Source organism: Ruegeria sp. BG9, assembly GCF_056538305.1.
Genome location: NZ_JBQFSY010000009.1, coordinates 107,318 through 161,784, shown reverse-complemented (window position 1 = coordinate 161,784; position 54,467 = coordinate 107,318). Strand labels below are relative to the sequence as shown.

The window sequence follows — 54,467 nt, the reverse complement described above, 5'->3', positions numbered from 1 at the left end:
CTTGCCGTGCAGAGGGTAATGCGTGCTTTCAGGCGTGGTGGGGCCGATATCGACGACCTCCCACCCGGCTTGGGCGATATGTGCGGCTAGGGTCTGACGCAGGTCGATGGCGGCGTGGTCGCTGGAAAGAACGACGCGTTTGGTGTCAGTCATAAGAACGCTGTCCCGCTGTATGGTGGTAGAGATAGGGCAGGGGCGTCCTAATCCGCCGCTGCTGAAAAGAAAAGGGCGGCTATCGCAAGCCGCCCTGTCAGGTCAGTCCATCTGGTACATGGATTCGTAGATCGGGGTCAGGGTCTTGTCCTCGAACAGGGACGAGACGCTGGTACCGTTCCAAATGTTCAGGATGGCCTGGGTAAAGATCGGCGCGGTCGGCACGATGCGGATGTTTTTGGCTTTCAGGATCGCATCTGTCGGCTGGATCGTGTCGGTCAGAACCAGAGATTTCATCACCGAATTCGTCACACGTTCAACCGCGGGTCCGCTCATGACGCCGTGAGTGATGTAGGAGTGGACCTCTTTCGCGCCGTTGTCCAGCAGCACCTGCGCCGCTTTGCACAGGGTGCCGGCAGTGTCGCACATGTCATCGACGATCAGGCAGATCTTGTCTTTAACATCGCCGATGACGGTCATCTCGGCCACTTCACCGGCTTTTTCTCGGCGTTTGTCGACGATCGACAGGGGGGCTTCGATCCGCTTGGCAAGTTCGCGCGCACGGGCCACGCCGCCGACGTCGGGTGATACCACCATGATCTCGTCCATATTGTCTTTGAATTGGTTTTTCACATCTAGCGCAAAGATCGGTGAGGCGTAGAGGTTGTCCACCGGGATGTCGAAAAAGCCCTGAATCTGGGCCGCGTGCAGGTCCATCGTCAGAACCCGCTCGATCCCTGCGCCGGTCAGCATGTTGGCGACCAGCTTGGCCGAGATCGGTGTGCGCGCCTTGGTGCGGCGGTCCTGACGGGCGTAGCCAAAGTAAGGGATCACGGCGGTGATGCGTTGCGCGGACGAGCGACGAAGCGCATCGGCGATGATAAGCAGCTCCATCAGGTTGTCATTCGCCGGGTTTGAGGTCGGTTGGATAATGAACATATCCTCGCCACGGACGTTTTCGAACACCTCGACGAAGATCTCGCCATCGTTGAAGCGCTCGACGCGGGCGTCGACCAGACCCTGATCAACGCCGCGATACAGGCTCATGCGGCGTGATATGGTTTCGGCAAGCGGAAGGTTAGCGTTCCCAGCAATCAGCTTGGGTTCGTGGAGTGTCGGCATCGGCTGGAGTCCCCGGGCAGCGTTGGCAATGTGACAGATTCGTGATGTTGACACCGCTTAGCATGGCCTTACCGTTCCGCAAAGACAACGCAGCGGAGAAAGTGCAGATGACCCAGATTGACTACTATTTTGCGACAATTTCACCCTATACCTATCTGGCGGGCACACGGCTGGAGGAGATCGCAGCCAAGCATGGTGCGACGATCAATTACAAACCACTGGACATCATGGCGCTTTTCGGGCGCACGGGCGGCACGCCACCAAAAGACCGGCATATTTCCCGCATTGAATACCGCGCACAGAATCTGGTGCGGGTCGCGAAAAAGTTAGGCGTACCGTTCAACCTGAAACCGGCGCATTGGCCGACCAATATCGCTCCGTCCTCTTACGCTGTGATTGCGGCGGCCAAAGATGGATCGGGGGATGTAGGTAAACTGTGCCAATCCCTGCTGCGGGCCTGTTGGGCTGAAGAGAAAGACGTTGCGCAGGACGACGTGATCCGTGATTGCCTGACGCAAGCTGGGTTCGATCCCGATCTGGCCGATAGCGGCCTGTTGGTGGGGGCCGAGACCTACGCTGCCAATCTGGAAGAGGCCGTGGAGAGCGGCGCCTTCGGCGCGCCCTTCTACATCACGCCGGATGGTCAGCGGTTCTGGGGGCAGGACAGCCTTGACGACCTCGACCAACATTTGGCCGAGTTGAAAGGCTGAGCCTACAGATGGGATAGGAACTGGTCGATCTGTTCATGGCTGATCGACCAGTCGCAGACCAGACGGCAGGGCAGAGGTTCTGCCTCATCCGCGCCTTCCAACTGCGCCCCCCACAGGTGATAGACCGCGCCCGCCGCATGAAGCTGGCGGTGCTTGGCGCGCGGGAAGGAGGCGAAAATCATGTTGGCCTGCGGCTCATGCAGGAAATCGGCTCCTTTCGCCCGAAGACCCTCAGCCAGACGAGCACAGTTTGCATTCGCCTGGCGCGCTGATGTCAGCCAAAGATCCTCTTCCAGATAAGCCGACATCTGGGCAGACAGGTATCGGTGTTTCGAGAACAAATGCGCTCCGCGTTTGCGGCGCAGCTCGAATTCCCATGCCTTGGATTCGTCGAAGAAGATCACCGCCTCGACACCCATCAAACCGTTCTTGGTGCCACCGAAGCTGACCGCGTCCACACCGGCCTTCCATGTCATCTCCGCCGGTGAACATCCCAACGCGACAAGAGCATTCGTAAACCGCGCGCCATCCAGATGCACCGGCAGGTCATACTCGTTCGCAACCGCACAGAGCGCTTGCAATTCTTCCAGCGAATAAACCGACCCGCGCTCAGTCACTTGTGTGATGGACACCGGCCCCCGTTGCGGTCCATGCACACCACGCGTTTCTTCTACGGAAATCGTCCGGCGCAGCGCCTCGGGGGTCATCTTGTCAGTGCCCGGCACTAGGGTCAGCTTGGCGCCACTGTAGAATTCCGGCGCATTGCACTCATCCTCGTGGATATGCGCGACCGGAGAGCAGAAGATCGTCTCCCACGGGTTGGAGAGGGTGGCCAGAGCCAGTGAATTCGCTGCCGTTCCGGTCGCCACCAGATAGACCGCCGCGCCGGGGGCTTCGAAAATGCTGCGAAGGCGGTCCCGGACCTCATTCATAAGCGTGTCAGCCCCATAGGCCATCTGATAGCCATGATTGGCCTCAGTCAGTTTTGCCAATACCTGCGGATGGACAGGCCCGGAGTTGTCAGAGGCAAAATACATCAGCTCGGCTCCTCAATGATATAGTCTTCCCACTCTTCCATGGGGGTCTCGAACTCGGACACGGTACGCCCCTGAACCGAGACACCGGCGGCATGCACAGAGTCAGCTGTACCAGTCAGCAAGGGGTGCCAATCATACAAAGGCTTACCCTCCCACAGCAGGCGATAGGCGCAGGTTTGGGGCAGCCAGTAGGCGTGCGAGTCGATGTTGTCCGGCGTCATGACGATGCATTCGGGCACGAACTGGTGCCGGATGTCATATTGGGCGCAACGGCAGCTTTCATCGTCCAAAAGACGGCAGGCGACGCAGGTCAGGGCGACCTCGCCCGTGTCTTCGTCTTCCAGCTTGTTCAGGCAACACTTGCCGCACCCATCACAGAGCGCCTCCCACTCGCGTTGGTTCATCTTGCGCAGGGGTTTGCGTTCCCAAAAGCGCGGAGACAGACCTGCGCGGTTGATCGGATCCACGCTCATCGCGCGGCCAGAATCTCGCGCGACTTCGCGCAATCGGCATCCATCTGGGCGATCAGCCCGTCCAGACCATCGAACTTCAATTCAGGCCGCAGGAATTCGACCAACCCGACCGAGAGGGTTGCGCCGTAAAGATCGCCGGAGAAATCAAACAGGAAGGTCTCGATATTGGGGACCTCACCATTGAACATCGGTCGCACGCCAATCGACGCCGCGCCTTGGTAGGAGCCCTTGTTGGGGCCGTCCAGAACATCAACCAGAACGGCATAAACACCGAATTTTGGCGGGTGCAGGCCCTCGATCGACATATTAGCGGTGGGAAAGCCCAGCTCGCGCCCGCGCTGCTCGCCGCCGATGACCTCGCCTTCGATGCGGTGCCAATGGCCCAGCATGGTCGCCGCATCGCCGGGGCGGCCTTCGCTGAGCGCGGTGCGGATCGCGGTCGAAGAGACGACGTTCTCGGAACGCTCCATCAAGGGGGCGATGGTCACACCGAACCCCATTTGCTCGCCAAAGCGCACCATATCCTGCGCCGTTCCAACCCGCCCTTTGCCAAAACAGAAATCGGCACCCACAACGATATGAGACAAGCCCAAACCGTCGCAGATCACATTGCGCGCGAATTCCTCGGGGGTCAGCCCGGCCAAAGCGGCATTGAAGGGCAGTTCATAAAGCTTTTGCACACCCAGCTTCTCAAGCCGGTGTGCCCGCGCGTTCCCGCGCATCAATCGAAACGGAGGCGCATCGGGCGCAAAATACTCACGCGGATGCGGTTCAAACGTCAGCACGCCCAGAGGCGCATTCGGAGCCGCATTGCGCGCCAGCTCGATAACCGACTGATGCCCCACATGGACGCCATCAAAGTTCCCGATCGCCACGCTGGCGCCGCGATCTTCTGGCTCGATATACTGGAAGTCCCGGATGATCTGCATGCGCTTTGGGTACTGTTCATCAACAGTATGTTCAAGCGTGACCTTCGAGAATTTCGGACAATTCGACCCGCTCGGATGGTGCAGATCTGTGTGTCCTTCGGTTCAGCGATGACCATCGCAGCGCGCTAGTCATCGCTGCAGGGATTAAACCCCCCTGCGACAGGGATGCGTGTCTACTCGTTCAGTCGAACTTACGCGATGGGGCAAGGACCATAGCTTCGCCGACCAGAACCTTCTTGCCATCGACTGCGCAGTGACAATCCAGCTTCACGCGGCGTTTGGCAAAATCAATGTCGATCACCTTGACCTCGGCATAGACCATGTCGCCGGGGCGGACCGGGGCCAGGAACTTCAGCGACTGACCCATGTAGACCGTCCCGTGACCGGGCAATTGCTCGCCAATCACGGCCGAGATCAACCCGGCCGTCAGCATCCCATGCGCAATGCGACCCTCAAAGATCGTATCGCGGGCGTAGTCATCGTCCAGATGCACAGGGTTCCGGTCGGTCGAGACCTGAGCGAACATCTCGATATCTTCATCCGTCACCACTTTGCGCAGGTGGCGGGACATGCCCATCTCGATGTCTTCAATACAGATCGTTCCGCGTGGAAGATTGTCCAACATGGTGCCCTCACTTGAAATCCGCCGAGTAATAAAAGTCTACCATCGGCCATCCGTTGGCAACTTTATTACTTCGCAACTGCAGAAAATCAAGTGAAAAATGACTAACGCAAACGCCCGATTGTATAGGTGGGATTGATCTTTTCCCTTTCTATATAGTCGCTTAGGGATTCCGCGTGGGGGTGGTGCGACGTTTTCGTCTCAGCCGCGGCCAACCCGCCTGAGATAAAGAGCGTATCGATTCCCTCCCCCATGCCGCCAAGGATGTCGGTATGCGGGCCGTCACCGATAGCCAGAATGTCGCAGTCCGAGACGTCAACATCCATTTCCTGCACGCGACGACGCGCCAGATCATAGATCGGCGGATGGGGTTTGCCGAAATACAGGCTCTCGCCACCCATCTCGGTGTAAAGCTTTGCCAAAGCGCCCGCGCACCATTCGCGAACTTCGCCCCGATCGACCACGATGTCGGGGTTCGCACATAGCAGCTTCATGCCTTTTTGCTTGGCATAGAGGAAATCCGGGCGATTGACGTCGGGATCCGCCATCGTATCAAACGGCCCGCAGCATACGATCCCCTCGGCCTGATCCAAAGGGACGCGCTCGATATGAACAGGATGGTCCAACAGCTTCAGGGGCTCGAAGAATCCCGCATCGCGTTCCCATTCCCCCATGAAGTAAACCTTTTCGCCAACCGTGCCGCGGAACATGGCTGAACGGGCTGAATCTCCGCTTGTGGCGATCGTGTCATAGGCGTCGGCGGGGACGTTAAACTGCGAAAGCTGCGTGGCGACGCCCGCGCGCGGTTTTGGTGAGTTTGTCACCAGAACAACGAAACCGCCCTCCGAGCGGTAGGTCTGCAGCGCGGCAACCGCTTCTGGATACGCAGTGATCCCATTGTGAACACAGCCCCAAAGGTCGACGAAAAGCACTTTGTAGCGATCGGAGATCTCGTGGAGGGCGGAGATGATCTGGGTCATGGGATTCCCTTTGGCATGGTCTGCGGACAGCCAAGCCTATGGCAGAGCTTGGCAGGATTTGCCAGAGGGGGCGCTGCCCCCGCCGCGGCGAGCCGCGACTCCCCCGAGGTATTTTGAAACAGAAGAAGCAGGGGGTCCGCACTTCATCTGGCTACAAATATCCCGGAGCGCGAGGCAGAGCCTCGCAAAAAAAAGGCGCCCGCTTGGGGCGCCCTTGGGTCAGGTATCAAACCTTGAGGTTCGGGATGATCTGCTTTTTCCGGCTCATGATGCCGGGCAGGACTACGGCGTCGCCGTCGACCGATGCACCGAAGCTTTTCTCGGCGACGGTTTTGACCAGATCATTCGGGACCAGCAGGGTGGCCTCTTCGTTAAGGATATCCACGACGAACAGCAGCACCTGATCGACGCCGTCTTCCTTTGCTACGTCAACCATCGACGTGGCCAGGCTGTCCTTGCGGTCCAGAACAACGCCGGGAGCGGTGGTTTCCAGGACGGAGACGCGGAACTTGGTGCCTTCGACTTCATATTCCTTGCTGTCCATGCGGATCAGTTCGGCATCCGAGAACGAGGACACATCCGATTTTGCCGCGAACATGTCCGCCGCATAGGCCGAGACATCCAGACCCAGTTCTGCGGCCAGTTTCTCGGCCACTTCGCGGTCATGCGCGGTGGTGGTGGGCGAGCGGAATTCCAGCGTATCGGACAGGATGCAAGTCAGCGCTGCGCCTTTGATGGCTTCAGGCATCTTGGCGGCGTCGTCACCCATCAGGTCGACCATGATGGTCGCAGTACAGGCCAGAGGGCGAACGGTGATATCGATAGGGCCTTTGGTTTCCAGACCTCCAACCAGTTTGTGGTGGTCGATGATGGCACGGATGTCGGCGCTGTTGACGCTGGCGGGCAGCTCTGCCGGGTTGTTGGTGTCGACGATAACAACCGGAACGTCCGCTTCAACGTCTTCGATGATGCGCGGCTTGGGCAGGTCCCAGCGCTGCAGCATGAAGGCGGCTTCGGTGTTGGGCTCGCCCAGCAGCACGGGTTCAGCCTGCTCGCCTTTGACTTCGTTCAGGTACCATGACCACAGGATCGGAGAGCCGGTGGAATCGGTGTCGGGAGATTTGTGACCAAATACTAGGGTTGTCATGTCAGCGTCCTGCGGATTGGAAATTTTGCGCGCCTTATAGGGCGCATGACAGGGCTTGTCACCTGCTTGCGGGCCGCTGCGACTGTTGGTCTGACTTGCCGAGAAATCAGAACGGCGCGCGCGTCAGCGTGTAGCCTTCCCGTTCCAGAAGCGAGAGCAAGCCATATGTTTGGCTGAGATGCCCGGCACCTACCGCGATGACGGCCGTCTGATCCTGAATCCGCAGGATATGGTCCATCCAACTGTTATTGCGATCTACCAGCAATTGTTGTTCGAACTGCGCCCATTCTGCGTCGTAATCCTCTTGCGACAGGCCCGAGGCCTCGAACCCCTGAATCCGGGCCAATTGCAGGATCTGCGCATGTTTTTCCTCGAGATACGCATTGGCCATGGTGGCAAGGTGGTTTGCATCGGCCTGCATCGCTCCGGACAAGCGGACCAGCGAGTCGACCTGTTGTTCCAGTGAAAGCGTGTCGAACATCGCCATCAGGTCTTCGATCCGCTCCAGCGAGTGTTGGGGAATCCCGTGCGCCTCGGCCACATCTGTCAGGCGGGCATCCATGCCATGGTTCGCATCCGGGTTCCGCATCAGGCAGGGCGGGATGCCCAGCATCATGCTCAGAAACCAGGGCCGCATTTTGGCCGCCATCCAGCTGGGAATGCCGCGCTCGGCCAAAGAAGTCGAAAGGGCCGCCCAGTCCTCGGCGCTCATCAGGTCGATCAGTGTGGGGCCTTCGGTGATCATCACGGGGCTCAGGTCATTGGCCAGGCCTTGCTCGAACGCTTCCATTTTGGCCTCGGTGACCTCGAAATAGATCGCGTCTGCATGGGCTACGATGGGTGTCAGCCGTTCGACGACCGGCCCCATCCGTGCATCGTTGGTGTGCAGTGTTCCGATCAGGTGCAGGGTCGTGTCGCCCTTGGTGGCGATCCAGTGATTGCCCTCGGGGTAAGGGACCGAGGCAAGGGATTGTTGCAGGGCGGCCTGATCCTCTTCCGACATCAAGGGCCGCAGGTCGTGACCTTCGCAGGCGGCATGTGCGGTCAGGGGCAGAAGCAATAGTCCAAAAAGGGCCATCAGGCGCATAGGCGGTCCTTCCTCGGTTGGTCAAACAGACGACATAAGATTTAGGCATCCAAATACAGCATATTCAAGGCGACCTATCTGGTATTTCGACACGAAACGCATAGCATTGGGCCATGGAGCGCGAGCAGGATCTTTATCCCCCCATCAAGGCATTGTTCGAGAGGCAGGGCTATACCGTGAAAGGTGAGGTTGGCGCAGCCGACATCATGGCCTTGCGCGACGGGTCCGAGCCGGTGATCGTCGAGTTGAAGCTGCGCTTTTCGCTGGCTTTGTTCCACCAGGCCGTCGCGCGGCTCAGGATCACGGATCAGGTCTATCTGGGGGTCAGCAAGCCAACCGGACGCACTGCGCGTCGAGCGTTGCGGGATAATCTGGCGCTCTGCCGCAGGTTGGGCTTGGGCCTGATCACCGTGCGCGCGGACGGAGCTGTCGAGGTGCATTGCGATCCTGGCCCCTACGCTCCGCGCAAGAACAAGGTCAAGGCAGGCCGGATGCTGCGAGAGTTTGATCGGCTGCAAGGCGACCCGAACTCTGGCGGCGCAACACGGCACGGCATTGTAACCGCCTATCGCCAGGATGCTTTGAAATGCGCGGCACATCTTGCCGAACATGGCGCCTGCAAAGGGGCCGAGGTCGCGAAGTCGACAGGCGTAGCCGAAGCCACTCGGCTGATGCGCACCAATCACTACGGCTGGTTCGACAAGGTTGAAAAAGGTGTTTATGCCCTGACGGATGCGGGGCAGGAGGGCTTGAAGCACTGGGCCTATAGTTGGGACCAGCCTGATTGAGGGTCTGGGTCGAAAAAAATCCATCACAGCTTGTTGACTCGGGGATTTGCACCCCATAGCTATGCGTCGTTATCACTCTCTACCCTTGAGTGCTAACGCCTCGCCAGTCGGCGGGGGGAGGATAGATAAACTTTGAGCCCAAGGAGCTACAAAGATGGCATTGAAACCGCTTCATGACCGTGTGCTGGTTCGCCGTACAGAAAGCGAAGAGAAAACCGCAGGCGGCCTGATCATTCCTGATAGCGCGAAAGAAAAGCCCAGCGAAGGCGAAGTCGTCGCAACCGGCGAAGGCGCACGCAAGGACAGCGGCGAGCTGATCGCAATGGCGGTCAAAGCTGGCGACAAGATCCTGTTCGGCAAATGGTCGGGCACCGAGGTTCAGGTCGACGGCGAAGAGCTGCTGATGATGAAAGAAAGCGACATCATGGGGATCATTGAGTAAGCCGCCGCGCTTCCTCTGATCTTCATTTACAACTAATTTCTCAAGGAGAAACGACATGGCTGCAAAGGACGTCAAATTCGACACCGATGCCCGTAACCGCATGCTGGCAGGTGTGAACATCCTGGCCGATGCTGTTAAAGTGACCCTGGGCCCCAAAGGCCGCAACGTGGTTCTGGACAAATCCTTCGGCGCACCGCGCATCACCAAAGACGGTGTTTCGGTTGCCAAGGAAATCGAACTGGAAGACAAGTTCGAAAACATGGGCGCGCAGATGGTGAAAGAAGTCGCCAGCCGCACCAATGACGAAGCCGGCGACGGCACCACCACCGCAACCGTTCTGGCCCAAGCCATCGTTCGCGAAGGTCTGAAGCAGGTTGCAGCTGGCCTGAACCCGATGGACCTGAAGCGCGGTATCGACCTGGCGACTGCCAAAGTTGTTGCAGGCATCAAAGACGCGTCGCGTGAAGTCAAAGACTCGGCAGAAGTTGCTCAGGTTGGCACCATCTCGGCCAACGGCGAAGCCGAAATCGGCCAGCAGATCGCAGACGCGATGCAGAAGGTTGGCAACGAAGGCGTCATCACCGTCGAAGAAAACAAAGGTCTGGAAACCGAGACTGATGTTGTCGAAGGTATGCAGTTCGACCGTGGCTACCTGTCGCCTTACTTCGTCACCAACGCAGACAAGATGATCGCAGAACTCGACGACTGCATGATCCTGCTGCACGAAAAGAAACTGTCCTCGCTGCAGCCGATGGTTCCGCTGCTCGAGCAGGTGATCCAGTCGCAAAAGCCGCTGCTGATCATCGCGGAAGACGTTGAAGGCGAAGCGCTGGCGACGTTGGTTGTCAACAAACTGCGCGGCGGCCTGAAAATTGCTGCTGTCAAAGCACCGGGCTTCGGCGATCGTCGTAAAGCCATGTTGCAGGACATCGCAATCCTGACCGGCGGTCAGGTCATCTCGGAAGATCTGGGCATGAAGCTTGAGTCCGTCACCATGGACATGCTGGGCACCGCCAAGAAGATCGAGATCACCAAAGACGAAACCACCATCGTTGACGGTGCAGGCGAGAAAGCCGAGATCGAAGCACGCGTTGCTCAGATCCGCACTCAGATCGAAGAAACCTCGTCGGATTACGACCGTGAGAAGCTGCAAGAGCGCGTTGCCAAACTGGCAGGCGGTGTTGCTGTTATCCGCGTCGGCGGCATGACCGAAGTTGAAGTGAAAGAGCGTAAGGACCGTGTGGACGATGCTCTGAACGCGACCCGCGCTGCTGTGCAGGAAGGCGTTGTTGTGGGTGGCGGTGTTGCTCTGGTTCAGGCCGGTAAAGCACTGGAAACTCTGGAAGGTGCAAACGCTGACCAGAACGCCGGTATCAACATCGTTCGCAAAGCGATCGAAGCGCCGCTGCGCCAGATCGCCGAGAACGCAGGTGTTGACGGTGCGGTCGTTGCGGGCAAAGTCCGTGAATCCGGCGATGTATCGTTCGGCTTCAACGCGCAGACCGAAGAATATGGCGACATGTTCTCGTTCGGCGTGATTGACCCGGCCAAAGTTGTCCGTACCGCGCTGGAAGACGCGGCCTCGGTTGCTGGTCTGCTGGTCACCACCGAAGCAATGGTTGCTGACAAGCCCGCCAAAGAAGGCGCGGCACCTGCTGGCGGCATGCCCGACATGGGCGGCATGGGCGGCATGATGTAAGCTGCTTGGGCCATAGTGCTTACGAGCGGGGTCGCCTTTGGGCGGCCCCGTTTGCGTTTGGAATGCCCGCTGCGCGGCCATGCCTCCGGCGGACGTATTTTTGAACAGAAGAAGACTGGACGTTGCACGTAGCCGGAAAGTGAGTGTGCAAAGTGTGGCCAACGCGCTATGCGGGTTTCATGAGACTGTTTCTTCTGACCTCCCTGACCATGTGCGCCTTTGCGGCCAATTCGATTCTGAACCGGCTGGCGATTGAGAGCGGGGCGAGCGATCCTGCATGGTTCGCCGTCGTCCGTGTTCTGGCGGGTGCGATGGTTCTGGCCGTGTTGGTTCTTTTGAAGGGCGAGGTTCTGCCGCTTCGGTCGCCACGTCGGATCATCGGGGCGGGGTCACTGTCTCTCTATATGATTGGTTTTTCTGTGGCTTACCTGACGCTGGACGCCGGGTTGGGGGCGTTGATCCTATTTGGTGTCGTTCAGATCACCATGTTCGCAGTCGGAGCTATGACCGGAGCGACCCCAACGGTGCGCCAATTGGCTGGCGCAGCGGTCGCATTGGGCGGGTTGGCCTATGTGCTTTGGCCATCGGGGACCGTTCAGGTGGACGCCTTGGGGGCTGCTCTGATGGTCGCGGCAGGGATCGGCTGGGCCGCCTATTCCTTGGCCGGACGGTCCGAACCGAACGCTTTGGAGGGCACGGCGGCCAATTTCGTTGTCGCCTTACCCGTCACGGCTATGGCCTTGCTGGTGACAGGTGGTACTTGGCAGATGACCGGATTTGGCTATTTTCTGGCGGCTCTGTCCGGGGGCGTGACCTCGGGCCTTGGCTACGCGCTTTGGTATCGCGTGTTGCCGCAGCTTGCTCCCTCGGTCGCGGCAGTCGTACAGCTGAGCGTCCCTGTCATCGCAATCGTTGCCGGAATTTTGCTGTTGGGTGAGGTGGCAAGCATGCGCTTGATCATCGGCGCGGCGTTGGTTTTGGGCGGGATCGCGCTGGCAGTACAGCGCAGAACCTGAGGTCACATCTTTCCCCGAGCCGAAATAGGCCTTATCTGGCGGGTATGAGAGTTTTGCTTGCCATAGTTTTCCTCCTTCTCCCGGCTGCGGCCCAGGCGAAATGCGTGATCCTGCTGCATGGGCTGGCTCGGACCGAGGCGTCCTTTTCGGTGATGGAGCAATTGTTCGAGGTGCATGGCTACACAGTCATTCGCCCGGGTTACCCGTCGACCGATCTGGGCATTCCGGAACTGGCCGAGCAAACTCTGCCCGATGCGTTCGCCGAGTGCGGGGACGACACTGCAAATGTCGTGGCGCATTCCATGGGCGGTATCCTGTTGCGCTATTGGCTGCAGGATCACGAGCCGGAGAATTTGGGTCGCGTTGTCATGCTTGGGCCGCCCAATCAGGGCAGCCAATTGGTTGATGAATTGGGCGCGTGGGAGGTGTTCGGCTACCTCAATGGTCCGGCAGGGCTGCAGTTGGGCACAGGCCCCGAGGGCATCCCGCGCCAATTGCCCCCGGTTGAGTTCGAGCTTGGGGTGATCGCGGGTGAAAACTCTCTGAACCCGGTCTTTTCGTCGATGATTGATGGGCCAGACGATGGCAAAGTGTCGATCCGCACGACCCGAGTTGAAGGTATGGCGGATCATATCGTTCTGCCTGTGACGCATACTTTTATGATGAACAATCCCCGCGTCATGGCCCAGGCGCTGCACTTCATCGAATTTGGACAGTTCGACCCGCAAATCACTTGGCTTGATGGGGTGATGGACGTCATTGACGAGATCTGTATCGGGCAGGATTGCTCGGAGCCGGACTCGGAGCGCACGGAATGACGGCATTGGAACTGACGTTGACCGGAGCAGAGGTTCTGCTGCCGGAGGCTGGGTTGTCGCGCGCCGATTTGTCAATTGCCGAAGGGGTCGTACAGGGCGACCGGACCGGGCGACACGTTGATCTGTCAGGCTATTTGGTTCTGCCCGGCATAATCGACCTGCATGGGGACGGGTTCGAACGTCATATTGCCCCGCGCCGTGGTGCCATGAAGCAGATGAACGAAGGTATCCTGTCGGTCGAGGCCGAGCTTGCCGCCAATGGGATCACCACCGGCGTTCTGGCCCAGTTCTACAGCTGGGAAGGCGGGGTGCGTGGGCCGGATTTTGCCTCGCAGGTGTTCAAGGCGATTGCCGATGTCAAGGACAGCACCGTCACGGATCTGATCCCGCAATTGCGGTTCGAGACGCATATGCTGGACGACTATAACGAGCTGGCCGAAAAGGTTGCGGATTGGCAGGTGCCTTATGTCGTCTTCAACGACCACCTGCCGCATGACCGCCTGGCCGAAGGGCGAAAACCTCCGCGTCTGACGGGGCAGGCCCTGAAAGCGGGGCGCAACCCCGATGTGCATTTTGAGATGCTGCTATCCATGCATGCCCGCAGCGATGAAGTCCCCGCCGCACTTGACGCGCTTTGCGCTGACTTGACCCAAAGCGGCGTGCGCTTGGGCAGCCATGATGATGCCACGCCTGAGACCCGCGCAGGATGGCGCAAACGCGGTGTTTCGATCGCTGAATTCCCCGAAACCCTCGCTGCAGCCGAAGCCGCACGCGCGGCCGGAGATCACATCATCCTCGGCTCGCCTAACGTGGTGCGCGGAGGCTCCCATAAGGGCAACGCCAGCGCGCTGGACCTGATCGCTATGGGGCTGTGTGATGCGCTGGCCTCGGACTACCACTACCCCAGCCCACGCCGCGCCGCATTGATGTTGGCAAAAAGCGGGTTGCTGGATTTTGCGGCGGCCTGGGCGCTGGTCTCATCCGGTCCCGCGCGGGTTCTCGACCTGAAAGATCGCGGCACGCTGATGCCGGGTCAACGCGCCGATATCGTCATTCTGGATGCAAAAACCCACCGCGTCGCCGCCACCTTTGCTGGCGGGCGTGTTAGCCATATGTCCGGCGACATCGCGGCCAGATTTTTCGCCTGACCGCCTGCTCTTCTGTTCTAAAAGTACCTTCGCCGGAGGCATCGCGCAGACTGCGTGATTTCCCTCAGCGGGCGATGCGGTTGAAGTGACCCATCTTCCGGCCCGGCTTGACCTCGGCCTTGCCGTACAGGTGCAAGGCGACGTCCCGCTCCTTCGCCAGCTCTGGCACGCGGTCCATATCGTCGCCGATCAGATTCTCCATCACCACGTCCGAGTGCCGCTGCCCGTCGCCCAAGGGCCATCCGACCACGGCGCGAATATGCTGCTCAAACTGGTCGACGGCGCAGCCATTCTGCGTCCAGTGGCCCGAGTTATGCACCCGAGGTGCAATTTCGTTCGCGATAAGGCCCGAGGGTGTGACGAACAGCTCCACCCCCATCACGCCCACATAGTCCAAAGCATTCAGAATGTTGGCCGCGAGCAGAACTGCATCCGTCCGTTGCGCTGGACGCAGGCGGGCAGGAACCGTTGTGGTGTGCAGGATGCCGTCGCGGTGGACGTTCTCACCGGGGTCAAAGCAAGCGACCTGACCATCAAGCCCGCGGGCCGAGATGATCGAGATCTCGTGCGTAAACTCCACGAACCCCTCAAGGATCGCGGGGGCGCCCGCCATATCGGCCAGAGCAGCCTCGGCGTCCTCAGGCGCGCGCAGGCGGGCCTGGCCTTTGCCGTCATAGCCGAACCGGCGGGTTTTCAGGATCGCGGGTGTGCCGATTTCCTCAATGGCCGTATTCAGGCTTGCCAGATCGGTGACGTCCGCAAAAGGTGCTGTGTTGAGGCCCAGAGCTTGCAGGAAATTTTTCTCAGTCAGCCGGTCCTGACTGACCCGCAGAGCCTCGCGTCCCGGACGGATTGGGCGGTGGGCTTCCAGCAGGTCCAGCGCCTCGGTTGGGATGTTCTCGAACTCGTAGGTGATGACATCGACCGAGTCGGCGAAGGCGCGCAGCGCGTCGGCGTCGTCATACGGCGCGGTTGTCACGCGGTCGGCGACTTGCGCCGCAGGCGGGTTCGCGCCCGGCTCAAATATATGCGTCACAAACCCCAAGCGGGAGGCAGCGACCGACAGCATCCGGCCCAATTGGCCTCCGCCCAGGATTCCGATCCGGGCACCGGGTTGCAGAGCGTCACTCATCGACAGGCTCCTCCGGAATCGAGGCCGACAGAGCCTCACGCCACGCGTCCAACCGTTCGGCCAGAGCGCTGTCCTGCAAGGCCAGAATACCAGCCGCCATCAGGCCCGCATTGGCCCCACCGGCCGCGCCGATTGCCATGGTCGCCACAGGAAATCCTTTCGGCATCTGAACGATCGAATACAGCGAGTCGACGCCCGACAAAGCCCGCGTCTGAACCGGAACGCCGATCACTGGCACGCGGGTTTTCGATGCCATCATGCCGGGCAAATGTGCGGCCCCGCCAGCGCCCGCGATGATCACATGCAAACCGCGCGACGCAGCGGTCTTGCCGTAATCCCATAGACGATCAGGCGTGCGGTGGGCCGAAACGATGCGTTTTTCATACGCGATGCCCAATTCATCCAAGATATTGGCGGCTTCTTTCATCGTGGGCCAATCCGATTGGCTGCCCATGATGATCCCCACTTTCACATCGCTCATCCGCTTGCGTCCCTGCCGTTCGAAAGAGCGCGCACTATAGCCAAATCCGCATGCGAGGCAATGCGTCAGGCGATGATGTCGGGGGTCAGGCGATCCTCGATCAGGCGGATGATGTCTTTCAGCCGCAGTTTCTGCTTTTTCAAGCGTTTGATCGTCAATTGATCGGATGTGCCGGTGGCCTGTAACGCCTCGATCGCCTCATCAAGATCCCGGTGCTGACGGCGAAAAACCTCCAGCTCAACCCGCAGAACTTCGTCGGTTTTCATGGAAAGGTCAGTGGGCGCGTTCATTGGCGACTCGGGCTTGTTGTGGTGCGTCCCCAACAAGATAGTGTGCAAGACGTTATCGCGCCAGACCTTGTGGACATCCGGGTTTCTTCCCATATTCTATCTTGTGCGGTTGCCAGAACGGGGCCGCCCAGAACGTCGCTTTGACATAAAAGGACGAGAACACGTGTCAAAACTTACCTTGGGCTCATACCCGCATTTGTTGGGGTTCGAGCAATTGGAACGCCTTCTGGAACGGTCTGCAAAGGCTGGCAACGAAGGATATCCGCCCTACAACATCGAACAAACCTCGGACTATTCCTACCGCATCACTCTGGCGGTGGCCGGGTTCGCGGAAGAGGATCTGTCGATCACCATCGAGGACCGCCAACTGGTGATCCGGGGCCGTCAACGCGACGACAGCGAGGGGCGCATCTTCCTGCATCGCGGCATTGCGGCGCGTCAATTCCAGCGCATGTTCGTGCTGGCCGACGGTGTCGAGGTGGGCGAGGCGATTATGGAGAACGGTCTGCTGCATGTGGATCTGACCCGCGCCGTGCCGGAAACCGTGGTGCAGACAATCAACATACGGAAGGGGTAAGAGCAATGAACACACCGATTGAAATCAACACCGAAGGCGATCGTATCGTCTATGTCAAAACGGTTGAGGTTGCCGATCTGCCCAGCGATCTGCGCGATCAGGCGGGTGATCTGGATCAACTGTACGCCGTGCATGACTCCGACGGGCAGCAATTGGCGCTTGTCGCCGACCGCAAGCTGGCCTTTGTGCTGGCCCGCGAGCATGATCTCTCGCCGGTGGCCGTTCACTGAACGGCCCCAGCCACACGCGTTTGCGCGTGACATTCCGCCCGACACCAGCGAAACATGCACAAGCTCCGGATCGCATCCGGGATGACATGTTCATGTAAGGAAACGCTGGATGAGCTGGTTCGATTTTGACTGGGTGGATGCCTTTACCGACAAAGCCTTTGGTGGAAATGGCTGCGCCGTAGTCCATGGCGCGGCCCACCTGTCGGATGAGGTCTGCATGGCCTATGTGCGCGAAACCTCTCTGGTTGAGTGTACCTTTACCGGCCCGTCGGATGTGGCCGATATCCGGGTACGGTATTTTCTGGCCAGTCGTGAAATCCCCTTTGCCGGTCATCCGACCATCGCAACGGTCGAGGCACTTCGGTCGCGTGGTCTGGTTGAGGGCGACTCTCTGACTTTGGAAACCGGGGCGGGGCTTGTCGCTATTCGTCTGAACGGTGACGCGATAGAGATGACGCAGGTTGCGCCGGAATTTGGAGCACATGTTCCCGCCGATCTGGTTGCCAGCGCGATTTCGCTGCCCGAAGAGGCCATCATCTCTCCGCCGCGATTTGTCTCTACCGGGTTGCCGTTCTGTATCACGGTGCTGCGGGATCACGAAGCGTTACGCGCGGCGCGGTTGGCCGAAGGTCCTTTGCGCGAGGTGGCTGCATTAGCGGGATTTTCTGGTTCCGATATGGCAGAGCCGTTTTTGGTCAGCTTGCAGGGAGCGACGACACAAGGGGATACGTTCTCACGCCTGCTGCTGGCACCGCCCAGCCCACACGAGGACCCTTTCACAGGTTCTGCGACGGGCGCGATGGCGGCTTATCTTTGGAAATACGGGCTTATGGAGAAAGACCAATTCATCGCTGAACAGGGCCATGACATGGGGCGTCCGGGGCAGGCAACGGTGACGCGCGTCGGCCCAAGCGATGCCATGACCGGGATCAAGGTGGCGGGGCAAGGCTATGTTCTGATGCGCGGACAGGTCGACTTGCCTGAGACGGATCAATGACCCAATCGATTGCTGTTTTACCCTACGGCCACCGTCTGGGCCCGAAACTGGCCGAGGTGCCTCTGTCCGAGCTGATCTGGCACGAGGGCTGCCCGGATCGTTTGCTGGGTAAAACGGTCGGGGACCTCGCGCCGACAGATCATCTGATCATGTATCCCAATTCGACGGTCCATTGGCGGTTGCGGCGTGGCACGAAGGCGCGAATTTCGCTGATGATGGGCGAGCCTTCGGCCATCCACGCCAAACATGACCGACAGCTGCGCCTGACATGGCGGCGGTTCTTTAGGGTGTTCACCTTTCACGACGTTCTACTGGAAAACCTGCCCAATGCTGTGTTTCTGCCCTATGGCGTGACCATGGTGCCGGACTGGCAGGAGCTACAGGCTGAGAAGGTCAAATCCTGTTCGCTGATCGCCTCGGCCAAGCGGGACCTCGTGGGCCACCAGCTACGCCATGACGTTATAGATTGGATCCGCGAAACCGGGGCCGATGTGGACATCATGGGGCGGGGATACACGCCTTTCGATCAGAAATCGGATGGTTTGGCCCCTTACCGCTATTCGGTCGTAATCGAGAATGTTCGAGAGCGGAATTACTTCTCGGAGAAACTGATCGACTCGATCCTCTGCGCAACGGTCCCGATTTACTGGGGTTGCCCGAATATCGGGGATTTCATGGAGACTTCTGGGATGATCCTCTGCGAGACACAGGCAGATATACAGCAAGCGATTCAGTCTGCATCCGAAGAAGACTATGCCCAGCGTCTGCCCCATCTGAAGGCGACTCAGGACGCAGCTGCAGATTACGGTCAGTTCGAAGAACGCGCCGTGCGCGCTCTGCGGCATGAGCTATCGGGCGCGTCCGGTTAAAACCCCATCCAAGCCATCGGTGCGATTGGGTTGTCTTGTGGGTCAATCCCGTGACGCGCGCATAGCGTGCTGAGAAACGATCCCCGCACCGGCAGGCCCGCAGTCTGTTGGGCCATGAATTTCTTCTGATGCCCAAAGACATGCACGGAATGTACCCCGTCTCGTTCAATAGTGGATGGGGGCAGATAGGGGTCGTGCAGCTTCCAAAGCGCCTCATTCGCCAGCGGGTAGAACGTATCGGCGGACATTGCGTGGATGTCCTCTCCGGTCTCACGCAGAAAATGCCCCAGCGCCTTCGGGCCGGAGCATCCCCAGGGCAGCGCCTCGATCCCCCAGGTTTCACCCTCAGCGATACGCTGCTCGTTGCGTCTGCGCAGCTTGGCCCCGCGCCAGGGTTGGGTCGGGTTGGCCGAGGCGACAAATGCCAGCATCTGCGCAAGCGTTTGGGACTCTTGCGGCAGACGGAGCACCCCATTGGGAAACTTGCCGGATTGAGAGGGGGCGAAGACAAAAGGGGACGCAAAATCGAAAGGCTTCAGACAGAGCGCATCCAGATCTACCCAGATGAAATCTGTACGTTCCAGCAACTTCAGCCTGAAAATGTCCGAAAAAACCGCAACGCCTAGCCGATCTTCGGGACGTAACGCGAAAGGGGCGGGCCACAGTATCTCGGACGCGTGCCGCAGGTCGACGCCATTCGGGACGTGCGCGATGTCATGCGCCGCATAGAGGGTGAAGGAATGGCCATGGTCCAGATAGGATTGAATGCATAACGCCTCAAGCCAGCTGAGATCGGAGCCAAACCAGAAGCTGGCGATTTGAGTAAGGGGGTGCATCGTGGATTGACTGTGGCGAACTTGACTGGGTTGACTGCATCAAGGCCACGCATTTTTGTCAATCTCGGTCGTTGTTTTGCACGAAAAACGGCCCCCGGTGACCGGAGGCCGTTTCCAATCTGGTTTATCTCAACCGCTTAGTTCGCAGCGATCAGGCCCATGCTCTCGAGCTTCAGCAGAACCTGATGAGCGCAGTTGTCGACCTCGACATTCTCGGTTTCGACGCTCAGTTCGGGGTTCTGGGGCACGTCGTAAGGGTCTGAGATGCCCGTGAACTCTTTGATCTTGCCTTCGCGGGCCAGTTTATAAAGGCCCTTGCGGTCGCGGCGTTCGCATTCTTCGATGCTGGTGGCCACGTGAACCTCGCAGAAGGCACCAAACTGTTCGATCTCTTCCCGAACGGCCCGGCGGGTGGTCGCATAGGGCGCAATCGGCGCACAGATGGCGATACCGCCGTTCTTGGTGATCTCGGACGCGACATAGCCGATGCGACGGATGTTCAGGTCGCGGTGCTCCTTTGAGAAGCCTAACTCGGACGACAGGTTCTTACGCACGATGTCGCCATCCAGCAGCGTCACGGGGCGGCCGCCCATCTCCATCAGCTTGACCATAAGCGCGTTGGCGATGGTGGACTTACCCGAACCCGAGAAGCCGGTGAAGAACACGGTAAAGCCCTGTTGGCTGCGTGGCGGTTTGGTTTTGCGCAGCTCGGCCACAACCTCGGGGAAGCTGAACCATTCGGGGATTTCCAGACCTTCGGCCAAACGGCGGCGCAGTTCGGTGCCCGAGATATTCAGGATCGTGACATTGTCCTTGTCGAGGATCTCGTCATTTGGCTCGTACTGGGCGCGTTCCTGCACATAGACCATGTGCTTGAAGTCAACCATCTCAACGCCGATTTCGTCCTGATATTTGCGGAACAGATCCTGCGCGTCGTAGGGGCCGTAGAAATCTTCACCTTGGCTGTTCTTGCCGGGGCCAGCATGGTCGCGGCCAACGATGAAATGAGTGCAGCCGTGGTTGGCGCGGATCAGGCCGTGCCAAACGGCCTCGCGTGGGCCAGCCATGCGCATCGCCAGGTTAATCAGCGACATCGAGGTGGTGGAGGCCGGGTACTTGTCCAGCACCGCCTCATAGCAGCGCACGCGGGTGAAGTGGTCAACGTCGCCCGGTTTGGTCATGCCGACAACCGGGTGGATCAGCAGGTTGGCCTGCGCCTCCTTCGCGGCACGGAAGGTCAGTTCCTGGTGGGCGCGGTGCAGTGGGTTGCGGGTTTGGAACGCAACAATGCGGCGCCAGCCCAGTTTCCGGAAATAGGCGCGCAGCTCGTTCGGTGTGTCGCGTCGGCCACGGAAATCATAGTGGACGGGCTGCTGAATGCCGACAACGGGACCGCCCAGATAGACCTTGCCTGCCACGTTATGCAGGTAGTTGACGGCCGGGTGCTCATCGTCATCCGCGCCAAAGACCTTCTCGGCTTCGCGCGATTTGTCGGGGGTCCAGCGGTCGGTCACAGTCATGGTGCCGAGGATCACGCCCTCTTGGTCGCGTAGGGCAATGTCTTGGCCCAATTCGATGCTTTCGGCGAATTCTTCGCTGACATCCAGCGTGATCGGCATCGGCCACAGCGTGCCGTCAGCCAGACGCATGTTCTCGACCACGTTGTCGTAGTCGGCCTCAGACAGGAACCCTTTCAGCGGATTGAAGCCGCCATTCATCAGCAGTTCTAGATCGCAGATCTGGCGCGGAGACAGGTCATGGCTGGTCAGATCCGCAGCCTCAACCTTCAGCTTCTGGGCCGAGTCATAAGATACGTAGAGTTCGGGAATGGGGGCGAGGTTGCTTAACATTGTCATCGGAATTCTCTTGTCGATGTGATGATGCGCCAGTGTGATCTTGGCATTTGAAACGGCATGTGCCCCGCCACTGAGTCAGAGTCCACAGGGTCAGATAAAACTAAGGATGATATGAGCGGTTTTTCTTGTGATTGGAAGAATTTTCCAATTCGGTGGAAAACCGGCGATCAAAGTTCCGGTAATCTAGCGCAAATGTGCCACAGTAAGTATGCGTGTTCCTGTTGTCTTAGGCCTTTTCAAGTTCCGAGGCGCGGGGCACCGGCAGGGCTGGAACGGGTTCGGACACGCCGCGCAGCTTGAAGGGCTGAATACGATCGTCCGAGATATCCATCTCGGCGGCCTGTAGCAGCTCGGCCGACACCAGAAGCTCAACCCCCAGCGGCTTTGTCTCGGCCTCAAGGCGGCTGGCGACATTCACCGCGTCCCCGATGATGGTCTGCGCGGCATGGCCGGCCGCGCCAATTTCCCCAAGCACTAGATCGCCCAGATGCAGCCCCATGCCGATGCGGATATGCGGGCTGTCTTCGGATGAGAGCTGCCGGTTGAACTGTTCCAGCGCATGGCTGATCTCAATTGCCGCTTTCAGACCGGCGCGGGCGGATTGCTGGGGGCCGGGTTTGTCAAAAACCGCCAGCAACCCATCCCCCATATATTTGTCGACGACCCCGCCCTGAGAGGTGATCGAAGGCACAATCGCGTCGAAGAAACGGTTCAACAGGAAGACGATGTCATAAGGCAATTGCCCAGCGGTACGGGCGGTAAAGCCGCGCATATCTAGAAACAGCACGGCCAACTGACGTTCCTGCCCCTGACTGGCATGAGCTCTGTCGTGCTTCCCGTCGGGGCGGAAAACACGAAAGACCTTTACCGGCTCGGTCGGGCGCATCTGACAGGCCAGGCGCGTCTGGGCCGAGGCCCCAACGGCGGCCAGACTGCGGGCTTCGATCTCGCTGGGCGGGGGCAGGTGATCTCCGCCATCTTCGACGATCACGCGGCAGGTGGTGCAGCGGCCCTTGCCGCCACATAGGGCTGCATGCGGAATTCCGTTGGCCTGAGACATCTCAAGCAGCGTCATGCCCTTCTCGGCAAAAACCTCGGGGCCTCGGGCATAGGTCACCTGTACAGAGTGCCGACGACGCCACAGCTTGCGGCCAAGATAGAAGGCCGCCGTGGCCCCGAGCGCGGCCCAAAACCCCGTCATGGCGTTGTCTTCGACGCGGAACATGGCCTCAAAGGCCTCGGCCGAGGGCCAGTTATAGTGTTCGATATACTGTTCGCGCAGGAAGTCATCGGCAAAATCGGCCCAGATGCGGCGCCCCTCGGTCAGCACACCGGCCAAGGCGAAACAGGGGACAAAAACCGCAAGACCGATCAGGTAGGGCAGGGTCTTGCCCCACCACCGTGTCAACCGCAGCCACATGTGCAACCCGATGCAGCCATGTACCCACACGATCAGCAAGAGCAGGCTTTGCATCCAGATCGCAGAGCTTGGCCACATCAGGATGATGATATAGCCCATTTCGTCATTCACATCGTAGATCTCATGCGCGTAGCGCGTGTGAATGATATGGACGATCAGCTGGATCGGGATCAGCAGCCCCAGCACGATTTGCAGGGCCGAGCTGAACGGCATGCGCAAGGTCCGTCGTTGTATGATCGACGTTAGCGCAAGGCCCGAATGCACGATCAGCGCAAGGTAGAGAAGCGCGCTCATGGCGTCGTGGCGGGTGACGGCCTTTCGACCGTCTTGCATGCCATGCAGATAATCGGTGTGAAACAGGCCGAGGCCGATGTTCAGAAAATGGAATAAGGCAAAGACAAAAAGGACCAGCCCGCTGCCGATCCTAAGCCGGGTTGACCACCCGCCACGCCAAAGAGCGTTGTCCGTTGTGACCACGCGCGACCCTCATGTTTTGCACCAGTGTGAGGCCGCGCGGGGATAGGGTCAAGCCGGTGTGACCTGACCCTGTGGCCCTTAGTCCTGTTCGGCCAGAAAGCGTTCGGCATCCAGGGCAGCCATACAGCCCATGCCTGCGCTGGTGACGGCCTGACGGTAGATGTGATCTGTCAGGTCACCGGCTGCGAAAACACCCGGAACCGAGGTCTCGGTTGATCCTGGCTTGGTTACGACATAGCCGCCCATATGGGTTTCCAGCGTGTCCTTGACCAACTCATTGGCCGGGGCATGGCCGATGGCGACAAAAACGCCCTTGCACGGGATTTCAGAGATTTCGCCCGTTTTCACGTTCTTGACGCGCACGCCTTCGACGCCCAAGGGCGCATCGGTCCCGATGACTTCGTCCAGTTCGTGGAACCAGAGCGGTTCGATCTTTTCATTCTTCATCAGGCGATCCTGCAGGATCTTTTCCGCCCGTAACTCGTCGCGGCGGTGGATCAGGGTCACCTTGCTGGCGAAATTGGTCAGGAACAGCGCTTCTTCCACGGCGGTATTGCCGCCGCCGATTACAACGATCTCTTGCCCGCGGTAGAAGAACCCGTCGCAGGTCGCACAGGCCGAGACGCCGAAGCCTTTGAATTTCTCTTCCGACGGCACGCCAAGCCATTTGGCCCGCGCACCGGTCGCCAGAATGACCGCATCGGCAGTGTAAACCGTGCCGCTATCCCCTTTTGCGGTGAAGGGACGTTTCGAGACATCCAGATCGTTGATGATGTCGCCGATGACCTCACAGCCCATCGCCTTGGCGTGGTCCTGCATGCGGACCATTAGATCGGGGCCTTGTACCTCAGTATCGCCGGGCCAGTTTTCGACCTCGGTGGTGGTCGTCAGCTGGCCGCCGGGCTCGATCCCTTGCACCAGAATGGGTTCCAGCATCGCGCGGCTTGCATAAACCCCGGCTGTATAGCCTGCGGGTCCCGACCCGATGATCAGAACCTTGGTGTGTCGTGTGTCGGCCATGGTACCCCCGCTCGAACTGCCTGATTTGGGCCTTTTGCCCGTCGCAAGGATATAGCGATGGGCGGGCAGGGCTTAAAGCCCCTTCATGAAGGGAACCTGATATGCCTTGTCGGTATGGCCCTGCGCAAATGAGCGATCTGAAAACAAAGAAAATTGCGCAGCTACGAAACATTATTGCGCGTGGGCTGGGTGCTGATATAAGAACCGAAAAATCAGGAGCGTTTTATGGTCACGACCCGGCTGGATGAAATTGATCGCAAGATTCTGGCGGAATTGCAGGCGGACGGTCGCATGACCAATGTAGAACTGGCCAAAAGGGTCGGTATCTCGGCCCCTCCGTGCTTGCGCCGTGTGCGCACTTTGGAGGAATCGGGCTATATCACCGGCTACCACGCCGAAGTGAACGCCCGCGAGCTTGGGTTTGAGGTTCAAGTCTTTGCGATGGTTGGATTGGACAGCCAGGCGGAGTCGGAGCTCAGCGCGTTCGAGGAGCAGTGCAGACTATGGCCGCTGGTCCGTGAGTGTCACATGCTGAACGGCGAGGTCGACTTCATCCTGAAATGCGTCGCGCCCGACCTCAGCAGTTTTCAGCAGTTCCTGACCGGCGAACTGCTGACCACGCCAAACGTGGCCAGCGTCAAGACATCGCTTGTTATCCGCGGCGCAAAAGACGAGCCAGGCGTCCCGTTCGATGTATTGGAAGACCGAATGAACCGCTCGGCGTAAACCACATCCGTCGTGTTTCTGTTGGGCAGGGCGGCAGCATAGCCACCACCGCCAGGGTCAAAGCCCATCCTATCAAAATCTGCATAAAGCCCCCACTCTGCAGTACTCTTTAACAATTCACGCCGATATCGCGTCGATCTCTCCGTCTCCGGCGCGCGGCATAAGCAACGGGCCAAAATCGTTCAGCGATTCGATATGCGCGAACAGGTTCAGATAGATCGACCGTAACGAATGGCTGATCATGCGAACCGCATTAGCACCTGGATGATAGGTTTCAAAGGGCAAGCCGTCTACACGGATGACCGAGTGTTTTTTCAGGCAAATGTGAAACAATTCTACTGGAGTTGGAGGCATTGTTTCCACAACACCCATTCCGTCCTGAAATTCGGCCACAGGCGCCAGAATCGGTGACCCGCCATGCAGGTGCCGCAAATGGGCTGGCGTGCCAAGCAGACGCGCGGCTGGTCCTGCGATCACACCGGACATCGGTTTTTGCATGCCAAACGTATCAGCCATGATGCGGGTCAACGGACGGGTGCGCCCGCGCGAATCCTCGCGGCCCGGTATCAGCGTCACAGAGCCTTTCCACAAAACGGTCTCAGAGGTTCCGTCCTGCGTCAGTACCGTGTCGCCGGGCAGCAGATCCTCGATCGCCATGGGCCCCTGTTCGGTTTCCACAAGCGACCCCCGTGAGAAGGCGCAAAAGGCGTCCTCGAACATCGGCAGGGCCGGTGCGATATGCCGGGTTTGCGCAATGTCTCCGTTTTTGAGCAGGGCGCTCACTTCGTAACGGCGCAGCTGGGCTTTCTGTTTTGTAGTCGGCCGCGGAGTGTCGCGGAGCAATGCCGAGGTTTCGACAGCATTTCTGGCAGCAATGGCCAGTGATTTTGGAATAGTCATAAATATTCCGTTCCTTTTAGAACCGGATCAGACGGGGCATACCCCCATGCAGGCCCATCTGTCGGTTCGGTTCTTTGTCTTGAAATAAATGGGTAACCCTTGGGCACCGGCTATGGCCGCAGCGCACAGCGAAGCAATTTCGCATTCCATTGGTCAATCCATTGACCCCCCAGACAAACTCGTACTGCGCGGGCGAAAATGCCCGCAAACACGCTCCGAACTCAGGATGCATTTTTCTTTGCATCCCACGCACATCGGACCGGAGCACTACCCGGTGCGCGTTGACCAAATGGAACCGGCAGCTTGGTTCCGTTGGCTTTCTGTTTCAGCGTCGCGTCGCCAGACGGCGGGCAACCCTGACAGAATGGCTTGACACTCGCTTCCACGGCATGTCCAGTTTCGGGTCCTGTGCGGCCTGAATGACCGCGCTGAGAAAGCGAGATTTCTGTTTCATTTTCTGGTCCTGCTCGATCGGAGGTCTGAGCCTCATTCCGTGTGTGTAGACTTAACGTGCCGCAGGTTTGCGGCAGGGATAAGGCTTAACCGGGATCAAAAACGGACAAAAAATAAAGGTTGGCGGTTCCTCTGTTTGAGGTGCCAGCATTCATTTGTCGGCAAAGACAGATAACCTTCTGAGTACTGGCACAAAATTCACTACGATTCTGTGTCAGGTAAACACAATAAATGTGGCGGAAAGGTGGCGGTTTTGCCTTAATTGGGGCCTAATCTACAATCTGATCGCCGAAATTAACCGCCCGTAGTCCGCCTCTTTGGCGTGTGTTGTCCGGCGGTATGAATAAAAGCGATCTGGATCGGAATACGTGCAATGCCGGGTCCATTCTGCCTGCCCGACACCCGCTTGGCGCAGTTTATGCAGACCAAAGGCTGGCAAATCAAATTGCAGCCGATCCTCGGTGCCATTGGCGAAGAATCGGCTGTTCTCCGAGGACTCCGCCATGAAAGCATCCAGAAACTCGGGGCCGACCTCATAGGCCGCCTGCGAAATGGATGGCCCGATCACGGCACGCGTGTTTTCGCGCGTGGCGCCCAATGCCTCCATCGCGTCCAATGTGGCCTCCAACACGCCGTCCAAAGCGCCACGCCAGCCAGCATGGGCGGCGCCGATCACGTTCGCGTCAGGGTCGCAGAAAAGCACAGGCTGGCAGTCCGCGGTCAGAATTGTCAGAGCCAACCCGGGCGTGGCGGTCACGAGCGCATCCGCCTTGGGTTTGTCACCCGTAAGGGGCGCATCCACCGTCAGCACATCGGGCGAATGAACCTGATGAATACCAACCAGCGCCTCTAGCGTGACATCCATCGCGTCAGCAACCCGTCGGCGATTCAGGGCGACGATCTCGGTCTGATCGGATGATCCATAACCGCAGTTCAATCCCGCGAAGACGCCCGAGGATGCGCCGCCTCTACGGCTGAAAAAGCCGTGTTTTACGGGGGCCAGCATATCCGACGTGAGAATTTCCAAGGTCATGGTTCAAGTCCCGGTGGAGGCGCAGCTTGGGGCGGGTAGAGGCCCAGCACTTTGAACAGATTTCCCATTTCATCGACATGCGTCAACCGGCGATGTGCGGCCACCAGTTCATCAAGCTTGGAGCCGCCTATACCCTTGGCCAGAGCCTGTGCACGGGCGGTGATTCCCAGACGTTCCAGAAAAATACCCTGTGGTGTCAGGCAGGTATGAGCACAGCCTGCGGCCTTCGCAGCCAGCGCCAGGGGCTCAAAATCCACATGCGCGGTCAGGTCTGCTTGGCCGGGGGTTTGCAGAGGGTCCGCACGTTCATGCGCCTTTAGGGCCTGAAGCGTATCGCCAAGCGAGCGCCAGTCACCATAGTCCACGATCAGAGCAGCCCCTCCGTTCTGCGCGATTCGGCAGGCGAGGATGGTTAGAATCGGAATGGCAGGTGCGCAGAGTTCGACGAGATCCCCGTCTCGCGTATCGGACAGCCTGTCCTGCAGCGCAGTATGCGGCGCAGCGGGGCCAAGGCCAAAACTCAGCGCGCCATCGGCCTCTCCGATCAATCGTTCGCACCAAGTGGCGCCATCACGCAGGAATTGGCGGATGGGCAGGGCGTCAAAGAACTCATTTGCCACCAGAAACATCGGCAAGTCCGGCAGTTCCGCCACATCGCTGATCCACTGCGGGTTGTGATCTATCAGGGTTGCCTTTTGCACGTTGCGAAGCGTCTCGGAGGCCTCCAATAGAACAACCTTGGCCGCATCATGGAAACCGGGAACCGTGCGGGTTGCCCGTAGGATATCCGCCATCAGCGTACCGCGACCCGGTCCGAGTTCGGCCAGCGCAAACGTGGATGGCTGCCCCTGATCCATCCAGCTTTGCGCCAGTGATATGCCGATCAACTCGCCGAACATCTGACTGATTTCAGGCGCGGTGGTGAAATCGCCCTGAGCACCAAACGGGTCGCGCGTGGAGTAATAGCCCAAAGTTGGGTGCAGCAGGCATTCGGTCATGTAATCGGCCAGCGTCATCGGGCCGTCTTGCCGGATTCGGGCGATCAGGAGTTCGTGCAGGCTCATGCCGTTCGCCGGGCGCGCAGGGCGAACCACAGGCCTAAGGTAATCATTGGTAGAGACAGGATTTGCCCCATTGTCAGGCCGTAGCCGCCGATATGCCACGCCAGTCCAAGCGGGTTGCCGGGCGAGATGAACTGCGCATCGGGCTGACGGACGAACTCGACCACGAAGCGGGATGCCCCGTAGCCTGCGAGGAAAACGCCCATGATCAGGCCGGGTTTTCGGAACGCGCCGCGCCGATATGCCAACCACAGAAGGACAGCGCCCAATAGTACACCCTCAAGCGCGGCTTCGTATAGCTGCGAGGGGTGACGGGCGCACATACCGGCCACGACACCCGGGCAGTCCTGCGCTGCGAAGCCGGGAAAGATCACGGCCCATGGCAGCTCGCTTGGTCGGCCCCAAAGCTCGGCGTTGATGAAATTGGCAAGCCGCCCCAGCAACAGGCCGGGCGGGACGGTATAGGCCACCAAATCGCCTAGCGACAGGTTCGGAATGTTGTGACGGCGACCATAGAGGTATGAGGCGACAATCACCCCCAGCAGCCCGCCGTGAAAGGCCATCCCCCCTTGCCAGACCTTCAGGATATCTGCCGGGTGCGACAAGTAGTAGGCCGGTTGATAAAACAGCACAAAGCCCAGACGCCCACCCAGAATCACACCGATGATGATCCAGGTCAGCAGATCATCCAACTGCTCAGGCTTCATGGGTGGCGTTTCATTGCGCCAAAGGGCCGGGCGCCGCAGGGCCATCACGGCCAGGCGCCAGGCAATCAGGATGCCTACAATATACGCCAGCGCGTACCACCTGAGCGCGAACTCCATCCCGAACAGTGAGATCGAGAACAGCTCGGGCGACAGATCGGGGAAATTCAGAACAGCCTGCATGTGCGTCTCATTGCCCGGGGTTTGCAGGGCAAGTCAACCTTGAGCCTGCGCCAATCCTTCCCCATATAGGATACAACCGCGATTTCGGAGAAAAGCCATGCAAACCCGCAACAAGATCCTCGACGACGTTTCCCAGCTGATGACCAACGCCATGGGTGTGGCGCAGGGCGCACGCGAAGAGGCCGAGAATGCGATGAAATCGATGATCGACCGTTGGCTGGCTGACCGCGATTTCGTTACGCGTGAAGAATTCGACGCTGTGCGCGCCATGGCCCAAAAGGCCCGCGAAGAGAACGCCGCGCTTGAGGCGCGCATCGCCGCGCTTGAGGCGAAACTGGACAAGTAACGCTGATATCCAGATTTTGAAGACAAGGTTAGCGCCGCGCAATCCAAGGCCGGATTGTGCGGTGTTGTGTATCATGCCGCCTTGCAGAAATTAATCAAGACAAAGCTGCACAAGACGCCAATATTTTGATCGTCGTTGCCGACTGTCCACAACTTATTGCTTTTATCCCCAAGAAATGGGGTTGCCAGACCACCTCTTGCGGCGCACCATATTTGGTACAGGCCTACGGGGGAAGCCCGGCTTGTAGAGCAGGCAACTAGCGCTGGGGCGCTGCCAGCCCCGAAATGCTAGAGAGTAGTGAGGTGGCATTATGGCCCTTTCCGAGCAGTTTCTCGAAGAAGACCTTCATCCAATCGATATTGTTGAACATCTGGCCGAACATCACGACTGGGATTTTGACCGCATCGGCGACGATCAGATCGCCATGGCTGTCGAAGGGCAGTGGCGGACCTATTCGATCACGCTGGCCTGGTCCAACTATGACGAAACACTGCGCATGGTTTGCTCGTTCGAGATGGAGCCTCCCGCCGAGCGGGAGAGTGAGCTGTACGAGCTGCTCAACAAGATGAATGATCAGTGCTGGGCGGGCGCGTTTACCTATTGGGCGAACCAGAAGCTGATGGTCTATCGCTACGGTCTGGTTCTGGCCGGTGGTCAGACCGCAAGCCCCGATCAGATCGACACGATGATCAACGCTGCGGTGCTAAGCGCCGAGCGCTACTACCCGGCGATTCAGCTGGTCACCTGGGGCAATCGCGACCCGGAAGAGGCGATGCAAGTCGCCATTGCAGAGGCCTACGGCCGAGCGTAAACCTTTGCCCTGAACCGTTGAATAGGGGAGGGGCACAGATGGACATGTCGCGCGTGGCCGAGCAGGGCCTTGTGTTATTGGGATGCGGAAAGATGGGGTCCGCGATGTTGGCGGGTTGGCTGGATCACGGCCTGCCCGCCGCTTCCGTTTGGGTGATTGATCCTTACCCCTCGGACTGGTTGAAAGCGCAGGGCGTCAACATCAACACGCCACTGCCCGAATCCCCCGCAGTCGTGTTGGTGGCCGTCAAACCGCAAATGATGGGTGAGGCGCTGCCTGCGATTCAGGCCTTCGGTGGCGGTGGCAGCCTGTTTGTCTCCGTTGCAGCGGGCACCTCGATTGCGACATTTGAGGACGTGCTGGGTGAGGGCACACCGATTGTGCGGGCCATGCCGAACACACCGGCGGCGATCCGTCAGGGTATCACGGCGATGATCGGCAACGCACATGTGTCCGGCGACGATTTGGACCTCGCGGAAAACTTGCTGTCGGCGATAGGCGAAACCGTGCGTCTGTCGGACGAGGCTCAGATAGATGCGGTCACGGGCGTCAGCGGCTCTGGCCCCGCCTATGTGTTCCACCTGATCGAAACGCTGGCCGCCGCAGGGCAGGCGCAGGGTCTGCCGCATGAGCTGGCCATGAAACTGGCGAAATCCACGGTAGCCGGCGCCGGCGCCTTGGCCATGGCCGCCGAGGAAGACCCCTCGCAGCTGCGGGTCAACGTGACCTCGCCCAATGGCACGACACAGGCCGCGCTAGAGGTTCTGATGCACGAAGCAGAAGGTTTCCCGAACCTGCTGCACCGCGCCGTCAAGGCCGCGACCGACCGTTCCAAGGAGTTGGGCCGTGAGTGAGATTTCCTTCGACGACTTCTTGAAAGTCGACATCCGCGTAGGTGAGGTCATCCGCGCCGAGCCCTATCCCGAAGCCCGCAAGCCTGCGATCAAGATGTGGATCGATTTCGGCGATGAGATTGGTGAGCGCAAGACCTCGGCCCAGATCACCGCGCATTACGATCCGTCGACGCTAATCGGCAAACAGGTGATGGCTGTGGTCAACTTCCCTCCGCGCCAGATCGGGAAATTCATGTCCGAGGTTCTGGTCCTTGGCCTGCCGGATGAAAACGGTGAGATCGTGTTGATCGGCCCGGATGGCAAAGTCCCCGTTGGCGGAAGGATGCACTGATGAAACTCTGGATCACGCGACCAATGACATCGGCGGTCGAAGCACGGTCAGCCGCCGAGTTCGATGTTGAGATTCGTCCCGCAACCACGCCGCTGTCCGACGATGAGATGGTGCGGGCGTTGCAGGACTATGACGTGGTCGTACCCACTCTGGGCGACCTGTTCTCGGCCGAGATCTTCGCCAAAGTACCCGAGCCGCGCTGTAAGCTGTTGGCCAATTTCGGCGTCGGCTACAATCACATCAATGTCGAGGCCGCACGCGCCTTGGGCATCGCTGTCACCAACACGCCCGGCGCGGTCACAGATGCGACTGCCGATATCGCCATGACCTTGTTGCTCTCGACTGCGCGGCGCGCGGGTGAGGGGGAACGTCTGGTGCGGGCTGAAAACTGGCAGGGTTGGCATCCCACGGAAATGCTGGGGCATCATGTCACCGGCAAGCGAGTCGGCATCGTCGGCATGGGCCGCATCGGTCAGGCCATCGCGCGGCGCTGTCACTTCGGGTTTGGCATGCAGGTCGCTTATCAATCCCGCAGTGCCAAGCAGTTGGAGTTTGAGGCCGAGTACATCCCCGATCTCTCGGCACTTGCGGCCTCGGTCGATTTCTTGGTTCTGGCCGTTCCGGGCGGGGCTGAGACGCGCCATCTGATCAATGCCCCAGTGCTCGAGGCCATGAACCCCTCGGCCATTCTGGTGAATATCGCGCGGGGTGAAGTGGTGGATGAGGCCGCTCTGATCAGCGCGCTGCAAGCAGGCCAGATCGCGGGGGCCGGGCTGGATGTTTACGAGTTCGAGCCGGTGGTGCCGCAGGCACTGCGCGAGATGCAGAACGTCACCCTTCTGCCGCATCTTGGCACTGCCACCGAAGAGGTGCGAACCGGCATGGGGCATATGGCGTTGGACAATGTGGCCGCCTTTGTCGCCGGGCACGACTTGCCGAATCCGGTCTAGTCGCCGACCGCCTCGCGCCAGTGTTTGCGACAGAGCGAGACATAGGTCTCGTTCCCGCCGATCTGAACCTGGGCACCCTCGGTGATCGCACGGCCATTCTCGTCCTGCCGAATCACCATCGTGGCTTTGCGTCCGCATTCGCAGATGGTGCGGACCTCGCGCATCTCATCGGCCAAGGCCAGTAGGGCGGCTGAGCCGGGGAAGAGTTTGCCCTGGAAATCTACCCTTAAGCCATAGGCCAGCACAGGGAGCTTCAGGTCATCCACGGCGCGGGCTAGTTGCCAGACCTGATCCTCGGACAGGAACTGGGCCTCATCCACGAAGACACAGGCGATCGGATTGGCCTTCTGGCGCGTTTCGATCATGGCAAAAACGTCATCGTCCGGCCGGAAGGTATCGGCTTCTTCGGAAATCCCGATACGCGAGGCGATCCGCCCCACACCAGCGCGCCCGTCCACGGCAGCGGTCATCAGATAGGTCTTCATGCCGCGCTCACGGTAATTGTGCGAGGCCTGCAGCAATACGGTCGATTTGCCCGCATTCATGGTCGAGTAGTTGAAATACAGTTTAGCCATGCGGCGGGTCTAAAGCGCCGACGCCAATCGAACAACCCATCAATCGATCAGAGGGAAGCGACGTCGCCGTTACCATTGCAGAGGCCGAGCAGATGCTCTTTGGGGATGGAACCTTGCGCATGCAACAGCGACGCCATCGGTCAACATGTGACCAAAACGGAGTGAGGCTGAACAATATTGCCTCACGATTACTCATTACCGGCACTGAACGGCCGCCACTCACTCACAAAACCCTCGCATATCTGAGGGATAGTCAATTTATGGCATTTCAATTATGACTCGGTTATGGGAAATTTCCCTATGCTTTCCCCCAAAACGGACAGAAGGGGCGGCGCGCGCAGGTAGCAAGGGTAGAACTATGGCAGATATCGGGGCCTATCTTAAGAAACACACCGAAGCCTTGGTGAAAGATGTCGGGATCGAAGCCGCGTGCGAGATCACGGGCAAATCAAAGGCAACGCTCGGCCGCTACTATTCGGACAACTCGGAACACGCGGATCGGTTCATGCCCGTCGACGCAGTGGCGCGGCTAGAGAACGCGGCCAACTATCCGCATGTTACCTCGGCGCTGGCGGACCTGAAGAACATCACCCTGTCCTACGGGGATCGCAACACGGATTCTCCGCGTACAGGTGGCGTGAACGCGGATGTCATCGCCCTGAGCCAGCGGTTTGCCATGCTGATGACCGAGTATCAGGCGGCCATCGAAGACGGGATCATCACCGTCAATGAAGCCAAGCGCCTGCTGAAGGAAACCAGCCTTTTGCAGCAGGTTCTGATTGAGATGAAACTGCATCTCGAAGAAGAAAGCGTTAGCTGACACGTTTTTGCCGCAAGCCTGTGACAGAAGCGAAGCTGGATTTTTTGGCGAAACAGCGCAGAGCATTCTTTCATGAACGGTTTCCCACGACCCTATAGGGTTCAGGACGACGGGATTGTCTGGCGCCTTCTTGTCGCGGTCTGTGTCATTCTGTCAATGTTGACGGCGCTAAGCCATTATGAGGGCCGATCAGATGACGTGCTGCGCTGGGTGGTGGTTAGCGACCTGCTGAACGGGCAGGGGTGGCTCGACCTGTATCAGCATAGGCTGGGTCCCAACGACGGTACGCTTATGCACTGGTCGCGGCTGGTTGATGCGCCGATCGCAGCGCTCTACTTGTTGTTCAGCCTTGTCTTGTCCGAGCCTGCTGCGCTTCACGTCACAGCGATTGTCTGGCCGTCTATTTTGGTGATGGCGACCCTATGGGCCCTTGTCGTGACAGCGGGAGCGTTGGGTGGGCGTCAGGGGGCAATCTCGGCGCTGATCTTTGGCGCTTTGGCTTTGGAAGGCACAAAGAAATACACCTACTTCTCGTTCGATCATCACGGCTTGCAGATCATGCTGTACGTCTTTTCAGTGATGTTCTTTGTGGAGCGGAAAACCCGATTGAGAGCAAGCATCTGGCTTGGCGTTTTTCTTGCGCTGTCGATGTCGATAGGCGCTGAATCGCTGATGCATCTGGGACTGATTGGGGCTTTCTTCGCCGTTGACTGGGTATTGTTGGGCGAACAGGCTCGTACGCGCCTGATGGCCTTTGGAGCTGCGCTTGCAGTCACGCTTTTGGCGGTGAGCGTTGCAACCACCTCAGCCGACAGCTTCTTCTTTCCCGGATGTGATGCTCTGACGCTTAGCGTCGCTTTGCCTGCTGGGCTTGCAGGACTTGGGCTGTTGGGACTCGGGGCCGTTGCGTCGGCATGGTCGCTATGGGCGCGCGCAGTCTCATTGCTGTCCCTTGGAGTTCTGGCCCTGGGTTTCGCATATGTGTTTGCACCGTACTGCCTGCAAAATCCCATCAGTCAGATGTCGCAACCCATGCAAGAATTCTGGCTGAGCCAGATCACCGAGGCGCAAGCACCTTTTGCGACCTTGTCGCGCCATACGGGGCAAAAGATCGCTTTGTTTGGGGTATCCGTTTTTACGATTCTTGCTGGGCTATATTTGTCGCGCGCCCGTGACACGCGGATTGATTATCTTCTGTTGGTTTTCCTTATGAGTGCCAGTCTAACGCTCTTTTTGTACCAATCCCGGATGAGCGCGTTTCTAGCCATTTCACTCATAGTGGTTCAGGCGCAGGTGCTTGGCGCCATGTTCCTGAAGTATAAAGCGCAGAGGAGTCGTTTCTGGGGGGTCCTGATGATGGTGTTTTTCATCTTCATGCTGCCCAAGACCGGAACGACCATCGAACGGTTCTATGTTTCTCTTAGGCAACCCACGACCGAGAACAGCGCGGCCGGGCCGCAAGTGTTCTCGAAGTCTTGCAATACCCAGGAGGCCTACGACCCGCTAAATGATCTGCCTTCGGGGTTGAGTGTGACCGGCTTTAACTTCGCGGCAAACATCCTGCGTTTCACGCATCATTCGGTGCTTGGCGGTAATTATCACCGCAATGAGGCGGGAAACCTGGCACAGATTGATCTTTTCCGGTCGGACCCGGCTGAGACGGGCCAGCGCCTTGCCGACCTGGGTGTGGACTACGTGTTGATCTGCAAGCACGCGTCTCGCGCGGCCTACTGGAATTCCGTTTCGGAAGGCGAGGGGTTGCCTTCGGCATTCCTAGCTGGGCGTTTGCCGAACAATGTTCACGAACTTCAGCGGCCGAAACACGAAGCCTTCCGCGTGTTCCAGGTAATGCGATAGCATAGTCCGCTTGGATCAGGATTTCCGTTTCACAATTACGGACCCCACCGAATACCCCGCCCCGAACGAGCAGATCAGCCCGATATCCCCGTCCTCAAGATCGTCCGAGTATTTGGAGAAGGCGATAATCGACCCGGCTGAGGACGTGTTTGCATAGTCCTGTAGGATGTTGGGTTGCTCACCCGCCTCGGGCACACGTCCAAGGACCTTCTTACCGATGAAATCGTTCATGGTTTTGTTGGCCTGATGCAGCCACAGGCGTGTCAGGTCGTCGCTGCCGATGCCCTCGGCCTCCATGTGGTCGCTGATATGCTGGCTGACCATGGGCAGCACTTCCTTGAAGACCTTGCGCCCGTTCTGCATGAACTGCATGTCGCGCCGGTCGATCATCCCATCAGGGCGCGAGCGGCGCAGAAAGCCGTTATTGTTGCGGATATTGTTCGAGAAACTCGTGGCGCATCGGGTCGAAAGGACCTCAAAATGCGGGCCTTGCGCGTCTTCGATGCGTTCGATCAGGGTGGCCGTGGCCACGTCGCCGAAGATGAAATGACAATCCCGGTCGCGCCATTCCAGATGGCCCGAGCAGATTTCGGGATTCACGACCAATGCGGACCGAACCGAACCCGAGCGCACCATATCCGCCGCCGCCTGAATGCCAAACGTGGCCGAGGAACAGGCGACATTCATGTCAAACCCAAAACCCTTGATGCCCAGAACCTGCTGTATCTCGATGGCAATGGCCGGGTAGGCCCGTTCGTGGTTCGAGGCCGCGCAGATCACCAGATCGACATCTGCCGCCGTCCGACCAGCCTGCGCCAGTGCTTTGTGGCAGGCATCCACCGCCATTTCGGTCATGATCCCCGGCTCGTCATCGCTGCGCTGGCGCAAAGCGGGGTGCATGGTGTCGGGGTCCAACACGCCGGATTTATCCATCACATAGCGGTTTTCGATGCCGGACGCCTTGACGATGAACTCCTCGGACGAATGCTGCATCGGCTCCATCTCCCCGGCTTCGATGGCCTGGGCGTTCTCTGCATTCACCTTGTCGGCATAGGCGTTGAAGGCTTGCACCAGCTCGGCATTGGTGATGACGTTTTTGGGCGTGAAAACGCCTGTACCGGTGATTGCAGGGATATACATGGCAAGTCCTGAACGTTTTGGGTTTGCTCAAAATGCAGTCACAGGGGCATTTGATCAAGTCTTGGTTACCCGAGGGAAGCTAGGCCGGAGGGTGATTCTCCACTTCAGTTATTGAATAGTTCACAATTTGAAGTATATGACCTGCAACGACGTCTCGGAGTCTCCTCAATGTCAGACAGTATCAGCGACAGGCTTGGCCGCCTGAGCCCTGAAATTCAGGCCATCATGGGCGTCTATGCCCTCTACTGGAAACTCGAAGAGACCTTCGACACCATCGAAACAGACCTGAGCCACCCGGAATGCCACATGCTGATCAAGCTGGATGAACCCAAGCGAATGGGTGTTCTGGCGGCTGACATGCTGAGCGTACCCTCCACCATTACGGCCACTGCGGATACTCTGGAAGAAGCTGGCTATCTGGCACGCCAGCGCGATCCCAACGATCGCCGTGCCTGGCTGCTGGTGCTGACCGAACAAGGCGAGAGCGCGCGTGACATGTTGGTGTCAGCAGCCGGAGATCTGTTTCACAAGGCCTCTGGCCTGAATGCAGAAGAAACAGCCGAGTTCGCCCGGATGGCGAGCAAGATCCGTGACAACGTACTGAAAACGGGAATTCCCGAGGGATTGAAAAAATGAAACAGCTGACTTCTCTGGGCCTTCTACTGGCCGTTTTGGCGACGCCGCTTGTCGCGCAAGAGACCGCGAAACCGGTTAAATTGATGCAGGTTCAGGAAACGGCTCCGGGTTTCACTCGTCAGTTTTTCGGCCGCGTTGCTGCGCGTCAGACCGTTGATTTGGCCTTTCAGGTTCCGGGGCAGATTGTCGAGATGCCTGTCACCGAAGGGTTTGTCATCCCGAAGGACGGCCTGATCGCCCGTCTGGATCAAGAGCCATTTGAACTCAGGCTGGATCGCGCCCGTCTGCAGAAAGAACAGGCCGACCGAACCGTCGCGCGCCTGTCGCGGTTGCGCGGCACTACGGCCAGCCAAGTGGCAGTCGATGATTCCGAAACCGAAGCGCAACTGGCCGCTATCGCTGTACGCGACGCGGAATACGAACTGGAACACGCGACACTGACGGCCCCGTTCGACGCGCTCGTGTCAAGCCGCGCAGTTGAGGCCTTTACCACCGTGTCGGCGGGGACGCCGATCGTGCGTATTCACGATATGTCGGAACTGCGGATCGAGGTGGACGTCCCCGAGATCCTGTTCCAACGCTCGGGTCAGCAGGATGACATCACGATCACCGCCAAATTCCCCGTAAGCGATGAAGTCTTCCCGCTGGAAATCCGTGAGTTCGACGCCGAGACTTCGAGTGTTGGACAGACATTCCGTATTCAGTTCGGTCTGACCCCGCCTGAGGGGCTGCAGATTCTGCCCGGTTCGTCCGTGTCGGTGAACGTGCATGTCAGGGATGGCCGCACGGGAATCGTTCTACCGGCATCAGCCATCGTCGCTGGCGCGGATAGCGCGCTGGGCGTGATGGTCTTTTCTCCGGCTGGCGCAAATGAGGGCACGGTACGCCTTTCACCCGTAACCATCGAACCAACGCAGACCGGTGAAGTCCGTGTTCTGACTGGCTTGTCAGACGGCGATGAGGTTGTTGTCGCGGGCGGTTCGGCTTTGACGGACGGCCAGGTCGTGCGCCGTTTCACCGGCTTCTCGAACTAAGGGGCGGGCTGATGAGAATTGCACGCGCATCTATCGACCGGCCACTTTACACGTGGCTGATCATCCTGATCGCCCTGTTTGGCGGCATATGGGGCTTCCTTTCCCTGGGGCGCCTAGAGGACCCGGCTTTCACAATCAAAAACGCGGTCATCGTCACGCAATACCCCGGCGCAACGGCCGAGCAAGTGGCGCTGGAAGTCTCTGAGCCTCTGGAATCGGCGATCCAGCAAATGGGTGAGGTGGATACGATCACCTCGTTGAATCAGCCGGGGCAGTCTCTGATCGAGGTTGAGATTAAATCCACCTACGACGGCAGCGAGTTGCCCGCAATCTGGACCCGCCTGCGCGCCAAGGTGCGTGACGCGGCGCGGGGCCTGCCATCCGGTGTAAATCAGCCCTACGTCAATGATGGTTTCGGCGACGTGTTCGGCCTGTTCTATGCGGTAACCGCTGAAGGGTTCTCGGACGCCGAAAAGCACGAATTGGCGACGTTTCTGCGGCGTGAGCTGTTAACGGTCGACGGCGTTGCCGATGTCGAAGTTCAGGGTTTACCGCAAGAGGCGATCTTCATCGAACCGGATCTGTCCATCTCGGTGAACCAGAATGTCCCCATCCAAGCCATCAACGAGGCAATTGCCAATGCGGATTCGGTCAACTCCTCCGGCTCGGTTCGGTCCGAGAACGACCGCACCACCATTCTGACAGCCGAAGGATCGGATAGTGTATCGGCCATCGCCGGGTTGTCGGTCGGCTCGCAAGGGCAGGTGATCAACCTGTTTGACATGTCCAACGTTTACCGCGCCCGTCAGACCGACCCGGATATCATGATCCGCTTCGACGGGACCGAGGCCTTTACGCTGGGCATTGCCGGTCTAGCCGCCGAGAACATCGTCGAAGTCGGCAAGCGCGCGGATGCAAAATTCGCCGAACTGGACACGCAAATCCCGTTTGGCGTGGAAATTCTGCCCATCTACCGGCAACACGTGGTGGTCGAGCAAGCCTCGAACGACTTTCTTGTGAACCTGGCCATGTCCGTGATCATCGTGGTCGCGGTTCTGGGCCTCTTTATGGGATGGCGCGCTGCCATTGTGGTCGGGACGACATTGCTGCTGACGGTGGTCGGGACGCTGCTTTTCATGGCGCTGTTCTCGATTGAGATGGAGCGCATCTCGCTGGGTGCCCTGATCATTGCGATGGGGATGTTGGTGGACAATGCCATTGTGGTGGCCGAGGGCATGCAGATCGCGATGTTGCGCGGCAAATCCTCGCGCGATGCGGCGGATGAGGTGGCGTCAAAAACGCAGATCCCATTGCTGGGCGCAACGGTCATCGGCATCATGGCCTTTGCGGGCATCGGTCTCAGCCCCGATGCAACCGGAGAGTTCCTGTTCTCGCTCTTTGCGGTTATCGGGATCTCATTGCTGCTCAGCTGGGTTCTGGCAATCACAGTAACACCGATGTTGGCGCATTACTTCTTCAAGCAGGGCAAAGAGGGTGAAGTTGACGCCTATGGCAGCCTTCTGTTCCGCGTTTACGGCGCGATCCTGCGCTGGGCGTTGCGGTTCCGCTGGCTCGTCGTGGCCGGACTGATCGCTGTGACGGTGGCCTGTTATGCGGGCTTCGGCCTGATGAAGCAGCAATTCTTCCCGGACTCTAATACGCCGCTGTTCTTTGTCCACTACAAGCTACCTCAAGGCACACCAATCTCGCGTACCTCAGCAGATATGGCCGTGGTCGAGGATTGGTTGGCGGAACGTAACGATGTGGTGTCGGTCACCACATTTGTCGGGCAGGGCGCGACCCGTTTCATGCTGACCTACAGCGCTGAGGACCCAAATCCAAGCTATGGTCACATGATCATTCGGACGGAAACGCTTGAGGATATCCCAGAGCTACAAGCCGAGCTTGAGGCCTTTGGTGTGGCTCAGTTCCCTGAAAGTGAGTTTCGCACCAAACGTCTGGTTTTTGGTCCGGGTGGAGGCACCCCGATTCAAGCCCGCTTCTCGGGTAGCGACCCAGCCGTGCTACGGCAGTTGGCGGACGAAGCAGTTCAACGCATGGCGGCTGCTACGCCAAACGCGCTGAACATCCATCATGACTGGCGCGAAAAAGAGCTGGCGGTGCAGCCGATCTACGCAACCGAACGCGCGCAGACAGCCGGTGTTTCGCGTGAAGATATTGCGGCCACGCTGCAATTCTCGACCGACGGCATCACCGGAGGCGTCCTGCGTGAGCGCGACCGCCTGATCCCGATCATTCTGCGCCGCCCTGCAGAGGGTGACTATTCGATCGTCGATCAGGTCGTGTATTCCGATCAGTCAGGCCAATTCGTACCCATCGAACAGATGGTGGACGGGTTCGAATACCAGTTGCTCAACACCGAGGTCCACCGGCGCAACCGGGTTCTGACCATCACCGTTGGCGCGGATATCCCGCCAGATGTGACCGCAGCGCAGGTGCATTCCGAGGTGCGCGCAACGATCGAAGAGATGGATCTGCCACCCGGCTATCGTATGGAATGGGGCGGTGAGTTCGAGGACTCGGGCGATGCGCAAGAGAGCCTCGGCAGGCAATTGCCGCTGAGCCTGCTGATCATGGTGCTGATCTCGGTCTTACTGTTCAATGCAATCCGCCAACCGGTCATCATCTGGCTTTTGGTGCCCATGTCCGTGAACGGTGTGGTGATCGGTTTGCTGGGCACCGGGCTGCCGTTCACCTTTACGGCGCTCCTGGGCCTGCTCAGCCTGTCGGGGATGCTGATCAAGAACGGCATCGTTCTGGTCGAAGAGATTGATCTGGTCCGCGCAACGGGCAAACCCTTGCAGGAGTCGATCATCGAAGCATCCGTCTCGCGTCTGCGACCGGTGATGCTGGCGGCGATTACAACGATCCTTGGGATGGCCCCGCTTCTGACCGACGCGTTCTTTGTCTCGATGGCGGTCACCATCATGGGCGGGTTGGCTTTTGCCACGGTCCTGACCATGGTCGCGGCCCCGGTCTTCTACCTGCTGTTCTTCCAGCGAGATGAGAAACGGCAAGCGGTTGCTGCTTAAATAAAAAACCCCCGGTCAAAGACCGGGGGTTTTGCTTTTTCCTTGGTGCTGCAGGTCAGCCCTGCAGCGATTTCACCTCGACGTCACCTTCGGCCTGCGCCTTGATCGCCAACGCTGCTGCGTAGCTGGCGGCGGCGGTGGTGAAATAGGGGATCTTGTCATACAGAGCGATTGAGCGGATCGACCGGCTGTCTTCCACCGCCTGTGCGCCTTCGGTTGAGTTCATCACCAGCTGAACACCGCCGTCTTTCATCAGGTCAGTCACATCGGGGCGTCCCTCATAGACCTTGTTGACCACTTCGCAAGGTACGCCCTGCGTGTCCAACCAGGTTTGCGTGCCGCGTGTGGCGACCAGTTCAAAGCCCTGATCGACCAGAACGCGCGCGGCCTCCAACATGTCCGGCCCTTTGTCGGCGTCCTTGATCGAGATGAATGCGCGGCCCGATGACGGCAGCACCATGCCAGCGCCTATCTGTGCCTTCAGGAATGCGCGCGGGAAGTCGCGATCCCAGCCCATGACCTCACCGGTCGAGCGCATTTCCGGGCCCAGAATGGTGTCGACGCCGGGGAAACGGGCGAAGGGCAGCACGGCCTCTTTCACCGAGAACCACGGCATGTCGGGGTCGGCAAGCGTCATCTGGTCGGCGATCTTGCTGTCATCGACTGTTTTGTAGGGCGGGCGTTTCGGGAAGTCCGCCAGTTTCTCACCGGCCATCACACGCGCCGCGATGGACGCAATCGCGCTGTCGGTGGCCTTGGCGACGAAGGGTACGGTACGCGAGGCGCGGGGGTTTACTTCGATCAGGTAGATCTCACCATCCTTGATCGCGAACTGAACGTTCATCAGGCCGACCACGTTCAACGCTTTGGCCAGTTTGAACGCCTGTTCCTTGATCTGCTCGATGATCTCTTTTGACAGTGAGTAGGGCGGCAGTGAGCAGGCCGAGTCGCCCGAGTGAACGCCCGCCTCTTCGATATGCTGCATGATACCCGCAACGTGAACGTCGGTGCCATCGCACAAAGCGTCCACGTCCAGCTCCACCGCACCCGCCAGATAGCTGTCCAGCAGAACCGGGCTGTCGCCCGAGACCACAACAGCCTCGTTGATGTAGCGCCGCAGCTGATCCATATCGCGCACGATCTCCATCGCGCGGCCACCCAGAACGTAAGAAGGGCGGATCACCAGCGGGAAGCCGATCTCTTCGGCGATCTCAAGCGCTTGTTCATCGGTCGAAGCGATGCCGTTCTTGGGCTGTTTCAGGCCCAACTCATTGACCAGCGCCTGGAAGCGTTCCCGGTCTTCGGCCAAGTCAATCGCGTCGGGCGTGGTGCCGAGGATCGGAATGCCTTCGGCCTCAAGCGCGTTGGCCAGTTTCAATGGAGTCTGGCCGCCAAACTGGACGATGACGCCGTGCAGCCTGCCGTTTTCCTGCTCTTTCGTCAGGATTTCCATGACGTGCTCAAAAGTCAGCGGCTCGAAGTATAAACGGTCCGAGGTGTCATAGTCCGTCGAGACCGTCTCGGGGTTGCAGTTGACCATGATGGTCTCATAACCCGCATCGGTCAGCGCGAAACAGGCGTGACAGCAGCAATAGTCGAACTCGATGCCCTGACCGATGCGGTTCGGACCACCGCCGAGGATGACGACCTTTTTGCGGTCGCTTGGACGTGCCTCGCATTCGACCTCACCCATCATCGGAGCTTCGTAGGTCGAGTACATATAAGGTGTCTGCGCTTCGAATTCGGCGGCGCAGGTGTCAATGCGTTTGAACACGGCCTTTACGCCCAGATTGCGGCGGGCGCGGCGGACGTTGTCTTCGTCACGGCCAGTCAGGTTGCCCAGACGTGCGTCGGTGAAGCCCAGCATTTTTAGCTTGCGGATGCCGTCTTCGGTGACCGGCAGGCCGTCTTTGCGGACCTGGCGCTCGGCCTCGATGATCTCGCGGATGCGGGCCAGGAACCAAGGGTCGAATTTGGTAACGCCGAAAATCTCATCATCGGACAGACCGTGACGCATGGCCTGAGCGATGGTACGCAAACGGTCGGGGGTCTGCTGGCTGATTGCTTTGATCACGGCAGCTTTGTCGTCCGCTTCTTCCCAGACACCGACATTCAGGCCGGGGATTTCGATCTCATCAAAGCCGGTCAGGCCCGATTCCATCGAGGCCAGAGCCTTTTGCATCGATTCGTGGATCGTGCGGCCAATGGACATGGCCTCACCCACCGACTTCATCGCGGTGGTCAGATAGGGTTCGGATCCAGGGAATTTCTCGAACGCGAATTTTGGGATCTTGGTGACGACATAGTCAATGGTCGGCTCGAACGAAGCGGGCGTGACCTTGGTAATGTCGTTGTCCAGCTCGTCCAGCGTGTAGCCGACGGCTAGCTTGGCGGCGATCTTGGCAATCGGGAAACCAGTCGCTTTGGAGGCCAGAGCGGATGAGCGCGATACCCGCGGGTTCATCTCGATCACGACCATGCGACCATCTTCGGGATTGATCGCCCATTGTACGTTCGACCCGCCGGTTTCGACGCCGATCTCTCGCAGAACGGCGATCGAGCCGTTGCGCATGATCTGGTATTCCTTGTCGGTCAGGGTCAGGGCAGGGGCCACGGTGATCGAGTCACCCGTATGCACACCCATCGGATCGACGTTTTCGATGGAACATACGATGATCGCGTTGTCGGCAGTGTCGCGCACCACCTCCATCTCGTATTCTTTCCAGCCCAGCAGGCTTTCGTCGACGAGGATCTGGTTCACTGGCGAGGCGTCCATGCCCGAACGGCAGAAATGGATATAATCCTCACGGTTATAGGCAACACCGCCGCCGGTGCCGCCCAGGGTAAACGCAGGGCGGATGATGGCTGGCAGACCGATCTCTTCCAGCTCATCCAGTGCCATTTGCACACCGGCGTCCAGATCGGTGGAGCCGTCTTCGCGCTTGGGGGCGGTCACAATGGTCGCCTTGGGGTTTTCAAGACCCAGTCGGTCCATCGCATCGCGGAACAGGGCGCGGTCTTCGGCCATTTCGATCGCGTCTCGCTTGGCGCCGATCATCTCGACACCGAACTTGTCCAGCACGCCCATCTCTTCCAACGCCAGCGAGGTATTCAGGCCGGTTTGACCACCCATAGTGGGCAGCAGGGCATCGGGGCGCTCTTTCTCGATGATCTTGGCGACCACTTCGGGGGTGATCGGCTCAATATAAGTTGCATCGGCCAGACCCGGATCGGTCATGATCGTCGCAGGGTTCGAGTTCACCAGAATGACCCGATACCCTTCCTCGCGCAGCGCCTTACAGGCCTGAGCGCCGGAATAGTCAAACTCGCAGGCTTGTCCGATAACAATGGGGCCCGCCCCAATGATCATGATCGACTGGATGTCGGTTCTTCTCGGCATGGCCTTGTTCCTTCGATTGTCAGCGAGTCAGGGCACCGCCCCAGCGCCCAAATTGTCCTGCGTTATAGGGACCGCGCAAAAAGGTGCAAGAGGTATCGGGAACAGAGGTGAAATTGCCGCTTTCCCCCCTTTCCCTTGGCAGAGTATTCTCTATATCGCGCATCACTGCTTATGAGGATGCACTTGCGAATTCGTTTTGATCAGGGACCTGCCGGTCCGGGGACCCGGTTCGACCGGCCATCCCACATCATCCGGGCGGATGCCGCGGACGAGGTGCCACAGGCGTTGGCGGCCCTCGATGGCGCGCGCACGGCGGGCAGTTGGCTGGCCGGTTATGCCAGTTACGAGCTGGGCTATGTGCTGGAGCCTCGGCTGCTTGAACTGCTGCCGAATGACCGCAAGCTGCCGCTATTGTGTTTCGGTGTTTACGACGCGCCGGATCAAAGCGCGCTACCTAAAGCCCAAGGCGGCGTATCCACGTTTCAGCCGCGTTGGGATGAAACTCGCTATAGTCAGGCCTTTCAGGCGGTGCATGATGCTATCGGGGCAGGGGATATCTATCAGGCGAACCTGACCTTCCCGATTGATCTGAAGGTCGATGGGGAGAGCGCGGCACTGTACGCGGCGCTGACATCCGGCCAGCCTGTCGGCCACGGAGCGCTGGTTCAACAGGACGGTCTGCCGGATCTCCTCAGTCGCTCGCCCGAGCTGTTCTTCCGTACCGACGAAACAGGTCAGATCGAAACGCGGCCTATGAAGGGCACCCAACCGCGTAGCGAAGACATGGCCGAGGACGCCCGCCGCCGTAATTTCCTGTCTTCGGATGAGAAGAACCGGGCCGAGAACCTGATGATCGTTGACCTGTTGCGCAATGATATCAGCCGCGTGGCGCTGCCCGGTTCTGTTGACGTGCCCGAGCTGTTCAAGGTCGAAACCTATGCCACAGTGCATCAGATGGTCTCACTGGTGCGGGCGCAGCTGCAGGTCGGGGCCGGGCTGTCCGACATCATGACGGCACTGTTCCCTTGTGGTTCCATCACCGGTGCGCCCAAGATCCGTGCGATGGAGATCCTGTCCGAGCTGGAGCCCTGGGCGCGTGATATCTATTGCGGAACCATCGGGTGGGCCGCACCGGATGGCCGGTCGGAATTCAACGTCGCCATCCGCACCCTTATGGTGGATGGCGGAAAGGCCACACTAAACGTCGGCGGTGGCGTGGTTTGGGACAGTACAGCCCCATCTGAATACGAGGAGGCCCTATGGAAAGCCCGCTTCGCCCACCAGTTGAGCCTGATTTCCGCCTGATCGAAACGCTGGGTTTTCACCCTGATCAGGGCTTCCTGCGGCGCGACCGGCACCTTGACCGTATGGCGCGCACGGCGAAGGCTTTGGCGCTGTCCTTCGACCTCAATGCGGCGCTCGCGATACTGTCCGGCGTTACCAGCGATACCCCCTTGCGGTGTCGGTTGACCATGGATGTCGACGGAGGCTTTGACCTGACCACGGCCGCTTTGGCTCGCAATCCTGAGATCTGGCAGTTGGGTATTTCTCAGACCCGACTGAACTCGGACGACATATGGTTGCAGCACAAAACCACTCGCCGCGCGGTCTATGATACTGCCCGAGCCTCGCTGCCGGATGGCATTGATGAGGTGTTGTTCCTCAACGAGCGGGAAGAGCTGTGCGAAGGAACCATCACCAATCTGTTCATTGAAATGCCGGACGGGCGCAGGCTTACTCCTCCTGTGTCCTGCGGTCTTTTGCCGGGCATTCTGCGCGAGCAGCTTTTGGAGGAGGGTTGGGCCGAGGCCGTTCTAACAATGAATGATCTGAAGTCCGCCAAGGCGATATTCATGGGCAACTCTCTGCGCGGCCTAATCCCGGCCAAGCTGGTGGTGTTATGAGCAACGACAGCGCGTTGGACCACCGCCCTGTAGCGATGGGGCGCCTGCGGCTTGAATTCGGTGCGTTCTTCGTTGTGGTCCCTCTGCTGATTGCAGTCCTGTTCCCGCCCAACTGGATGTTCCCGGCCTTGTTCGCATTCACAGGGCTGGGCATTGTCCTGTTGCATGCCACACCGGGCTTCCAATGGGCCGAACTTCGCTACAATTGGGCAAACTGGTCGCTCCGCGAACTGGCTGCTTTCACGGCTGTTACAGCACTGTTCTGCACCGCGCTGATCCACCTGACCCGCCCGGACGCCGCCTTTTTCCTTTTGATACACCGGCCCGAGATGCTGGCCTTTATCTGGGTCGGCTATCCGCTCCTGTCTGCGCTACCGCAAGAGCTGTTGTTCCGCCCGCTGTTTTACCGCCGCTACCATGCGATCCTGCCTGACGGTCGCAAGGCTGACCTCCTGAACGCGGCCATCTTTTCCTTCGCCCATCTAATGTATTGGAGCTGGATTGTCGCCGTCATGACCTTTGTCGGCGGCCTGCTATTCAGCTGGGCCTATCACAAACGAGGGTCCTTCTTCTACGCGGTGCTGCTGCACGCGATTGCGGGGAATATCATCTTTGCCGTGGGTCTGGGCGTGTATTTCTATTCCGGCAACGTTCAAAGGCCGTTTTGACGGCGCGACCTGCCTTGACTTTCCACGCCTGACAGGGTGTATCGGCGCGACGAATTCTGCGCCCGAAGGGATATTCCATGCACGCCTATCGCAGCCACACCTGCGCCGCTCTGACCGCCGCCAATGTCGGTGAAACCGTCCGCCTGTCCGGTTGGGTGCATCGGGTCCGAGATCATGGCGGCGTGCTGTTCATCGACCTGCGCGACCATTTCGGTGTGACACAAGTTCTCTGCGATGGTGACAGCGCGGCTTTTGCCGAGCTTGAAAAAGTGCGCTCGGAATGGTGTATCCGCATCGACGGTACCGTCAAAGCGCGTGACGCCGATCTGGTGAACCCGAAACTGCCCACCGGTGAGATCGAGGTTTACGTGCGTGAGCTTGAGGTTCTGGGGGCCGCCGATGAGCTGCCCCTGATGGTATTCGGCGATCAGGAATACCCTGAGGAAACCCGCCTGCGCTATCGCTATCTGGACCTGCGCCGCGAGGCGATGCAGCAGAACATGACCTTGCGGTCGGATGTGGTGGCCTCGATGCGGCGCCGCATGTGGGATCAGGGCTTCCGTGAATATCAGACACCGATCATCACCGCCTCGTCGCCTGAGGGCGCGCGTGACTTTCTGGTGCCCTCGCGTCTGCATCCGGGCAAATTCTACGCGTTGCCTCAGGCGCCTCAGCAGTTCAAACAGCTGATCATGGTGTCGGGCTTCGACAGGTATTTCCAGATCGCGCCATGCTTCCGTGATGAAGACCCGCGCGCGGATCGTTCGCCGACCGATTTCTACCAGCTCGACCTCGAAATGTCGTTTGTCGACCAGCAGGACGTGTTCGATACCATACAGCCCGTTCTTACCGGTGTGTTCGAAGAGTTCGGTGGCGGCCGCAAGGTCGATCAGGAATGGCCTCAGATTTCCTACAAGGATGCGGCCCTGTGGTACGGCTCCGACAAGCCCGACCTGCGGAACCCTATCAAAATGCAAGTGGTCTCCGACCACTTTCGCGGGTCTGGCTTCGCGATTTTCGCAAAGCTGTTGGAGCAGGAAGGCACCGAAATCCGCGCCATCCCAGCGCCGACTGGCGGGAGCCGCAAATTCTGTGACCGTATGAATGCCTTTGCCCAGAAAGAGGGTTTGCCAGGGATGGGTTACATCTTCTGGCGCGATCAGGGCGAAGGGATGGAGGCCGCTGGCCCGCTTGCCAAGAACATCGGCCCTGAGCGCACCGAGGCGATCCGTCAGCAACTGGGTCTGGGCGTCGGCGATGCCGCTTTCTTCCTGGGCGGCAAGCCGAAAGCCTTTGAAAAGGTCGCCGGCAAGGCTCGCGACGTGATCGGCGATGAGCTGGGCCTGACCGAGAAAGATCGTTTCGCCTTTGCTTGGATCGTGGATTTCCCGATCTACGAGCAGGACGAGGAAACCGGCGAGATCGACTTTGAACACAACCCGTTCTCGATGCCGCAGGGCGGTATGGAAGCGCTGAACGGCAATCCTCTGGACGTGCGCGGCTATCAGTACGATCTGGCCTGTAACGGGTATGAGCTGGTCTCGGGCGCGATCCGGAACCACAAGCCGGAAATCATGCTGAAAGCTTTTGAGCTGGCAGGCTATGGTGAGGACGAAGTGAAATCCCGCTTTGGTGCCCTGTTCAACGCGTTCCACTACGGCGCGCCGCCACACGGTGGTTGTGCTGCGGGCATTGACCGGATCGTGATGCTGTTGGCTGATGAAGCCAACATCCGCGAGGTCATGATGTTCCCGATGAACCAGCGCGCTGAGGATCTGATGATGGATGCGCCGTCCGATCCGAGTTCGGATCAGTTGATGGAACTGGGGCTTCGCATCATCCCTCAGGACTAGACAACAACCGCCCGCTTCAAGCGGGCGGTTTGCTTTTGAGGGGGCGAAACCAAGCAATTGCTGCGTATCACCTGATCGGGCCGATCACTGGAGGCGAGAATGCGTGTGTATTTCCGGTCTGTCTCGCCACCTCAATCCCTGGATATGCCTGTGACGTTCTCTGGACATTGGTGTCATTTGATGATTCAGGTGAAACCCGAAACGCTTTAGTCCAGAGGATTGGCCACCCCGACCCGTTTCGCCCGGATGGCCCGAGCCGAGCTGCGAGCCTGTCGGTACATCCACAAACACAACAAAGATGCGGTGATGAAATAGGCGGTGATCAATTCAGATAGCCTCTTTCTGCTGCAATCTGTCTTGAACGATCCCGGCAACTTGCGCAGCGCGAGCGGTGATCGGCGTGCCTTCGGAGCGGGATGCGGCAAGGTCCTTTGCCGCCTTGATTAGTACCAGATCATTGACCTCACGCGCGACGCTGCCGAGAAACTGGGCTGCATAGTCAAGCGTGCGGTGATCATTCGGACCGGCCAGCACATCGGCGATATGGGCCATGTCGTCCTGATAGGCGAGCGGGTCGGGGTGGATCTGCTCATCCCGGACCGCGTGTAGTTCGCTGGGGCGGCGGTCTTCGGGTAGCAGCTCGAGAATGGTTCTTTGAAAGAAGGCCATGGATTTGATTGGCTTGTCCAGAAATCCATCTGCACCAGCCTGCATCGCCTGTTCGCGGGTGCAGTCATCGCCGGACATGCCAAGGATCACGCCGATCCGAGGGGTGGCCTGCGTCAGTTCGGCAATCAGATCGGCGCCCGAGCCATCCGGCAGCCCCATATCCACGACGATGATCGAGGGGCGATAGATCTGCAGGTGACGCCGGGCCGATTTCAGGCAATCTGCACGCCGGATCCGCGCGCCGCTGTGCAAGCACATCAGGCGGATCACGTCGCAGGAGTATCGGCTGTCTTCGACAACCAGAATGGTCTGTCCCCGCAACGGCCGGGTCGCGGTTGGTGTGGCAATGGTGGTCAAGGGTCCCGAATCGTCCATGGCAGCTCTCCTATCCAGCAGATGCCTAACGCTAGGAACTTCTGGCTAACACAGGGTTAACGGGCAATTTGGCGCACTTGTTCTTTGGCTGGGCAGCCCCCATAACCCAAGCAACGCAGGACAGAGGAGACTATCATGATTGGACGCCTGAACCACGTTGCCATCGCCGTTCCGGACCTTGAGGCCGCATCGGATCAATACCGCAATGCGCTGGGCGCCAAGGTGGGAGCGCCTCAGGATGAACCCGATCATGGTGTGACGGTTGTCTTTATCGAACTGCCCAATACGAAGATTGAACTTTTGTACCCCTTGGGCGAGGACAGCCCGATCAACGGGTTTCTGGAAAAGAACCCCGCCGGAGGTATCCATCATGTCTGCTATGAGGTCGACGATATCATCGCCGCGCGTGACCACCTGAAGGAAACCGGCGCGCGTGTGCTAGGCTCCGGCGAGCCCAAGATCGGTGCCCATGGCAAACCGGTGCTGTTCCTTCACCCCAAAGATTTCAACGGTTGCCTTGTCGAGTTGGAACAGGTGTAACGCCAGCCCGGAGGGCCTGACATGACTATCACTGCCGCTTTGGTTCTGTTTGCTGTCATCTGGTTCATGACGCTGCTGATCGTTCTGCCTATTCGTATCAAGACGCAGGGCGATCTGGGGGATATCGTTCCGGGCACCCATGCGGGTGCGCCGGAAGAGCATCACATGAAAAAGAAGATGTGGATCACCACCGGCATTTCGATCGTTCTATGGGCGATCATCGCCGGGATCATCCTATCAGGCGCGATTTCTGTGCGCGACTTCGACTGGTTGAACCAGTTGGAGCCGCGTTAACCTCAGGTGTCCGAAAGCTTGTGGTAGATATGGGTGAACGTAGCCGCCCCGAGGATCGGGATCACAAGGTTCACCAAAGGAACGGAAAGCGGGATCGCCATCAGCGTTCCTGCAGCCCAGATGGTGGTGACGTGTTTGGCGCGTAGCTTGCGTGCCCCATCACGGCCCAAGCGGCGCATAGCCGCCAGCGTAAAGTACTCTCGACCCAGCAGGAAACCGTTCATCGCCCAGAAAATGAAGGGCGCGAAGGGTGGGAAGATCGCGTAGAGGATCAGCGCAAGAATATTGGCTAGGATCAGTACACCCAAAAAGCCCAACCCATCCATGACGGCCTCGGAGACCGGTATCCTTGGGGCTTTGGGTAGGGTTGGATAGTGCTTGTCCTCAACGGCCTGCGCCACGTCCTCGAGGAAGATCGAGGTGATGGCTGAGGCGACCGGCACCATTAGGAATACCGGCAACACCAGCACCAGAAAAATGCCCGAGTAGTTCAGCACGTCGTTCAACCACGAAACCGTGCCGACAAATGGCAGTGAAATCTCGTTGCCGGATAGCGAATTGATGAACCAGATCGCGCCCGCGCAAGCGAGGATCAGCAGCAGGATCGTCAGTCCGATGCCCCGAAATAGGACAGAGCGGAATTTTGGGTCTCCGATCTGACCCAGCGCTGCAAAAAACGCGTTGAGGATGATCATTCCGCGACCCATTCCGTCAGGGCGGCAACATCAGGCCGTGGGCGCTCGGGCGGGGCGCTGCCTTCGGTGGCGATGTGAATCAGGCCTGCGACGCTTTCATTGTCGGCCAGCCCAAATGCCTTTTGGCAGAAGGTGTGGTCATGGGTCTGCCAGCCGGACAGCCAGTTGGCACCCCATCCTGCGGCCAATGCCGCGTTCAACAGCGCCAGACAGACCGCGCCCGCCGAATAGGTCTGTTCGATGGCGGGGATCTTCTCGGACGGTTTCTGAACCTCGATCACGGCCACCGCCAGATGTCCCAGATCAAACTGGCTGCGCGCCTTTGCGATGTCTTCGGGGCTTTTGCCCAAAGCGGTGCCGCAGTCCTCGGTCAGGCTGGCCAGACGCGCCATGGCGCCTTTTTCCAGCACAATGAACCGCCAAGGCTCAAGCTTGCCATGATCAGGGCTGCGCGCGGCTGCGATCAACAGCGGCAACAGCTCATCCCGCGTCGGAGCCGGGGCGATCAGCGATTTTGCAGGGCGAGAGCGGCGCACCTGCAGAAATTCCAGCGCGGCGGGGTTTTTCAGGGACATATGTTAACTTCCTTTACATCAGCGGTTTGTATTTTGGTTGCCACGGCTTGGGTTTCAAGGGGCGGGGCAAGTTCGCTGTGTCTTTTTCGCCCGGTCGATGCGGCCTGCGAAAAAGGGGTTTGAATGGCTACGTTTGCGATATCTAAGGCATCGGCGTGTCGCCGTCCACGCGCGCGCTATCGGAGCCTTATTCCTGCGTTTCGCGAATTTGATAGACGCCTTCGGGCAGGTCCAGCGCGGCTGCCAGATCACGTACCTGTTCAGGCGACAGTGTTATTTTCTGGACCTCACCGGTGCGGGGATCGAATTGCTCCAACGTTACACATTCCGCGAAGCTGTTGATGACGACGTCTTCGTTCAAAGGCTTGTCGCCTTCATCCACCAGAGTAATCACCGTCGAGTCGAATTCATGCTCAATCGAAAACATGAGATCAGAGTGCGCGCGACCGCCTCGCAATGCAAGTCGTTTGGGCACGATCCGGGTATGGTCGTGCCGTCATGCGCGCGCTATGTTCCCCTTAAGGCCTGACCGCTTGAAGGAAACCTGATGCGTCGACTCATTCTTCTGGTGATTGCACTGTTTCTGGCGGCATGCAGCGCGGAAACCCTGCGTGAGCAATCCGTCGCCGAGTGGGAGGCCTCGGACGCGCCCGTGACGGTTGAGACCTTCCGTGAGGTTAGCCAGGCAATCGGTGACGAAGCCCGCGCGCAATGTTTGCGTACCTCAAAAGGACAGAACTGCGACTTCCGAATTCTGGTGGACCTGAATCCCAAGGCCCCGGCTAATGCGTTTCAAACACTGGATGACAAAAACCAGCCAGTGATCATTTTTACCCGCTCGATGATCCAGTCTGCCCAGAACGCGGATGAGCTGGCCTTTGTCATGGGCCATGAGGCGGCGCATCACGTTCTGAGTCATATCGCCCGTCAAAGCGAAAACGCCAGCGCCAGTGCCGCGAAATTCGGAGACTTGGCGCGGCTTCGCGGTGGCAGCGACGCCGAGATTGAAGAGGCGCAGAAACTGGGTGCTAAAGTGGGTGTGCAGGCCTATGTCCAGACCTTTGAGCTTGAGGCCGATCAACTGGGTACAATCATTACCTATAATGCCGGATATAACCCCTTGGTCGGTGCCAAGTATTTCGACCGCATTCCGGATCCCGCTGACAAGTTCCTCAGCACACATCCGCCCAACGCGCAGCGCGTGCAGATCGTTCAGCAAACGGCCCGGCAGCTTGGATTGACCCAATGACGGATGTGCTGCGGATGGGGGTCGTCTTGACGGATCGGGGCTCGAAATACGCGGTGTCGGGCGCGCATGTCGAATCGCGGGCCGAGATTGACGCGGTGCTGGACGCGTTGCGTTCGGACAAAAGCTATGCCAAGGCCACGCATAATACATGGGCGGCGGTTTTGCCGACTGGCGGGCTAAAGGCCGATGATGGCGAAAGCGGCGCTGGCATGGTGATCTTACGTATGTTGGAGCGTGAAGGCCTGCGCAATCACGTGATCATCGTCACCCGCTGGTATGGCGGCAAGAAACTGGGCGGAGACCGCTTTCGTCGTGTTCAGGACGCCACGCGCGCCTATCTGGACCGGATCAGCGCCCCAATTTGACCTGAATCAAAGTCCTATGGTCCATGCTTGCTACCCTGTTTGCCAGCGCGACAGGGA

The 54,467-nt window shown here is 59.0% G+C and carries 58 protein-coding genes (1 of these 58 cut by a window edge); 30 read left to right on the top strand and 28 right to left on the bottom strand.

The window, feature by feature from the left end; genetic code table 11:
- Both rpiB and ACR0I8_RS16680 read right to left on the bottom strand, forming a co-directional pair.
- Positions 1-153, bottom strand: the 5' end (the start) of a protein-coding gene (gene rpiB, locus ACR0I8_RS16685) for a ribose 5-phosphate isomerase B (protein WP_170680348.1). The gene continues 288 nt to the left of window position 1, outside the view; the window shows 153 of its 441 coding nt (coding positions 1-153); the start codon lies at positions 151-153; its stop codon lies off the left edge, out of view.
- Between the two features lie 102 nt (positions 154-255).
- Complete coding sequence (locus ACR0I8_RS16680; RefSeq protein WP_170637503.1) at positions 256-1,275, bottom strand: ribose-phosphate pyrophosphokinase; 1,020 nt, start codon at positions 1,273-1,275, stop codon at positions 256-258.
- A gap of 107 nt (positions 1,276-1,382) precedes the next feature.
- On the opposite strand from ACR0I8_RS16680, the gene ACR0I8_RS16675 reads away from it, so the two are divergent.
- The gene (locus tag ACR0I8_RS16675) at positions 1,383-1,985 is read left to right on the top strand and encodes a 2-hydroxychromene-2-carboxylate isomerase (RefSeq protein WP_170689243.1); all 603 of its coding nucleotides are present in this window, start codon (positions 1,383-1,385) and stop codon (positions 1,983-1,985) included.
- Between the two features lie 2 nt (positions 1,986-1,987).
- Here ACR0I8_RS16675 and ACR0I8_RS16670 read toward each other — a convergent pair whose 3' ends face one another.
- The 7 genes from ACR0I8_RS16670 to ACR0I8_RS16640 form a co-directional block, all read right to left on the bottom strand.
- The gene (locus tag ACR0I8_RS16670) at positions 1,988-3,022 is read right to left on the bottom strand and encodes a beta-eliminating lyase-related protein (RefSeq protein ID WP_170689244.1); all 1,035 of its coding nucleotides are present in this window, start codon (positions 3,020-3,022) and stop codon (positions 1,988-1,990) included.
- The gene (locus ACR0I8_RS16665) at positions 3,022-3,495 is read right to left on the bottom strand and encodes a YcgN family cysteine cluster protein (protein ID WP_170689245.1); all 474 of its coding nucleotides are present in this window, start codon (positions 3,493-3,495) and stop codon (positions 3,022-3,024) included. Before ACR0I8_RS16665 ends, ACR0I8_RS16670 begins: the two co-directional genes overlap by 1 nt.
- Positions 3,492-4,424: a bifunctional riboflavin kinase/FAD synthetase gene (locus ACR0I8_RS16660; protein ID WP_170637495.1), complete on the bottom strand. Its 933-nt coding sequence runs from the start codon at positions 4,422-4,424 to the stop codon at positions 3,492-3,494. Before ACR0I8_RS16660 ends, ACR0I8_RS16665 begins: the two co-directional genes overlap by 4 nt.
- Positions 4,425-4,605: 181 nt before the next feature.
- Complete coding sequence (locus tag ACR0I8_RS16655; protein ID WP_074736482.1) at positions 4,606-5,049, bottom strand: MaoC family dehydratase; 444 nt, start codon at positions 5,047-5,049, stop codon at positions 4,606-4,608.
- Between the two features lie 101 nt (positions 5,050-5,150).
- Positions 5,151-6,026 (bottom strand): TIGR01459 family HAD-type hydrolase, encoded by an 876-nt coding sequence (locus ACR0I8_RS16650; protein ID WP_170689246.1) that lies wholly within the window; start codon positions 6,024-6,026, stop codon positions 5,151-5,153.
- Between the two features lie 226 nt (positions 6,027-6,252).
- Positions 6,253-7,173, bottom strand: a complete 921-nt coding sequence (locus tag ACR0I8_RS16645; RefSeq protein ID WP_170689247.1) for a manganese-dependent inorganic pyrophosphatase — start codon at positions 7,171-7,173, stop codon at positions 6,253-6,255.
- Between the two features lie 106 nt (positions 7,174-7,279).
- Positions 7,280-8,260 carry a TraB/GumN family protein gene (locus ACR0I8_RS16640; RefSeq protein ID WP_170689248.1) on the bottom strand — a complete coding sequence of 327 codons (981 nt, stop codon included), beginning with the start codon at positions 8,258-8,260 and terminating at the stop codon, positions 7,280-7,282.
- Between the two features lie 113 nt (positions 8,261-8,373).
- Here ACR0I8_RS16640 and ACR0I8_RS16635 point away from each other — a divergent pair, with 113 nt between their 5' ends.
- From ACR0I8_RS16635 to ACR0I8_RS16610, 6 genes are all read left to right on the top strand, one after another.
- Positions 8,374-9,048: a DUF2161 domain-containing phosphodiesterase gene (locus tag ACR0I8_RS16635; RefSeq protein WP_170555856.1), complete on the top strand. Its 675-nt coding sequence runs from the start codon at positions 8,374-8,376 to the stop codon at positions 9,046-9,048.
- Between the two features lie 154 nt (positions 9,049-9,202).
- Positions 9,203-9,490: a co-chaperone GroES gene (gene groES, locus ACR0I8_RS16630; protein WP_170352338.1), complete on the top strand. Its 288-nt coding sequence runs from the start codon at positions 9,203-9,205 to the stop codon at positions 9,488-9,490.
- 55 nt (positions 9,491-9,545) lie between these two features.
- On the top strand, positions 9,546-11,189 hold the full coding sequence (groL, locus tag ACR0I8_RS16625; protein ID WP_170374649.1) for a chaperonin GroEL: 1,644 nt from the start codon (positions 9,546-9,548) through the stop codon (positions 11,187-11,189).
- A 179-nt stretch (positions 11,190-11,368) separates the two neighbouring features.
- Entirely contained in the window at positions 11,369-12,205 is an 837-nt protein-coding gene (locus ACR0I8_RS16620; RefSeq protein WP_170689249.1) for a DMT family transporter, read from the top strand.
- Between the two features lie 44 nt (positions 12,206-12,249).
- Positions 12,250-13,023, top strand: a complete 774-nt coding sequence (locus tag ACR0I8_RS16615; protein ID WP_170689250.1) for an alpha/beta fold hydrolase — start codon at positions 12,250-12,252, stop codon at positions 13,021-13,023.
- Positions 13,020-14,171, top strand: coding sequence for an alpha-D-ribose 1-methylphosphonate 5-triphosphate diphosphatase (locus ACR0I8_RS16610; protein WP_170689251.1), 1,152 nt, complete (start codon positions 13,020-13,022; stop codon positions 14,169-14,171). The genes ACR0I8_RS16615 and ACR0I8_RS16610 overlap by 4 nt, the downstream gene beginning before the upstream one ends.
- 64 nt (positions 14,172-14,235) lie before the next feature.
- Here the strand turns inward: ACR0I8_RS16610 and ACR0I8_RS16605 are convergent, their stop codons facing one another.
- From ACR0I8_RS16605 to ACR0I8_RS16595, 3 genes are all read right to left on the bottom strand, one after another.
- On the bottom strand, positions 14,236-15,303 hold the full coding sequence (locus ACR0I8_RS16605; protein ID WP_170689252.1) for a 5-(carboxyamino)imidazole ribonucleotide synthase: 1,068 nt from the start codon (positions 15,301-15,303) through the stop codon (positions 14,236-14,238).
- The gene (gene purE / locus ACR0I8_RS16600) at positions 15,296-15,784 is read right to left on the bottom strand and encodes a 5-(carboxyamino)imidazole ribonucleotide mutase (protein ID WP_170374657.1); all 489 of its coding nucleotides are present in this window, start codon (positions 15,782-15,784) and stop codon (positions 15,296-15,298) included. The genes ACR0I8_RS16605 and purE overlap by 8 nt, the downstream gene beginning before the upstream one ends.
- 65 nt (positions 15,785-15,849) lie before the next feature.
- A complete protein-coding gene (locus tag ACR0I8_RS16595; RefSeq protein ID WP_037308505.1) occupies positions 15,850-16,074 on the bottom strand; it encodes a YdcH family protein in 225 nt (74 codons plus the stop codon).
- Positions 16,075-16,237: 163 nt separating this feature from the next.
- Here ACR0I8_RS16595 and ACR0I8_RS16590 point away from each other — a divergent pair, with 163 nt between their 5' ends.
- From ACR0I8_RS16590 to ACR0I8_RS16575, 4 genes are all read left to right on the top strand, one after another.
- Entirely contained in the window at positions 16,238-16,651 is a 414-nt protein-coding gene (locus ACR0I8_RS16590; RefSeq protein ID WP_170374660.1) for an Hsp20 family protein, read from the top strand.
- 5 nt (positions 16,652-16,656) lie between these two features.
- Positions 16,657-16,881: a DUF1150 family protein gene (locus ACR0I8_RS16585; RefSeq protein WP_170374662.1), complete on the top strand. Its 225-nt coding sequence runs from the start codon at positions 16,657-16,659 to the stop codon at positions 16,879-16,881.
- Positions 16,882-16,990: 109 nt separating this feature from the next.
- Positions 16,991-17,878 carry a PhzF family phenazine biosynthesis protein gene (locus tag ACR0I8_RS16580; RefSeq protein ID WP_170689253.1) on the top strand — a complete coding sequence of 296 codons (888 nt, stop codon included), beginning with the start codon at positions 16,991-16,993 and terminating at the stop codon, positions 17,876-17,878.
- Entirely contained in the window at positions 17,875-18,747 is an 873-nt protein-coding gene (locus ACR0I8_RS16575; RefSeq protein WP_170689254.1) for a glycosyltransferase family 10, read from the top strand. Before ACR0I8_RS16580 ends, ACR0I8_RS16575 begins: the two co-directional genes overlap by 4 nt.
- On the opposite strand, the gene ACR0I8_RS16570 is transcribed toward ACR0I8_RS16575, so the two are convergent.
- The 4 genes from ACR0I8_RS16570 to trxB all read right to left on the bottom strand — a co-directional run bounded on the left by ACR0I8_RS16570 (position 18,744) and on the right by trxB (position 24,356).
- Entirely contained in the window at positions 18,744-19,583 is an 840-nt protein-coding gene (locus ACR0I8_RS16570) for a hypothetical protein (protein WP_170689255.1), read from the bottom strand. The two genes, ACR0I8_RS16575 and ACR0I8_RS16570, sit on opposite strands and share 4 nt — an antisense overlap.
- Positions 19,584-19,720: 137 nt before the next feature.
- Positions 19,721-21,439 (bottom strand): bifunctional sulfate adenylyltransferase/adenylylsulfate kinase, encoded by a 1,719-nt coding sequence (locus tag ACR0I8_RS16565; protein ID WP_170689256.1) that lies wholly within the window; start codon positions 21,437-21,439, stop codon positions 19,721-19,723.
- Positions 21,440-21,665: 226 nt separating this feature from the next.
- Positions 21,666-23,336 carry an adenylate/guanylate cyclase domain-containing protein gene (locus ACR0I8_RS16560; RefSeq protein ID WP_480703405.1) on the bottom strand — a complete coding sequence of 557 codons (1,671 nt, stop codon included), beginning with the start codon at positions 23,334-23,336 and terminating at the stop codon, positions 21,666-21,668.
- Between the two features lie 78 nt (positions 23,337-23,414).
- Positions 23,415-24,356 carry a thioredoxin-disulfide reductase gene (gene trxB, locus ACR0I8_RS16555; RefSeq protein WP_170689257.1) on the bottom strand — a complete coding sequence of 314 codons (942 nt, stop codon included), beginning with the start codon at positions 24,354-24,356 and terminating at the stop codon, positions 23,415-23,417.
- Positions 24,357-24,581: 225 nt separating this feature from the next.
- Here trxB and ACR0I8_RS16550 point away from each other — a divergent pair, with 225 nt between their 5' ends.
- Positions 24,582-25,082 carry an Lrp/AsnC family transcriptional regulator gene (locus ACR0I8_RS16550; protein ID WP_170374674.1) on the top strand — a complete coding sequence of 167 codons (501 nt, stop codon included), beginning with the start codon at positions 24,582-24,584 and terminating at the stop codon, positions 25,080-25,082.
- Between the two features lie 117 nt (positions 25,083-25,199).
- Here ACR0I8_RS16550 and ACR0I8_RS16545 read toward each other — a convergent pair whose 3' ends face one another.
- The 5 genes from ACR0I8_RS16545 to lgt form a co-directional block, all read right to left on the bottom strand.
- Positions 25,200-25,982, bottom strand: coding sequence for a Hint domain-containing protein (locus ACR0I8_RS16545; RefSeq protein ID WP_170637468.1), 783 nt, complete (start codon positions 25,980-25,982; stop codon positions 25,200-25,202).
- Positions 25,983-26,307: 325 nt separating this feature from the next.
- Entirely contained in the window at positions 26,308-26,436 is a 129-nt protein-coding gene (locus ACR0I8_RS16540) for a hypothetical protein (protein WP_256439789.1), read from the bottom strand.
- Positions 26,437-26,709: 273 nt separating this feature from the next.
- Positions 26,710-27,468 carry a peptidoglycan editing factor PgeF gene (gene pgeF / locus ACR0I8_RS16535; RefSeq protein ID WP_170689258.1) on the bottom strand — a complete coding sequence of 253 codons (759 nt, stop codon included), beginning with the start codon at positions 27,466-27,468 and terminating at the stop codon, positions 26,710-26,712.
- Positions 27,465-28,532 carry an SAM-dependent methyltransferase gene (locus tag ACR0I8_RS16530; RefSeq protein ID WP_170689259.1) on the bottom strand — a complete coding sequence of 356 codons (1,068 nt, stop codon included), beginning with the start codon at positions 28,530-28,532 and terminating at the stop codon, positions 27,465-27,467. The genes pgeF and ACR0I8_RS16530 overlap by 4 nt, the downstream gene beginning before the upstream one ends.
- On the bottom strand, positions 28,529-29,416 hold the full coding sequence (lgt, locus tag ACR0I8_RS16525) for a prolipoprotein diacylglyceryl transferase (protein ID WP_170689260.1): 888 nt from the start codon (positions 29,414-29,416) through the stop codon (positions 28,529-28,531). The genes ACR0I8_RS16530 and lgt overlap by 4 nt, the downstream gene beginning before the upstream one ends.
- 97 nt (positions 29,417-29,513) lie before the next feature.
- On the opposite strand from lgt, the gene ACR0I8_RS16520 reads away from it, so the two are divergent.
- The 5 genes from ACR0I8_RS16520 to ACR0I8_RS16500 all read left to right on the top strand — a co-directional run bounded on the left by ACR0I8_RS16520 (position 29,514) and on the right by ACR0I8_RS16500 (position 32,708).
- The gene (locus tag ACR0I8_RS16520; protein WP_050604795.1) at positions 29,514-29,762 is read left to right on the top strand and encodes an accessory factor UbiK family protein; all 249 of its coding nucleotides are present in this window, start codon (positions 29,514-29,516) and stop codon (positions 29,760-29,762) included.
- A gap of 310 nt (positions 29,763-30,072) precedes the next feature.
- Positions 30,073-30,573: a type III secretion system chaperone family protein gene (locus tag ACR0I8_RS16515; protein WP_170468281.1), complete on the top strand. Its 501-nt coding sequence runs from the start codon at positions 30,073-30,075 to the stop codon at positions 30,571-30,573.
- Positions 30,574-30,611: 38 nt separating this feature from the next.
- Positions 30,612-31,427 (top strand): pyrroline-5-carboxylate reductase, encoded by an 816-nt coding sequence (gene proC / locus ACR0I8_RS16510; protein ID WP_170689261.1) that lies wholly within the window; start codon positions 30,612-30,614, stop codon positions 31,425-31,427.
- On the top strand, positions 31,420-31,758 hold the full coding sequence (locus ACR0I8_RS16505; protein WP_170492266.1) for a tRNA-binding protein: 339 nt from the start codon (positions 31,420-31,422) through the stop codon (positions 31,756-31,758). The genes proC and ACR0I8_RS16505 overlap by 8 nt, the downstream gene beginning before the upstream one ends.
- Positions 31,758-32,708: a 2-hydroxyacid dehydrogenase gene (locus ACR0I8_RS16500; protein WP_170689262.1), complete on the top strand. Its 951-nt coding sequence runs from the start codon at positions 31,758-31,760 to the stop codon at positions 32,706-32,708. Before ACR0I8_RS16505 ends, ACR0I8_RS16500 begins: the two co-directional genes overlap by 1 nt.
- On the opposite strand, the gene ACR0I8_RS16495 is transcribed toward ACR0I8_RS16500, so the two are convergent.
- On the bottom strand, positions 32,705-33,283 hold the full coding sequence (locus ACR0I8_RS16495) for a thymidine kinase (RefSeq protein ID WP_170689263.1): 579 nt from the start codon (positions 33,281-33,283) through the stop codon (positions 32,705-32,707). The genes ACR0I8_RS16500 and ACR0I8_RS16495 overlap by 4 nt on opposite strands.
- 358 nt (positions 33,284-33,641) lie before the next feature.
- Between ACR0I8_RS16495 and ACR0I8_RS16490 the strand changes: the two genes are divergently transcribed.
- Both ACR0I8_RS16490 and ACR0I8_RS16485 read left to right on the top strand, forming a co-directional pair.
- Positions 33,642-34,103: a hypothetical protein gene (locus tag ACR0I8_RS16490; RefSeq protein WP_170374695.1), complete on the top strand. Its 462-nt coding sequence runs from the start codon at positions 33,642-33,644 to the stop codon at positions 34,101-34,103.
- 72 nt (positions 34,104-34,175) lie between these two features.
- Positions 34,176-35,960, top strand: coding sequence for a hypothetical protein (locus ACR0I8_RS16485; RefSeq protein WP_170689264.1), 1,785 nt, complete (start codon positions 34,176-34,178; stop codon positions 35,958-35,960).
- A 15-nt stretch (positions 35,961-35,975) separates the two neighbouring features.
- Here the strand turns inward: ACR0I8_RS16485 and ACR0I8_RS16480 are convergent, their stop codons facing one another.
- Positions 35,976-37,100 (bottom strand): beta-ketoacyl-ACP synthase III, encoded by a 1,125-nt coding sequence (locus ACR0I8_RS16480; RefSeq protein ID WP_170374699.1) that lies wholly within the window; start codon positions 37,098-37,100, stop codon positions 35,976-35,978.
- Between the two features lie 168 nt (positions 37,101-37,268).
- Between ACR0I8_RS16480 and ACR0I8_RS16475 the strand changes: the two genes are divergently transcribed.
- From ACR0I8_RS16475 to ACR0I8_RS16465, 3 genes are read left to right on the top strand one after another with little or no spacing between them, the layout of a single operon-like run.
- Positions 37,269-37,736 carry a MarR family transcriptional regulator gene (locus tag ACR0I8_RS16475; protein ID WP_170374701.1) on the top strand — a complete coding sequence of 156 codons (468 nt, stop codon included), beginning with the start codon at positions 37,269-37,271 and terminating at the stop codon, positions 37,734-37,736.
- Positions 37,733-38,770 (top strand): efflux RND transporter periplasmic adaptor subunit, encoded by a 1,038-nt coding sequence (locus tag ACR0I8_RS16470; RefSeq protein ID WP_170689265.1) that lies wholly within the window; start codon positions 37,733-37,735, stop codon positions 38,768-38,770. The genes ACR0I8_RS16475 and ACR0I8_RS16470 overlap by 4 nt, the downstream gene beginning before the upstream one ends.
- 11 nt (positions 38,771-38,781) lie before the next feature.
- A complete protein-coding gene (locus ACR0I8_RS16465; protein WP_170689266.1) occupies positions 38,782-41,823 on the top strand; it encodes an efflux RND transporter permease subunit in 3,042 nt (1,013 codons plus the stop codon).
- A gap of 55 nt (positions 41,824-41,878) precedes the next feature.
- On the opposite strand, the gene carB is transcribed toward ACR0I8_RS16465, so the two are convergent.
- Positions 41,879-45,223, bottom strand: a complete 3,345-nt coding sequence (gene carB / locus ACR0I8_RS16460; protein ID WP_170689267.1) for a carbamoyl-phosphate synthase large subunit — start codon at positions 45,221-45,223, stop codon at positions 41,879-41,881.
- A gap of 177 nt (positions 45,224-45,400) precedes the next feature.
- Between carB and ACR0I8_RS16455 the strand changes: the two genes are divergently transcribed.
- The 4 genes from ACR0I8_RS16455 to aspS all read left to right on the top strand — a co-directional run bounded on the left by ACR0I8_RS16455 (position 45,401) and on the right by aspS (position 49,648).
- Positions 45,401-46,528 carry an aminodeoxychorismate synthase component I gene (locus tag ACR0I8_RS16455; protein ID WP_170689268.1) on the top strand — a complete coding sequence of 376 codons (1,128 nt, stop codon included), beginning with the start codon at positions 45,401-45,403 and terminating at the stop codon, positions 46,526-46,528.
- A complete protein-coding gene (locus ACR0I8_RS16450) occupies positions 46,483-47,127 on the top strand; it encodes an aminotransferase class IV family protein (protein ID WP_170689269.1) in 645 nt (214 codons plus the stop codon). Before ACR0I8_RS16455 ends, ACR0I8_RS16450 begins: the two co-directional genes overlap by 46 nt.
- Entirely contained in the window at positions 47,124-47,795 is a 672-nt protein-coding gene (locus ACR0I8_RS16445) for a CPBP family intramembrane glutamic endopeptidase (RefSeq protein WP_170689270.1), read from the top strand. Before ACR0I8_RS16450 ends, ACR0I8_RS16445 begins: the two co-directional genes overlap by 4 nt.
- A gap of 77 nt (positions 47,796-47,872) precedes the next feature.
- Entirely contained in the window at positions 47,873-49,648 is a 1,776-nt protein-coding gene (aspS, locus tag ACR0I8_RS16440; protein ID WP_170689271.1) for an aspartate--tRNA ligase, read from the top strand.
- A 327-nt stretch (positions 49,649-49,975) separates the two neighbouring features.
- Here the strand turns inward: aspS and ACR0I8_RS16435 are convergent, their stop codons facing one another.
- The gene (locus ACR0I8_RS16435) at positions 49,976-50,692 is read right to left on the bottom strand and encodes a response regulator (RefSeq protein WP_170374726.1); all 717 of its coding nucleotides are present in this window, start codon (positions 50,690-50,692) and stop codon (positions 49,976-49,978) included.
- A 135-nt stretch (positions 50,693-50,827) separates the two neighbouring features.
- Here ACR0I8_RS16435 and mce point away from each other — a divergent pair, with 135 nt between their 5' ends.
- Together mce and ACR0I8_RS16425 are read left to right on the top strand one after the other, a co-directional pair.
- Positions 50,828-51,232, top strand: a complete 405-nt coding sequence (mce, locus tag ACR0I8_RS16430; RefSeq protein ID WP_170555832.1) for a methylmalonyl-CoA epimerase — start codon at positions 50,828-50,830, stop codon at positions 51,230-51,232.
- A gap of 21 nt (positions 51,233-51,253) precedes the next feature.
- A complete protein-coding gene (locus tag ACR0I8_RS16425; RefSeq protein ID WP_170374730.1) occupies positions 51,254-51,526 on the top strand; it encodes a DUF1467 family protein in 273 nt (90 codons plus the stop codon).
- 2 nt (positions 51,527-51,528) lie between these two features.
- Here ACR0I8_RS16425 and ACR0I8_RS16420 read toward each other — a convergent pair whose 3' ends face one another.
- From ACR0I8_RS16420 to ACR0I8_RS16410, 3 genes are all read right to left on the bottom strand, one after another.
- Positions 51,529-52,221 carry an EI24 domain-containing protein gene (locus tag ACR0I8_RS16420; RefSeq protein WP_170480397.1) on the bottom strand — a complete coding sequence of 231 codons (693 nt, stop codon included), beginning with the start codon at positions 52,219-52,221 and terminating at the stop codon, positions 51,529-51,531.
- Positions 52,218-52,796, bottom strand: coding sequence for a nitroreductase family protein (locus ACR0I8_RS16415; RefSeq protein ID WP_170374734.1), 579 nt, complete (start codon positions 52,794-52,796; stop codon positions 52,218-52,220). Before ACR0I8_RS16415 ends, ACR0I8_RS16420 begins: the two co-directional genes overlap by 4 nt.
- A gap of 187 nt (positions 52,797-52,983) precedes the next feature.
- Positions 52,984-53,223 (bottom strand): hypothetical protein, encoded by a 240-nt coding sequence (locus ACR0I8_RS16410; protein WP_170375333.1) that lies wholly within the window; start codon positions 53,221-53,223, stop codon positions 52,984-52,986.
- Positions 53,224-53,343: 120 nt separating this feature from the next.
- On the opposite strand from ACR0I8_RS16410, the gene ACR0I8_RS16405 reads away from it, so the two are divergent.
- Both ACR0I8_RS16405 and ACR0I8_RS16400 read left to right on the top strand, forming a co-directional pair.
- Positions 53,344-54,045, top strand: coding sequence for a M48 family metallopeptidase (locus ACR0I8_RS16405; RefSeq protein WP_170374736.1), 702 nt, complete (start codon positions 53,344-53,346; stop codon positions 54,043-54,045).
- Positions 54,042-54,410, top strand: a complete 369-nt coding sequence (locus ACR0I8_RS16400; RefSeq protein WP_170460595.1) for a YigZ family protein — start codon at positions 54,042-54,044, stop codon at positions 54,408-54,410. Before ACR0I8_RS16405 ends, ACR0I8_RS16400 begins: the two co-directional genes overlap by 4 nt.
- Positions 54,411-54,467 lie beyond the last annotated feature (57 nt).

Coding starts and splice junctions, on each gene's coding strand:
- ACR0I8_RS16680 (WP_170637503.1), bottom strand. CDS start 1,275: ATGCCGACACTCCACGAACCCAAGCTGATTGCTGGGAACGCTAACCTT.
- ACR0I8_RS16675 (WP_170689243.1), top strand. CDS start 1,383: ATGACCCAGATTGACTACTATTTTGCGACAATTTCACCCTATACCTAT.
- ACR0I8_RS16670 (WP_170689244.1), bottom strand. CDS start 3,022: ATGTATTTTGCCTCTGACAACTCCGGGCCTGTCCATCCGCAGGTATTG.
- ACR0I8_RS16665 (WP_170689245.1), bottom strand. CDS start 3,495: ATGAGCGTGGATCCGATCAACCGCGCAGGTCTGTCTCCGCGCTTTTGG.
- ACR0I8_RS16660 (WP_170637495.1), bottom strand. CDS start 4,424: ATGCAGATCATCCGGGACTTCCAGTATATCGAGCCAGAAGATCGCGGC.
- ACR0I8_RS16655 (WP_074736482.1), bottom strand. CDS start 5,049: ATGTTGGACAATCTTCCACGCGGAACGATCTGTATTGAAGACATCGAG.
- ACR0I8_RS16650 (WP_170689246.1), bottom strand. CDS start 6,026: ATGACCCAGATCATCTCCGCCCTCCACGAGATCTCCGATCGCTACAAA.
- ACR0I8_RS16645 (WP_170689247.1), bottom strand. CDS start 7,173: ATGACAACCCTAGTATTTGGTCACAAATCTCCCGACACCGATTCCACC.
- ACR0I8_RS16640 (WP_170689248.1), bottom strand. CDS start 8,260: ATGCGCCTGATGGCCCTTTTTGGACTATTGCTTCTGCCCCTGACCGCA.
- ACR0I8_RS16635 (WP_170555856.1), top strand. CDS start 8,374: ATGGAGCGCGAGCAGGATCTTTATCCCCCCATCAAGGCATTGTTCGAG.
- groES (WP_170352338.1), top strand. CDS start 9,203: ATGGCATTGAAACCGCTTCATGACCGTGTGCTGGTTCGCCGTACAGAA.
- groL (WP_170374649.1), top strand. CDS start 9,546: ATGGCTGCAAAGGACGTCAAATTCGACACCGATGCCCGTAACCGCATG.
- ACR0I8_RS16620 (WP_170689249.1), top strand. CDS start 11,369: ATGAGACTGTTTCTTCTGACCTCCCTGACCATGTGCGCCTTTGCGGCC.
- ACR0I8_RS16615 (WP_170689250.1), top strand. CDS start 12,250: ATGAGAGTTTTGCTTGCCATAGTTTTCCTCCTTCTCCCGGCTGCGGCC.
- ACR0I8_RS16610 (WP_170689251.1), top strand. CDS start 13,020: ATGACGGCATTGGAACTGACGTTGACCGGAGCAGAGGTTCTGCTGCCG.
- ACR0I8_RS16605 (WP_170689252.1), bottom strand. CDS start 15,303: ATGAGTGACGCTCTGCAACCCGGTGCCCGGATCGGAATCCTGGGCGGA.
- purE (WP_170374657.1), bottom strand. CDS start 15,784: ATGAGCGATGTGAAAGTGGGGATCATCATGGGCAGCCAATCGGATTGG.
- ACR0I8_RS16595 (WP_037308505.1), bottom strand. CDS start 16,074: ATGAACGCGCCCACTGACCTTTCCATGAAAACCGACGAAGTTCTGCGG.
- ACR0I8_RS16585 (WP_170374662.1), top strand. CDS start 16,657: ATGAACACACCGATTGAAATCAACACCGAAGGCGATCGTATCGTCTAT.
- ACR0I8_RS16580 (WP_170689253.1), top strand. CDS start 16,991: ATGAGCTGGTTCGATTTTGACTGGGTGGATGCCTTTACCGACAAAGCC.
- ACR0I8_RS16575 (WP_170689254.1), top strand. CDS start 17,875: ATGACCCAATCGATTGCTGTTTTACCCTACGGCCACCGTCTGGGCCCG.
- ACR0I8_RS16570 (WP_170689255.1), bottom strand. CDS start 19,583: ATGCACCCCCTTACTCAAATCGCCAGCTTCTGGTTTGGCTCCGATCTC.
- ACR0I8_RS16565 (WP_170689256.1), bottom strand. CDS start 21,439: ATGACAATGTTAAGCAACCTCGCCCCCATTCCCGAACTCTACGTATCT.
- trxB (WP_170689257.1), bottom strand. CDS start 24,356: ATGGCCGACACACGACACACCAAGGTTCTGATCATCGGGTCGGGACCC.
- ACR0I8_RS16550 (WP_170374674.1), top strand. CDS start 24,582: ATGGTCACGACCCGGCTGGATGAAATTGATCGCAAGATTCTGGCGGAA.
- ACR0I8_RS16545 (WP_170637468.1), bottom strand. CDS start 25,982: ATGACTATTCCAAAATCACTGGCCATTGCTGCCAGAAATGCTGTCGAA.
- ACR0I8_RS16540 (WP_256439789.1), bottom strand. CDS start 26,436: ATGAAACAGAAATCTCGCTTTCTCAGCGCGGTCATTCAGGCCGCACAG.
- pgeF (WP_170689258.1), bottom strand. CDS start 27,468: ATGACCTTGGAAATTCTCACGTCGGATATGCTGGCCCCCGTAAAACAC.
- ACR0I8_RS16530 (WP_170689259.1), bottom strand. CDS start 28,532: ATGAGCCTGCACGAACTCCTGATCGCCCGAATCCGGCAAGACGGCCCG.
- lgt (WP_170689260.1), bottom strand. CDS start 29,416: ATGCAGGCTGTTCTGAATTTCCCCGATCTGTCGCCCGAGCTGTTCTCG.
- ACR0I8_RS16520 (WP_050604795.1), top strand. CDS start 29,514: ATGCAAACCCGCAACAAGATCCTCGACGACGTTTCCCAGCTGATGACC.
- ACR0I8_RS16515 (WP_170468281.1), top strand. CDS start 30,073: ATGGCCCTTTCCGAGCAGTTTCTCGAAGAAGACCTTCATCCAATCGAT.
- proC (WP_170689261.1), top strand. CDS start 30,612: ATGGACATGTCGCGCGTGGCCGAGCAGGGCCTTGTGTTATTGGGATGC.
- ACR0I8_RS16500 (WP_170689262.1), top strand. CDS start 31,758: ATGAAACTCTGGATCACGCGACCAATGACATCGGCGGTCGAAGCACGG.
- ACR0I8_RS16495 (WP_170689263.1), bottom strand. CDS start 33,283: ATGGCTAAACTGTATTTCAACTACTCGACCATGAATGCGGGCAAATCG.
- ACR0I8_RS16490 (WP_170374695.1), top strand. CDS start 33,642: ATGGCAGATATCGGGGCCTATCTTAAGAAACACACCGAAGCCTTGGTG.
- ACR0I8_RS16485 (WP_170689264.1), top strand. CDS start 34,176: ATGAACGGTTTCCCACGACCCTATAGGGTTCAGGACGACGGGATTGTC.
- ACR0I8_RS16480 (WP_170374699.1), bottom strand. CDS start 37,100: ATGTATATCCCTGCAATCACCGGTACAGGCGTTTTCACGCCCAAAAAC.
- ACR0I8_RS16475 (WP_170374701.1), top strand. CDS start 37,269: ATGTCAGACAGTATCAGCGACAGGCTTGGCCGCCTGAGCCCTGAAATT.
- ACR0I8_RS16470 (WP_170689265.1), top strand. CDS start 37,733: ATGAAACAGCTGACTTCTCTGGGCCTTCTACTGGCCGTTTTGGCGACG.
- ACR0I8_RS16465 (WP_170689266.1), top strand. CDS start 38,782: ATGAGAATTGCACGCGCATCTATCGACCGGCCACTTTACACGTGGCTG.
- carB (WP_170689267.1), bottom strand. CDS start 45,223: ATGCCGAGAAGAACCGACATCCAGTCGATCATGATCATTGGGGCGGGC.
- ACR0I8_RS16455 (WP_170689268.1), top strand. CDS start 45,401: ATGCACTTGCGAATTCGTTTTGATCAGGGACCTGCCGGTCCGGGGACC.
- ACR0I8_RS16450 (WP_170689269.1), top strand. CDS start 46,483: ATGGAAAGCCCGCTTCGCCCACCAGTTGAGCCTGATTTCCGCCTGATC.
- ACR0I8_RS16445 (WP_170689270.1), top strand. CDS start 47,124: ATGAGCAACGACAGCGCGTTGGACCACCGCCCTGTAGCGATGGGGCGC.
- aspS (WP_170689271.1), top strand. CDS start 47,873: ATGCACGCCTATCGCAGCCACACCTGCGCCGCTCTGACCGCCGCCAAT.
- ACR0I8_RS16435 (WP_170374726.1), bottom strand. CDS start 50,692: ATGGACGATTCGGGACCCTTGACCACCATTGCCACACCAACCGCGACC.
- mce (WP_170555832.1), top strand. CDS start 50,828: ATGATTGGACGCCTGAACCACGTTGCCATCGCCGTTCCGGACCTTGAG.
- ACR0I8_RS16425 (WP_170374730.1), top strand. CDS start 51,254: ATGACTATCACTGCCGCTTTGGTTCTGTTTGCTGTCATCTGGTTCATG.
- ACR0I8_RS16420 (WP_170480397.1), bottom strand. CDS start 52,221: ATGATCATCCTCAACGCGTTTTTTGCAGCGCTGGGTCAGATCGGAGAC.
- ACR0I8_RS16415 (WP_170374734.1), bottom strand. CDS start 52,796: ATGTCCCTGAAAAACCCCGCCGCGCTGGAATTTCTGCAGGTGCGCCGC.
- ACR0I8_RS16410 (WP_170375333.1), bottom strand. CDS start 53,223: ATGTTTTCGATTGAGCATGAATTCGACTCGACGGTGATTACTCTGGTG.
- ACR0I8_RS16405 (WP_170374736.1), top strand. CDS start 53,344: ATGCGTCGACTCATTCTTCTGGTGATTGCACTGTTTCTGGCGGCATGC.
- ACR0I8_RS16400 (WP_170460595.1), top strand. CDS start 54,042: ATGACGGATGTGCTGCGGATGGGGGTCGTCTTGACGGATCGGGGCTCG.